The sequence below is a fragment of the Ruegeria sp. CJ3 genome, from assembly GCF_056536725.1.
This window is the reverse complement of the sequence record NZ_JBQFQE010000001.1, coordinates 57672-113586: the sequence shown is the minus strand read 5'-3', so window position 1 is coordinate 113586 and position 55915 is coordinate 57672. Positions and strand designations below refer to the sequence as shown.

Annotated in this window: 52 protein-coding genes, 2 tRNA genes and 2 riboswitches (2 of these 56 only partly in view); of the genes, 35 read left to right on the top strand and 19 right to left on the bottom strand. The window is 61.7% G+C overall.

Features of this window, described 5'->3' with window-relative positions; genetic code table 11:
• The 4 genes from ribD to ACR0J1_RS00515 form a co-directional block, all read right to left on the bottom strand.
• On the bottom strand, positions 1-484 hold the 5' end (the start) of the coding sequence (gene ribD, locus ACR0J1_RS00530; protein WP_480730252.1) for a bifunctional diaminohydroxyphosphoribosylaminopyrimidine deaminase/5-amino-6-(5-phosphoribosylamino)uracil reductase RibD. It extends 617 nt beyond the left edge of the window; 484 of the gene's 1101 nt are visible here — the first part of the coding sequence; the start codon lies at positions 482-484; its stop codon lies beyond the left edge, outside the window.
• Complete coding sequence (nrdR, locus tag ACR0J1_RS00525; RefSeq protein ID WP_480469369.1) at positions 481-951, bottom strand: transcriptional regulator NrdR; 471 nt, start codon at positions 949-951, stop codon at positions 481-483. The genes ribD and nrdR overlap by 4 nt, the downstream gene beginning before the upstream one ends.
• A gap of 120 nt (positions 952-1071) precedes the next feature.
• Positions 1072-1485, bottom strand: a complete 414-nt coding sequence (locus ACR0J1_RS00520; RefSeq protein ID WP_480730253.1) for a secondary thiamine-phosphate synthase enzyme YjbQ — start codon at positions 1483-1485, stop codon at positions 1072-1074.
• A gap of 3 nt (positions 1486-1488) precedes the next feature.
• Complete coding sequence (locus tag ACR0J1_RS00515; protein ID WP_480730255.1) at positions 1489-1884, bottom strand: hypothetical protein; 396 nt, start codon at positions 1882-1884, stop codon at positions 1489-1491.
• A gap of 392 nt (positions 1885-2276) precedes the next feature.
• On the opposite strand from ACR0J1_RS00515, the gene ACR0J1_RS00510 reads away from it, so the two are divergent.
• Complete coding sequence (locus ACR0J1_RS00510; protein ID WP_480730256.1) at positions 2277-3296, top strand: helix-turn-helix domain-containing protein; 1020 nt, start codon at positions 2277-2279, stop codon at positions 3294-3296.
• Between the two features lie 186 nt (positions 3297-3482).
• Here ACR0J1_RS00510 and rpoD read toward each other — a convergent pair whose 3' ends face one another.
• From rpoD to ACR0J1_RS00470, 8 genes are all read right to left on the bottom strand, one after another.
• A complete protein-coding gene (gene rpoD / locus ACR0J1_RS00505) occupies positions 3483-5471 on the bottom strand; it encodes an RNA polymerase sigma factor RpoD (RefSeq protein ID WP_480730258.1) in 1989 nt (662 codons plus the stop codon).
• Positions 5472-5585: 114 nt separating this feature from the next.
• The gene (gene dnaG, locus ACR0J1_RS00500; RefSeq protein ID WP_480730260.1) at positions 5586-7535 is read right to left on the bottom strand and encodes a DNA primase; all 1950 of its coding nucleotides are present in this window, start codon (positions 7533-7535) and stop codon (positions 5586-5588) included.
• Between the two features lie 69 nt (positions 7536-7604).
• Positions 7605-7901, bottom strand: coding sequence for a hypothetical protein (locus ACR0J1_RS00495; RefSeq protein ID WP_480730262.1), 297 nt, complete (start codon positions 7899-7901; stop codon positions 7605-7607).
• A gap of 34 nt (positions 7902-7935) precedes the next feature.
• Entirely contained in the window at positions 7936-8478 is a 543-nt protein-coding gene (locus ACR0J1_RS00490; protein ID WP_480730263.1) for a sarcosine oxidase subunit gamma, read from the bottom strand.
• Complete coding sequence (locus tag ACR0J1_RS00485; RefSeq protein WP_480730264.1) at positions 8471-11404, bottom strand: sarcosine oxidase subunit alpha family protein; 2934 nt, start codon at positions 11402-11404, stop codon at positions 8471-8473. Before ACR0J1_RS00485 ends, ACR0J1_RS00490 begins: the two co-directional genes overlap by 8 nt.
• Positions 11401-11664 carry a sarcosine oxidase subunit delta gene (locus ACR0J1_RS00480; protein WP_480730266.1) on the bottom strand — a complete coding sequence of 88 codons (264 nt, stop codon included), beginning with the start codon at positions 11662-11664 and terminating at the stop codon, positions 11401-11403. The genes ACR0J1_RS00485 and ACR0J1_RS00480 overlap by 4 nt, the downstream gene beginning before the upstream one ends.
• 55 nt (positions 11665-11719) lie before the next feature.
• The gene (locus tag ACR0J1_RS00475) at positions 11720-12973 is read right to left on the bottom strand and encodes a sarcosine oxidase subunit beta family protein (RefSeq protein ID WP_480730267.1); all 1254 of its coding nucleotides are present in this window, start codon (positions 12971-12973) and stop codon (positions 11720-11722) included.
• Positions 12974-13166: 193 nt separating this feature from the next.
• A complete protein-coding gene (locus tag ACR0J1_RS00470) occupies positions 13167-14597 on the bottom strand; it encodes a Glu/Leu/Phe/Val family dehydrogenase (RefSeq protein ID WP_480730269.1) in 1431 nt (476 codons plus the stop codon).
• Between the two features lie 325 nt (positions 14598-14922).
• Here ACR0J1_RS00470 and ACR0J1_RS00465 point away from each other — a divergent pair, with 325 nt between their 5' ends.
• The 3 genes from ACR0J1_RS00465 to ACR0J1_RS00455 are packed head-to-tail and all read left to right on the top strand — an operon-like array spanning position 14923 to position 17907.
• Complete coding sequence (locus ACR0J1_RS00465; RefSeq protein ID WP_480730271.1) at positions 14923-16749, top strand: Tad domain-containing protein; 1827 nt, start codon at positions 14923-14925, stop codon at positions 16747-16749.
• Positions 16746-17312: a TadE/TadG family type IV pilus assembly protein gene (locus ACR0J1_RS00460; RefSeq protein ID WP_480730272.1), complete on the top strand. Its 567-nt coding sequence runs from the start codon at positions 16746-16748 to the stop codon at positions 17310-17312. The genes ACR0J1_RS00465 and ACR0J1_RS00460 overlap by 4 nt, the downstream gene beginning before the upstream one ends.
• A complete protein-coding gene (locus ACR0J1_RS00455) occupies positions 17299-17907 on the top strand; it encodes a TadE/TadG family type IV pilus assembly protein (protein ID WP_480730274.1) in 609 nt (202 codons plus the stop codon). Before ACR0J1_RS00460 ends, ACR0J1_RS00455 begins: the two co-directional genes overlap by 14 nt.
• Here ACR0J1_RS00455 and ACR0J1_RS00450 read toward each other — a convergent pair whose 3' ends face one another.
• Positions 17908-18378, bottom strand: a complete 471-nt coding sequence (locus ACR0J1_RS00450) for a hypothetical protein (protein ID WP_480730275.1) — start codon at positions 18376-18378, stop codon at positions 17908-17910.
• 159 nt (positions 18379-18537) lie between these two features.
• On the opposite strand from ACR0J1_RS00450, the gene ACR0J1_RS00445 reads away from it, so the two are divergent.
• A complete protein-coding gene (locus ACR0J1_RS00445; RefSeq protein WP_480730277.1) occupies positions 18538-19449 on the top strand; it encodes a pirin family protein in 912 nt (303 codons plus the stop codon).
• Positions 19450-19451: 2 nt separating this feature from the next.
• Here the strand turns inward: ACR0J1_RS00445 and ACR0J1_RS00440 are convergent, their stop codons facing one another.
• Positions 19452-20039, bottom strand: a complete 588-nt coding sequence (locus tag ACR0J1_RS00440) for a TetR/AcrR family transcriptional regulator (RefSeq protein WP_480730278.1) — start codon at positions 20037-20039, stop codon at positions 19452-19454.
• A gap of 100 nt (positions 20040-20139) precedes the next feature.
• Between ACR0J1_RS00440 and ACR0J1_RS00435 the strand changes: the two genes are divergently transcribed.
• From ACR0J1_RS00435 to ACR0J1_RS00410, 6 genes are all read left to right on the top strand, one after another.
• The gene (locus ACR0J1_RS00435; protein WP_480730280.1) at positions 20140-20388 is read left to right on the top strand and encodes a hypothetical protein; all 249 of its coding nucleotides are present in this window, start codon (positions 20140-20142) and stop codon (positions 20386-20388) included.
• 105 nt (positions 20389-20493) lie between these two features.
• Positions 20494-21780 (top strand): homoserine dehydrogenase, encoded by a 1287-nt coding sequence (locus ACR0J1_RS00430; protein ID WP_480730282.1) that lies wholly within the window; start codon positions 20494-20496, stop codon positions 21778-21780.
• 69 nt (positions 21781-21849) lie between these two features.
• The gene (glpX, locus tag ACR0J1_RS00425) at positions 21850-22833 is read left to right on the top strand and encodes a class II fructose-bisphosphatase (protein WP_480730284.1); all 984 of its coding nucleotides are present in this window, start codon (positions 21850-21852) and stop codon (positions 22831-22833) included.
• A gap of 91 nt (positions 22834-22924) precedes the next feature.
• Entirely contained in the window at positions 22925-24667 is a 1743-nt protein-coding gene (gene recJ / locus ACR0J1_RS00420; RefSeq protein ID WP_480730285.1) for a single-stranded-DNA-specific exonuclease RecJ, read from the top strand.
• Positions 24668-24776: 109 nt separating this feature from the next.
• A tRNA-Glu gene (locus ACR0J1_RS00415) sits at positions 24777-24851 on the top strand.
• Positions 24852-24873: 22 nt separating this feature from the next.
• Positions 24874-24948 (top strand) — tRNA-Glu (locus ACR0J1_RS00410).
• Between the two features lie 57 nt (positions 24949-25005).
• Here the strand turns inward: ACR0J1_RS00410 and ACR0J1_RS00405 are convergent.
• Positions 25006-26073, bottom strand: a complete 1068-nt coding sequence (locus ACR0J1_RS00405) for an NAD(P)-dependent oxidoreductase (RefSeq protein WP_480752338.1) — start codon at positions 26071-26073, stop codon at positions 25006-25008.
• A gap of 34 nt (positions 26074-26107) precedes the next feature.
• Positions 26108-26311: riboswitch (cobalamin riboswitch) on the top strand.
• An 83-nt stretch (positions 26312-26394) separates the two neighbouring features.
• Between ACR0J1_RS00405 and ACR0J1_RS00400 the strand changes: the two genes are divergently transcribed.
• Genes ACR0J1_RS00400 through cobJ form a run of 7 tightly spaced genes read left to right on the top strand, consistent with a single transcriptional unit; the run spans position 26395 to position 34363 of the window.
• Positions 26395-26775, top strand: a complete 381-nt coding sequence (locus ACR0J1_RS00400) for a DUF1636 domain-containing protein (protein WP_170591467.1) — start codon at positions 26395-26397, stop codon at positions 26773-26775.
• On the top strand, positions 26772-27827 hold the full coding sequence (gene cobW / locus ACR0J1_RS00395; protein ID WP_480730288.1) for a cobalamin biosynthesis protein CobW: 1056 nt from the start codon (positions 26772-26774) through the stop codon (positions 27825-27827). Before ACR0J1_RS00400 ends, cobW begins: the two co-directional genes overlap by 4 nt.
• A gap of 3 nt (positions 27828-27830) precedes the next feature.
• Complete coding sequence (gene cobN / locus ACR0J1_RS00390) at positions 27831-31124, top strand: cobaltochelatase subunit CobN (protein WP_480730290.1); 3294 nt, start codon at positions 27831-27833, stop codon at positions 31122-31124.
• Complete coding sequence (locus tag ACR0J1_RS00385; protein WP_480730292.1) at positions 31121-32260, top strand: cobalamin biosynthesis protein CobG; 1140 nt, start codon at positions 31121-31123, stop codon at positions 32258-32260. The genes cobN and ACR0J1_RS00385 overlap by 4 nt, the downstream gene beginning before the upstream one ends.
• Positions 32260-32889, top strand: coding sequence for a precorrin-8X methylmutase (locus ACR0J1_RS00380; protein WP_480730294.1), 630 nt, complete (start codon positions 32260-32262; stop codon positions 32887-32889). Before ACR0J1_RS00385 ends, ACR0J1_RS00380 begins: the two co-directional genes overlap by 1 nt.
• A complete protein-coding gene (locus ACR0J1_RS00375; protein ID WP_480730295.1) occupies positions 32886-33614 on the top strand; it encodes a precorrin-2 C(20)-methyltransferase in 729 nt (242 codons plus the stop codon). Before ACR0J1_RS00380 ends, ACR0J1_RS00375 begins: the two co-directional genes overlap by 4 nt.
• On the top strand, positions 33611-34363 hold the full coding sequence (gene cobJ, locus ACR0J1_RS00370; RefSeq protein WP_480730297.1) for a precorrin-3B C(17)-methyltransferase: 753 nt from the start codon (positions 33611-33613) through the stop codon (positions 34361-34363). The genes ACR0J1_RS00375 and cobJ overlap by 4 nt, the downstream gene beginning before the upstream one ends.
• Here the strand turns inward: cobJ and ACR0J1_RS00365 are convergent.
• Positions 34336-35085 (bottom strand): cobalt-precorrin-6A reductase, encoded by a 750-nt coding sequence (locus ACR0J1_RS00365; protein ID WP_480730299.1) that lies wholly within the window; start codon positions 35083-35085, stop codon positions 34336-34338. The two genes, cobJ and ACR0J1_RS00365, sit on opposite strands and share 28 nt — an antisense overlap.
• Here ACR0J1_RS00365 and cbiE point away from each other — a divergent pair.
• The 9 genes from cbiE to ACR0J1_RS00320 all read left to right on the top strand — a co-directional run bounded on the left by cbiE (position 35084) and on the right by ACR0J1_RS00320 (position 41930).
• Positions 35084-36283: a precorrin-6y C5,15-methyltransferase (decarboxylating) subunit CbiE gene (gene cbiE, locus ACR0J1_RS00360; RefSeq protein ID WP_480730300.1), complete on the top strand. Its 1200-nt coding sequence runs from the start codon at positions 35084-35086 to the stop codon at positions 36281-36283. The two genes, ACR0J1_RS00365 and cbiE, sit on opposite strands and share 2 nt — an antisense overlap.
• The gene (locus tag ACR0J1_RS00355; protein WP_480730416.1) at positions 36280-36648 is read left to right on the top strand and encodes a cobalamin biosynthesis protein; all 369 of its coding nucleotides are present in this window, start codon (positions 36280-36282) and stop codon (positions 36646-36648) included. Before cbiE ends, ACR0J1_RS00355 begins: the two co-directional genes overlap by 4 nt.
• On the top strand, positions 36645-37439 hold the full coding sequence (gene cobM / locus ACR0J1_RS00350) for a precorrin-4 C(11)-methyltransferase (RefSeq protein WP_480730302.1): 795 nt from the start codon (positions 36645-36647) through the stop codon (positions 37437-37439). The genes ACR0J1_RS00355 and cobM overlap by 4 nt, the downstream gene beginning before the upstream one ends.
• Positions 37426-38748, top strand: coding sequence for a cobyrinic acid a,c-diamide synthase CobB (locus ACR0J1_RS00345; RefSeq protein WP_480730304.1), 1323 nt, complete (start codon positions 37426-37428; stop codon positions 38746-38748). The genes cobM and ACR0J1_RS00345 overlap by 14 nt, the downstream gene beginning before the upstream one ends.
• Complete coding sequence (cobA, locus tag ACR0J1_RS00340; protein WP_480730306.1) at positions 38745-39473, top strand: uroporphyrinogen-III C-methyltransferase; 729 nt, start codon at positions 38745-38747, stop codon at positions 39471-39473. Before ACR0J1_RS00345 ends, cobA begins: the two co-directional genes overlap by 4 nt.
• Positions 39466-40209: a precorrin-6A synthase (deacetylating) gene (gene cobF, locus ACR0J1_RS00335; protein ID WP_480730308.1), complete on the top strand. Its 744-nt coding sequence runs from the start codon at positions 39466-39468 to the stop codon at positions 40207-40209. The genes cobA and cobF overlap by 8 nt, the downstream gene beginning before the upstream one ends.
• A 43-nt stretch (positions 40210-40252) precedes the next feature.
• A riboswitch (cobalamin riboswitch) is annotated at positions 40253-40462 on the top strand.
• 36 nt (positions 40463-40498) lie between these two features.
• Positions 40499-40669 (top strand): CbtB domain-containing protein, encoded by a 171-nt coding sequence (locus tag ACR0J1_RS00330; RefSeq protein ID WP_480730310.1) that lies wholly within the window; start codon positions 40499-40501, stop codon positions 40667-40669.
• A gap of 4 nt (positions 40670-40673) precedes the next feature.
• A complete protein-coding gene (locus tag ACR0J1_RS00325; RefSeq protein ID WP_480730311.1) occupies positions 40674-41372 on the top strand; it encodes a CbtA family protein in 699 nt (232 codons plus the stop codon).
• 63 nt (positions 41373-41435) lie between these two features.
• Positions 41436-41930, top strand: a complete 495-nt coding sequence (locus tag ACR0J1_RS00320) for a hypothetical protein (protein WP_480730313.1) — start codon at positions 41436-41438, stop codon at positions 41928-41930.
• Here ACR0J1_RS00320 and ACR0J1_RS00315 read toward each other — a convergent pair.
• Positions 41918-42271, bottom strand: coding sequence for a DUF1636 family protein (locus ACR0J1_RS00315; protein ID WP_480730314.1), 354 nt, complete (start codon positions 42269-42271; stop codon positions 41918-41920). The two genes, ACR0J1_RS00320 and ACR0J1_RS00315, sit on opposite strands and share 13 nt — an antisense overlap.
• Positions 42272-42423: 152 nt before the next feature.
• On the opposite strand from ACR0J1_RS00315, the gene ACR0J1_RS00310 reads away from it, so the two are divergent.
• The 7 genes from ACR0J1_RS00310 (at position 42424) to mdoH (ending at position 51922) form a co-directional block, all read left to right on the top strand.
• Positions 42424-42888 carry a DUF302 domain-containing protein gene (locus ACR0J1_RS00310; protein WP_480730316.1) on the top strand — a complete coding sequence of 155 codons (465 nt, stop codon included), beginning with the start codon at positions 42424-42426 and terminating at the stop codon, positions 42886-42888.
• A gap of 79 nt (positions 42889-42967) precedes the next feature.
• A complete protein-coding gene (locus ACR0J1_RS00305) occupies positions 42968-44587 on the top strand; it encodes a thiamine pyrophosphate-binding protein (RefSeq protein WP_480730317.1) in 1620 nt (539 codons plus the stop codon).
• The gene (locus ACR0J1_RS00300; RefSeq protein WP_480730318.1) at positions 44574-45758 is read left to right on the top strand and encodes a CaiB/BaiF CoA transferase family protein; all 1185 of its coding nucleotides are present in this window, start codon (positions 44574-44576) and stop codon (positions 45756-45758) included. Before ACR0J1_RS00305 ends, ACR0J1_RS00300 begins: the two co-directional genes overlap by 14 nt.
• A gap of 180 nt (positions 45759-45938) precedes the next feature.
• A complete protein-coding gene (locus ACR0J1_RS00295) occupies positions 45939-47309 on the top strand; it encodes a tetratricopeptide repeat protein (protein ID WP_480730320.1) in 1371 nt (456 codons plus the stop codon).
• A gap of 31 nt (positions 47310-47340) precedes the next feature.
• A complete protein-coding gene (locus tag ACR0J1_RS00290) occupies positions 47341-48558 on the top strand; it encodes an OpgC family protein (RefSeq protein WP_480730321.1) in 1218 nt (405 codons plus the stop codon).
• On the top strand, positions 48555-50054 hold the full coding sequence (locus tag ACR0J1_RS00285) for an OpgD/OpgG family glucan biosynthesis protein (protein WP_480730323.1): 1500 nt from the start codon (positions 48555-48557) through the stop codon (positions 50052-50054). The genes ACR0J1_RS00290 and ACR0J1_RS00285 overlap by 4 nt, the downstream gene beginning before the upstream one ends.
• Entirely contained in the window at positions 50051-51922 is a 1872-nt protein-coding gene (gene mdoH / locus ACR0J1_RS00280; protein ID WP_480730325.1) for a glucans biosynthesis glucosyltransferase MdoH, read from the top strand. Before ACR0J1_RS00285 ends, mdoH begins: the two co-directional genes overlap by 4 nt.
• On the opposite strand, the gene ACR0J1_RS00275 is transcribed toward mdoH, so the two are convergent.
• Both ACR0J1_RS00275 and ACR0J1_RS00270 read right to left on the bottom strand, forming a co-directional pair.
• Positions 51923-52738, bottom strand: coding sequence for a CE1 family esterase (locus tag ACR0J1_RS00275; RefSeq protein WP_480730327.1), 816 nt, complete (start codon positions 52736-52738; stop codon positions 51923-51925).
• Positions 52738-53238 carry a rhodanese-like domain-containing protein gene (locus ACR0J1_RS00270; RefSeq protein WP_480742464.1) on the bottom strand — a complete coding sequence of 167 codons (501 nt, stop codon included), beginning with the start codon at positions 53236-53238 and terminating at the stop codon, positions 52738-52740. The genes ACR0J1_RS00275 and ACR0J1_RS00270 overlap by 1 nt, the downstream gene beginning before the upstream one ends.
• Positions 53239-53420: 182 nt before the next feature.
• On the opposite strand from ACR0J1_RS00270, the gene ACR0J1_RS00265 reads away from it, so the two are divergent.
• Positions 53421-55915: the 5' portion of a monovalent cation/H+ antiporter subunit A gene (locus ACR0J1_RS00265; RefSeq protein ID WP_480730330.1), read on the top strand. 382 nt of this gene lie beyond the right edge of the window; the window shows 2495 of its 2877 coding nt (coding positions 1-2495); its start codon is at positions 53421-53423; the stop codon falls past the right edge of the window.

The following is a 55915-nucleotide window of genomic DNA, read 5'->3' as shown; positions in this document are numbered from 1 at the left end:
GACCGTCGAAGCTGTTGGCGAGTTTGAGCGTTACGAAAGGGCGACCCTGTTCAGTCTTCAGGAAGAACCCCGCATGGTCTTGCTCGGCCTCATAAGCCAAAATGCCGGTCTGCACCTCGATCCCGGCGGATCGCAGCATTTCAAAGCCCTGCCCGGCCACGCGCGGGTCGCTGTCTTCGACAGCGCAGACAACACGCGCGACACCCGCGTCGATCAAAGCCTGCGCACAGGGCGGGGTCTTTCCATGATGCGCGCAGGGTTCCAGCGACACATAAGCCGTCGCCCCCTTCGAAGCCGCCCCGGCCTGTGTCAGCGCCTCGGTCTCAGCATGGGGACGTCCGCCGGGCTGGGTCCAGCCGCGCCCGACAATCCGGCCCTCGCGCACGATGATGCAGCCGACGGCAGGGTTGGGCCAGCATTGCCCCTGACCGCGCCGCCCCAAGGACAGGGCCAGCGCCATATATCGCTTATCTGTTTCGCTCACTCATCCGTCGTGGGCTGCGGCGGGCGCAACTCGTGGACGAACTCCTCGAAATCATCGGCCGCCTGGAAATTCTTGTAGACACTTGCAAAGCGAACATATGCAACCGTGTCAATCCGGGCCAGCGCCTCCATGACGATTTCACCGATTTTGTTGGACGGTATATCCGTCTCACCCATGCTTTCCAGACGCCGCACGATGCCCGAGATCATCTGGTCGATCCGGTCCGGTTCAATGGGCCGTTTCTGCATCGAAATACGGATCGAGCGTTCCAGCTTGTCGCGGTCGAAATCCTCGCGCTTTCCGTTGGTTTTGATGACCACCAGATCGCGCAGTTGCACCCGTTCATATGTGGTGAACCGGCCACCGCAAGCGGGGCAGAACCGACGTCTGCGGATCGCGACGTGATCCTCTGCCGGGCGTGAATCCTTGACCTGAGTATCGATATTTCCGCAAAACGGGCAGCGCATCCGCCGTCTCCTCGTCCCTAGTTCCGCCTCTGTTTGTAAGCACTACGGCTTACTTATCCACAACTATAGGACAGCCGCTAGGATTTGGGTAGTCGGAATTTTAGACCGCAAGATAAAGGGTCAGGCAAAATGCGCTGCAACCTTGCGCCGATGCGGAGCATTGCGGTGTTCGAACAGGTAGATGCCCTGCCAAGTGCCCAGCACCGGCTGGCCGCCCGCCACCGGTATCGACAGCGATACAGGCATCACCGCAGCCTTGATATGCGCAGGCATATCGTCCGGTCCTTCATAGGTGTGGCGCAGATAAGACATCGACGGATGATCCGAAGGCGGCACAAGCCGGTCGAAGAAAGCCTGCAAGTCCGTCTGAACCTCGGGGTCGGCGTTTTCCTGTATCAACAGCGAGCATGAAGTGTGCCGCACAAAAAGCGTCAGCAGCCCGTCCGAAAACGGCTGCACCCAGGATCGCACAGGGGCGGTGAACTCATAAAGCCCCGCCCCCTGCGTCTGAATCTTGAATTCGGTTTGCGCCACCGGTCAATCGAGAATCTGACGGCGGTTGCAGCGTCCATTCGCACCCTGCACCGACATACTCTCGCCGGGTTTGAAACCCACCGAGATACTGCCGCTCTGGGCGGTATTGGCCGGCATCTTCAGCGAGAACTGAACCGCGGTCTTACGCCCCGTCGTTACGCTTGGGCCATAGCCGCGCAGCACATAAATCCGCTGCTGCCAGCCCGCGCCCAACGTCCGACGCGCAAAATCGGCGGCGGCGCACCAATAGCCGTCAACGTCGCGTCGTGCACGTGGTATGACCTCGAACTCGGTATTGCTGATCGCCTCGGTCTGATAACCGCCGCGCCCGGCGGCAGCTATGGCCGGCGAACCAAGCACCATCAAAGCCACGAAAGTACCTGAGATAAACTGTTTCATCGTTACCATCTTCCTGTTTCCACCTGAAGTATAGTTTAGGACGACGCGTTCGTCAGAACAGTGTGCCTCACAATCATTTCAGACGACACCCCGTTTTTCGTTATCGGACAGCAGACGGGTCCACTGATACCCGTCGGTCGCAAACTAACACGAGGTGGAATGTGCCGGGGAACCCGTTGAAACGGCTTGGTGGACCGCCCGCTCAGGCTCTGACCTCATCCCCGAAGGTGCTAACCCGACAACACGCCCACTCTAGGCCCGATGACGGGGCCAGTCTTTGCAATTCCGGTCAAATACTTGCGAGACGCGGACAAACCCGGCAGCATGGGGGTAACGACCGGGGGGCTACGGCTTGGCCGACCGGATGATCAAAATGGGTTTCAGGCACGGCCATGGACGTCAATATTTCAAGAATTCAGCTGCTGTCGCGATCTCTGGACCAGCACGCCGGTTCTGACATCGTCGATCAGGTCCTGAGCGACAGCGGACTGACCCGCCCTGACATTACACCGCCCGCCACCAGCTATAGCGCCCACAAAGAGGCGCTTTTCGTCCGCCATGCCTGCGACGCGCTTGGCGATATCACCTTTGGCGCGCGGGCCGGCCTTGGGTTCACATCGTCCTCGAGCGTCACCGCCTACATCAGTAAGTATTCGCGCGATCTGAAGCAGGTGCTGGAAAATACCGCCCGGTTTCACGGCATCATTGACCCGGCGCTGGCCTTCAATCTGCGTGTGTCGGGCAATTCCGCCTCGCTGGAGGCGAACTGGAAAGACCCTGGATTTTCCCGCTATCACCGGCGGACCGAATTCCTGCTGTTCGCCGCCATCGCCCGGATGCGCGCCCTGACGCAAGTGCAACTGCACCCCATCGAGATGCGGTTTCAGCATGAGGTCGGCAGCCACGCCGATGCATTCGCCAAGATCGGTGGGTTCCCTGTCACATTCGGAACCGAGCGGCTTGAGATCATCCTGTCTCTGCCCGCGCTCGAGATCCCGGTCCCGACCTATGACCCCAGCCTGCGCGCGCATCTTCTGGAATATGGCGAGCGATTGCTGGCCGAGCATCGCTCGCCCCGGCAAAAAACCAGGGCGCAGGTCGAAGGGTTGATCACCCGGTCCATGCCGGGCGCGATCATCCAGGCCGAAACCGCCGCCGCGCAGCTGGGCCTCAGCCCCCGCACATTGGCCCGTCGGCTGGCCGATGAAGGCACAAGCTATCGTGAAATTGTCGAGGATTTACGCTGTGATCTGGCGCAGACCTTCATCAAGAACGGCATGAGCCTGGCCGAGATTTCCTATTCGCTGGGCTATTCCGATCAGGCCGGTTTCTCCACCGCCTTCAAGCGCTGGACGGGGCAGGCCCCCAGCGCGTTTCGCAAGCGCGTGGAGCACCCCCTGTCCCCGGGCTGAAGGTGGCCGGGGGTCATCAGCGTTGCCACCTCGCCCCGGCCTGTCCATGAGTGGACACCGGGGATATAGAGAGGCACCCCGCCCCGTCCTTGCGCGTTCTCGCCAATTTGAAGTGAAGTTCGGACATCGTGAGCGGATGAAAAAAGGCGCCTCGGGGTGAGGCGCCTTTGGTCTTGATGATCCGGCTTATTGATCCAGGAAAGACCGCAATTTCCGCGACCGGCTGGGGTGCTTGAGCTTGCGCAGCGCCTTCGCCTCGATCTGACGGATACGTTCGCGGGTCACGCTGAACTGCTGGCCAACTTCTTCCAGCGTATGGTCGGTGTTCATGCCGATGCCAAAGCGCATCCGCAGAACCCGCTCCTCACGCGGGGTGAGCGATGCCAGAACGCGGGTCGTGGTTTCCTTGAGGTTTTCTTGAATGGCGCTGTCCAGCGGCAGCACAGCATTCTTGTCTTCGATGAAGTCGCCCAGTTGGCTGTCTTCTTCGTCGCCGATGGGCGTTTCCAGTGAGATCGGCTCTTTGGCGATTTTCATCACCTTGCGAACCTTCTCAAGCGGCATCTGCAGCTTTTCGGCCAGTTCTTCCGGCGTTGGCTCGCGGCCGATTTCGTGCAGCATCTGGCGACCGGTCCGGACCAGCTTGTTGATCGTTTCGATCATGTGGACCGGGATACGGATCGTGCGCGCCTGATCCGCGATCGAGCGCGTGATCGCCTGACGGATCCACCAGGTCGCATAGGTCGAGAACTTATAGCCGCGGCGATATTCAAACTTGTCCACCGCCTTCATCAGGCCGATGTTACCTTCCTGAATAAGATCAAGGAATTGCAGGCCGCGGTTCGTGTACTTCTTGGCGATCGAGATCACCAGACGCAAGTTGGCCTCGACCATTTCCTTCTTGGCTTGCCGTGCCTCTTTCTCGCCCTTCTGAACCTGCTGCACAATGCGGCGGAATTCAGGGATGTCCAGGCCGACATATTGCCCGACCTGAGCCATATCGTTGCGCAGCTCTTCAACCTTCTCGGTGGAGCGTTCGATGAACATCTGCCAGCCCCGGCCAGGCTTTTCAGCCATTTCAGACAGCCAGTTCGGGTCCAACTCGCGACCACGATAGGCGTCGATAAACTCGCGCCGGTTGATGCGGGCCTGGTCAGCCAGCTTCACCATCGCACTGTCCAGCGACATGATCCGCCGGTTGATGCCATAGAGCTGGTCAATCAGAGCTTCGATCCGGTTGTTGTGCAGGTGAAGCCCGTTCACCAGTTCCACAATCTCGGCGCGCAGTTTCTGATAGGTCTCTTCGTCTTTTTCGCTGAACGTGCCGTCTTCGTTCAGGGTGGCCGAAATCCGGCTATCCTGCATTTCCGACAGCATTGCAAAATCGGTCGAGATTCGTTCCAGAGTGGTTAGAACCTGATCTTTCAGGGCAGCTTCCATCGCGGCCAGCGACATATTGGCCTGATCGTCTTCGTCATCGTCATCGTCGTTGGCGATGGGGTTGCCATCTGCATCCAACTCCGGACCCGTATCCTTTTCGGGCTTGGCCGACTGAACCGCAGACGTGTCGACGACGGGTTCTTCTACGTCGCCTTCTTCATCCATCTGGTTTCCAAAGGTGGTTTCCAGATCGATAACATCGCGCAGCAGAATGTCTTCGGACAGTAATTCGTCATGCCAGATCGTAATCGCCTGAAACGTCAGCGGGCTTTCGCACAGACCCAGAATCATCGTGTTCCGGCCGGCCTCGATCCGCTTGGCGATGGCGATCTCACCCTCACGGCTCAGCAACTCGACGCTGCCCATTTCACGTAGATACATGCGCACTGGGTCGTCTGTGCGATCCAGCTTTTCAGTCGCAGCGCCCGACAGCGCAACCTCGCGCGGGCCTTCGGTGGTGACCAGATCGGTCGAGCCTTTCTGCTCTTCCTCTTCGGCCTCTTCATCTTCGATGATGTTGATGCCCATCTCGGACAGCATCGACATTACGTCTTCAATCTGTTCCGAGCTGACCTGATCAGGCGGCAGCACCTGATTGAGCTGGTCGTAGGTGATGTAGCCTTTCTCGCGGGCCTCGGCGATCATCTTCTTGACCTGGGCCTGGCTCATGTCCAGCGAGATTTCCTGTTCCTGCTCGTCGGATTTGCGGTCTTCGTTCGTATCCTTGGCGGCCATTCAATGCTCCTGCAGGGATGGGTGATTCGTTAGGTCCGAATCATTAGCGCGTAGAAGTGATTCGGCCACCCGTTTACCTGTTTTTCTTTTCCTGTGCCTTACGAAAACACCAGTTTACCGGCGTTTCCGCTCGAAATTGATACCAGACATGATGGCCTCAAACGCGTCTTTCTCGTCGCGGTTGATTCGCGCACCATTGTCGGCGATGTCGAAAACGGCCCTGTCCTCATTCTGGCTGCGGCTTGTGCGGTTGCGCTCTTCGGCGGCTTGCGCCAGCCGGTATGTCAGCGCCTCATCGGCCAGATCAGACAACTCCTCCGCCGCTTCGGCAATCTCAGCATCCAACCCCTGGAGCGCTTTGATTTTCGCGAGTTCCTCGGCCAGCGTCATCTGAGCCTTTTCAACGTCGCCCGGTTTGTGCACACAGGGGATCACAGCGACATGGCGAAGGGCCAGCAGGTTTTCAAGGGGTTCGGGGCCCAAAGTTTGCATGATGTGGTCTTGCAGGTTTTCGGGATCGTCAATCGCATGCCGCAGGACCGCGCCGCGCAGCGCCGCGTGATCAGGATCATGGCAATCCATTTCTTCCAACTGGGTTTCGAATTGCACCACAACCTGCGGGTTTAGAATGGCAATTGCCAGAATGGCCGCCTCACGCAGTTGGATATCAGCGTTCTCGGATGAGGCCAGAAACGACGCCCGCGCGCCCGGCGTCGCTGGCTGCGCCTGCGGTTGCCACTTGCCACGCGGTTGCCATTGGCGATTAGGCGATTGTCGCTGTGGGCGAAACAATTGCCAGCGTAGGTCCTTAATTTCCTGCCCGTAGTGGGACCGGATCGAGGGATCGCGGATAAGCTTGATCTTCTCGCGCAGCGACTTGTCCAGCGCCGCCTTCCGCTCGGGGCTGTCGAAGACCTTGCCGTCGGTTTCGCGCTGCCAGAGCAGCTTGACCATCGGTATCGCGCTTTCCAGTACGGCCTGCACCGCGCCCGGGCCTTCGGCACGCAACAGGTCGTCCGGATCTTTACCTTCGGGCATCAGAGCAAAGCGCAAAGATTTGCCCGCCTCTAACAGCGGCAAAGCCAGATCAACGGCTCGCATCGCTGCGCGCAGGCCAGCCGTGTCCCCATCCAGCGCAATGATCGGCTCATCAGAAATACGCCAGAGCAGTTGCAACTGATGTTCGGTGATCGCCGTCCCCAAAGGCGCGACCGACGCACCAAACCCGGTCTCGGCCAAGGCGATCACGTCCATGTACCCCTCGGCCACGATCAAGGGCTGCCCCTTCCCCGCCGCCTGCCGCGCGGGGCCGTGGTTATAGAGGCTGCGGCCCTTATCGAACAGATCGGTCTCGGGTGAGTTCAGATATTTGGCGTTGTCATTGGGGTCCATCGCCCGACCGCCGAACGCAATACAGCGCCCGCGTGGGTCGCGGATCGGGTACATGATCCGGTTGCGGAAGGTGTCATAGGGCTTCTTGCCCTTGTTCGATGGCTTGGCCAGTCCGGCCCCGAGGATCAGGTCCTCAGCCACGTTCTTGCCGGTCAGATGATCCCACAGCGCCTGCCAGCCATCCGGGGCAAAGCCGATCTCCCATCGGTCCAGCGCCTGTGCGTCCAGACCGCGACGGGTCAGGTAATCGCGCGCCGCCGCCCCTGCCCCGGTCTTGAGTTGCAGGCGGAAGAACTGAACCGCCTGCTCCATCACCTCGGCCAGCTGCGCGCGGCGATCCTGTTTCTGCTGCGCCTTGGGATCGCGCGCGGGCATCGGCATCCCGGCCTCGCGCGCCAGAATCTCGACCGCTTCGATGAACGAGACATTCTCGGTCTCTTTCACAAAACTGATCGCGTCCCCTTTGGCGTGGCAGCCAAAGCAGTAATAGAATCCCTTTTGGTCATCGACATGGAAGGAGGCCGTCTTTTCGTGATGAAACGGGCACGGCGCCCACATATCCCCCTTGCCCTGATTGGATTTACGCTGGTCCCACATGACCTTGCGCCCAACAACCTGAGACAGGCTGAGCCGGGTGCGCAGTTCATCCAGAAATCCAGGGGGCAAAGACATGGCTCAAACCTGCCAGAAATGGAAACGCGCGCCAAGGGGAAGGCGCGCTTCTCCGGTCAGAACGGGGAATTATTGCTGCAGGCAAAGCTCCAGCCAGGCTGCGCCGAGGTCATTTTTACGCACGTCGCGCATCTTCTTCTCATAGACCCAGGGGGTAATCAACGGGACCGCGGCATTGTAGTTTTCGGGCCAGGTGGGGCCACTGTCAGCCACGGCCTGCGCCACGTCGCGTTCCTTGACCCGGTCCAGCCGCGCCTTCTGAATCGCGGCGACGACCTCGGCCTGATACTGGCAACTTTGCTCTTTGGTCTCCTGCGCGGCCAAAGGGGTGGCCAGCAGGGCCGCAAAAAGGGCGATACGCAACATGGGAGCCTCTTGGAATCGTTTCGGTCGGCGCAGCTTACCCGCGCGCGGCGACACCTTCCATCGCCCTTTTCAGATCGTGAACCAGAGTCTGCGCCATCGACCGGAACACCATGATCTGAAACGCCTCTGCCCCGACCCGCGTGACCGAGGCCGTCATATGGAACACCAGCGTCCGCGCAGTATGGCCGCGCCGGAACTGTGCGGCTCGCAGGTCAATCGGCACAAGGCGCGCCAGCACATCCTCGGCCCCTGCCCCCTGCAGACGGACCATTGCCCAGGCGTCTGACTGGTCGACCACGGCGGCATGTTTGGCCAGAGACGGGTCCGGTTCAGGCCCGATCAGAATCGCCTGCGCATGTCCGAACCACACCGCCCGCACGCCTGCCTTGCCCGTTGTGCGATTGGGTGCGGGATAGGCCATGCCATGCGCCGCCTTCATCGCTGCAGACAGCGCCTCAACCTGCCCTTTGAACGGTGCGATCGAATGGACCGAGGCCTGTTCCTCGCTCAGCGTCACGGACCCGACGGTCAACGGCAGCAGCCCGTCGCAGGGCGATTTGGCAATCAGATCAACCACGGACGCGCCCTCCTTCGGGGTCAAGGAACACAGGGTTTGTCACCTCGCACAAGGTCGTCACACCGCGCAGGTGATCGACCATTTTCACGATCTCGCCGTGCCGGTCGGGCCCATCGGCCAGAAAACCCAGCCCCAGCATCGTGCCAAGAGTCGGTGAGTAACAGACGGATGTGATGTACCCCTGATCGTTGCTGCGCACTGGTTCGACCTCTTCATTGTAAAGATGCGCGCCGGCCAGCAACTGCCTGCTTTCGCCGATGGGTTTCAGACCCACCAGACGCTCACGCCCGGGTTCTTCCAGACCGGGTCGTTCGGACATGGTTTTGCCGATACAATCTTTCTTCCGCGACACCATCCGTCCCATGCCGATGTCATACGCCGTCGTCCGCCCGTGAATTTCGGCGTGGGTGATAAAGCCTTTCTCGATCCGCAAGACGTTCAGCGCCTCCATCCCATACAGGCCTCCGCCCAACGCCTCGGCCCGTTCGGTCAGGATGTCGAACAGGCTGGCCCCATAGCGCGCGGGCACCGCGATCTCATAGGCATGCTCGCCCGAGAACGAGATGCGGAACAGACGGCCTTGCACGCCCAGCACCGAAACCGGCCCGCAGGCCATGAAGGGCCATGTACCGTCGTCGATTGGCTGATCCAGAAGGCCGTTCAGCAGTTCGCGTGATTTGGGCCCGGCCACGGCGAATTGCGCCCATTGTTCAGTGACCGAGGTGAACGCCACGTCCAGCCCGGGCTGTAGCCCCTGATGCACAAACTCGAGATGCTTCATCACATCCCCCGCCGCAGCGGTGGTGGTGGTCATCAGATAATGATCCTCGCCCAGTCGGGCCGAGGTGCCGTCATCCATTACAAACCCGTCCTCGCGCAGCATAAGCCCATAGCGGACCCGCCCCACGCCCAGGGTCGAGAACGTGTTGGTATAGACGAAATCCAGAAACACCCCCGCATTCGACCCCTGAATGTCGATCTTGCCCAGAGTCGATACATCACAGACACCCACGCTCTGCCGTACCATGTTGACCTCACGGTCGCAGGATTGCCGCCACGTGGTCTCGCCTTCACGCGGAAAATAGCTGGGGCGGTACCACAGCCCGGCTTCGATCATCGGCGCATTGCGGTCCAGCGACGAGGCGTGCGACGTGGTGAAACGCTGCGGCTTGAACCCCGCGCCTTCGGCCCCTGCGCCCAGCGCGGCAATCGCCATCGGGGAATAGGGCGGGCGGAAGGTCGTCGTACCGGTCTCTGGTATCCCTCGCCCCGTCGCATCGGCCAGAACCGCCAGCGCCGCCACGTTTGAGTTCTTGCCCTGATCGGTCGCCATGCCCTGCGTGGTATAGCGTTTCATATGCTCGACCGAGCGGAAATTCTCGGTTGCCGCCTGTTTGACGTCCTTAACCGTAACATCGTTCTGAAAATCCAGCCACGCGCGGCCCTTGCCGGGCACCGCCCAAAGGGGCGCGATCTCGTAGGGCGCATCCTCGGCCTCAGGCATCGCCGTCGTCGGCGCCTTCATCCCCAGCTCGGCCAGCGCCGCCTCGGCTGCCGCGACCCCTTCGCGCAGACAGGCGGCGGTCGAGAACGTCCCGTTGCACGCCCCTGCCGCTGTCATGCCCGGCACCGCGCCCGGGCTGGGCACAAAGGCCTCGATATCACGCCGCCATGTGGGGCGGCCATTCATGTGGCAGGTCAGATGCACCGAGGGATTCCAGCCGCCGGTCATCGCCAGACAATCGGTCTGAAGCCGCTCTTCGCCACTGGCGCGGCGCACGGTGATCGCCTCAAGCCCCTTGCGGCCCGAACTGCCGCAGACCTGCGCGCCTCGCAGCACCTGATAGTCGCCCGACCCGGGCGCGTCATGACGGCTGTCGATCACGGCGGTCACATGCACGCCCGCCTCAAGCAGATCGCGCGCGGTGCGGTGAATATCATCGGTATTGCCGAAGATCGTCACGCTCCGCCCCGGGCTGACACCCCAGCGGTTCAGATAGGCTCGCACCGCGCCCGCGGTCATGATCCCCGGCCGGTCGTTGTCGCGGAACGCAACCGGACGCTCCAGCGCGCCCGCGGCCAGCACCGCGCGCTTCGCCACGATCCGCCAATACGTCTCGAGCGGAGCCCCCCTCGGACGGCGGTCCGTGTGATGCAGCACCCGCTCCAGCGCCGCATAAGTGCCTTGATCATAAGCCCCGGTGACTGTGGTTCGGGTCATCAGGCGCACATTGTCCATGCTGCTGAGTTCGGCCAGAACCTCATCGCTCCAGACATGACCCGGTTGGCCATCAACCTCATAGGTCTCGGCCAGCAAACGCCCACCCATCCGTGGGTTCTCATCCGCCAGAATGACATCCGCCCCGGCGCGCGCCGCGACTAAGGCTGCCATCAGCCCCGCAGGCCCGGCCCCGATCACCAGCAGATCGCAGAACGCATAGGCGCTTTCATACTTGTCCGTATTGTCCTGCCCCGACAGCGCCCCCAACCCGGCGGCATGGCGGATCACGGGTTCATACAGTTTCTCCCAAAAACTGCGGGGCCACATGAACGTCTTGTAATAGAAACCCGCCCCAAGAAACGGCGACGCCAGATCGTTGATCGCCATGGCATCGAACCCGAGGCTCGGCCACCGGTTCTGGCTGCGCGCCTGCAGCCCCGGATAGATCTCCTGCATGGTGGCGCGCACATTGGGCTCTTGCGTCGCGCCCTCACCCACCGTGACCAGTGCATTGGGTTCTTCGCTTCCTGCGGTCAGCACCCCGCGCGGGCGGTGATACTTGAACGACCGCCCCATCAGCCGCACATCATTGGCAAGCAAAGCCGAGGCCAGCGTGTCCCCCCGAAAGCCCTCATACCGGACGCCATCAAAGATAAACGGCACCACGTCGGACCGGTCGATCAACCCCTTGCCCGCGACCCTCATGCCTTCACCCCGGACGCCGGAACGACCCCAAGCATCTCGTGCGTTACCGTATCCCGCGTGATCACGATCCATGCGCCACAGCCGCCTTCGTGATACCAAAGCTCGCGTGTTGCGCCCGCGGGGTTATCCCGCAAATAGACAAAGTCATCCCAAGCCTCGCTCCCGGCATCAGGCGCAGGCCGGTCCAGATCAACCGCTGCACCACGATAGTAGAACTCGCGCCGATCTCGTTCGCCGCAATGCGGACAGTTGATCCTCATACCCGCGCCCCCAACTTCATCTTTCTACAAATACTCAAATCCAACATCGCCACACTCAATGCAGGTTGTGCTGAGAGCCCTTGCCCTCTTCATCAATGATCCCCCGCCCGGTGCGGAAGCGATCCAGCCGGAACCCGGTGGCGTTCTCGTGATAGCGATCCGTCGCAATCAGATGCGCAAACACGTTGCCCGAGCCCGGCACCGCCTTGAACCCCCCATAGTTCCAGCCGCAATTCAAATAGAGCCCGTCGATATCCGTCCGGTCGATGATCGGAGAGCCATCCGGCGACATATCCATAATCCCGCCCCAGGATCGCAGCACCCGCGCCTTGCCGATCATCGGCATCAGGGCGACCCCGGCCTCCATCACACTTTCAACGGTCGGCAGGTTCCCCCGCGCCGCGTAAGAGGCGTAAAAGTCCAGATCGCCCCCGAACACCAATCCGCCCTTATCCGATTGACTGACATAAAAATGCCCCATCCCGAAGGTGACCACATGGTCAAGGCACGGCTTCAGCCCCTCGGTGACGAAGGCCTGCAGCGCGTGGCTCTCGATCGGCAACCGCATCCCCGCCATCGCGGCCACCTGACCCGAGCGACCTGCTGCGACCATCGCCACCTTCTTCGCCCGGATCACCCCGCGCGAGGTCTGCACGCCGCGCACGGCACCGTTCTCGATATCGATACCCGTGACTTCGCAATTCTGGATCAGGTCCACGCCGCGCTGATCCGCTCCGCGAGCGTACCCCCACGCTACCGCGTCATGCCGCGCCGTCCCTCCACGCGGATGATACAACCCGCCATATAAGGGAAACCGCAGGTCGTCATAGTTCAGATAGGGTAACATCCCCCGCAACTGATCGCGATCCAGCAGGATCGCATCGTCGCCCTGACTGATCATCATGTTGCCCCGCCGCGCCGCCGCATCCCGCTGCCCGTCGGAGTGGAACAGATTGATGATCCCCCGCTGCGAATGCATGACGTTATAGTTCAGGTCCTGTTCCAACCCTTCCCACAGCTTCAGCGAGTGCGAATAAAACTCGGAATTGCCCTGCAGAAAGTAGTTGGCCCGCACAATGGTCGTGTTGCGCCCGACATTGCCGCCACCGATGTAACCCTTTTCCAGAACGGCGACATTGGTCAGGCCATGTTCCTTGGCCAGATAATACGCGGTGCTCAGCCCATGCCCGCCGCCGCCGATGATGACGATGTCATATTCGGGCTTCGGCTGCGGATCGCGCCAATGGGGCGTCCATCCTCTGTTGCCGGTCAGCCCCTCTTTCAGGACGCGCAAGCCGGAAAACCGCATTCAGACCTCCCTGCGGATATGTCGGCATCAAACCAACTTGCACCAGCACTAGCAACGCCCGACCCGCGCGCCGCCTCTGTTTTCGACAAGAACTTGTCTGCGGGCGACCAATCCCGAAACCGCAGCGACACCTCCGGCAAACGAAAACGGCCAGCCCGTAGGCTGGCCGTTTCCCAATTTGGACGGTCCGCGCCTACAGCCCTTTGGCGCGATAGCTTTTCGAAACCCGATCAATGGCGACGATATAGGCCGCCGTGCGCAGATCATCGACATCGGCCCGGTCATGCCAGACCTCGCTCATCGACTGATAGGCGATCCGCATCGTGTCATCGAGGCCCGAACGCACCAACTCAAGCTCATCTGCACCCTTGAGGTACTTGGCCTTGAAGTCCGGCGACATCGACCAGGCATCGCCCAGATAGCGATCCAGCCGCTCAAGCTCGCTGACGATCAGCTCATGCCGCGCCTCTTCCTGACGGCGCTGCATCCGGCCAAAGCGGATATGGCTCAGGTTCTTGACCCATTCGAAATAAGACACCGTCACACCGCCCGCGTTGGCGTACATATCCGGAATGATCACTGTGCCCTTCTTGCGCAGGATCTCATCCGCCCCCGCCGTGACCGGTCCGTTCGCCGCCTCGATGATCAGCGGCGCCTTGATCCGGTCGGCATTGGACAGGTTGATGACCCCTTCCAGCGCCGCCGGGATCAGGATGTCGCAATCTGATTCCAGTACCGCGCCACCTTCGGCCGAATGTGTCGCATCGGGATAGTCTTTCACGCCGCCATGCTTGACGATCCATTGGCGCACCGCCTCGACATCAATGCCATCGGGATTGAACAGCGCCCCGTCCCATTCGATAACGCCGATGATGCGTGACCCGTCCTCCTCGCTGAGGAACTTGGCCGCGTGATACCCCACGTTGCCCAGCCCCTGCACGACGACGCGCTTGCCGTCCAGCGTTCCGGTCATGCCAGCCTTCTTGATGTCAGCTGGATTGCGGAAGAACTCGCGCAGCGCATATTGGATCCCGCGCCCGGTCGCCTCGACCCGGCCTGCGATACCACCGGCGTTCAGCGGTTTGCCTGTCACACAGGCGCGCGCATTGATGTCGGTGGTGTTCATCCGCGCATATTGGTCGGCCATCCAGGCCATCTCGCGCTCGCCGGTTCCCATATCGGGGGCCGGGACGTTCTGAGACGGGTTGATCAGGTCCCGCTTGGCCAGCTCATAGGCGAACCGGCGGGTGATCTGTTCCATCTCGTGTTCTTCGTATTTACGTGGGTCAATGCACAACCCACCCTTCGAGCCCCCGAACGGAGCCTCGACCAGCGCGCACTTATAGGTCATCAGCGCGGCCAGCGCCTCAACCTCATCCTGGTTCACCGCCAGCGCATAGCGGATACCGCCTTTCACTGGTTCCATATGCTCGGAATGGACCGAGCGATATCCGGTAAAGGTATGAATCTGCCCTCGCAGGCGCACACCGAACCGCACGGTATAGGTCGCGTTGCAAACCCTGATCTTCTCTTCAAGGCCAGGCGGCAGGTCCATCAGGGACGCCGCCCTGTTGAACATCAGATCAACGCTTTCGCGAAAGCTGGGTTCTTTAATGGCGGCCATAGAATCCTCCGTGCCGATAGCTGACGAACATCTTGACGATTTGTCGCACCACTGGCCGTCAGCCGCAATCACCAACTGCATATTTTTTGATCATTTCGTGAACCGCACCATTTCGCGGGCCAGGTGAGTCGCCTTCGCCTCACAGGCGCGTGATTGTCCCGTCAGCCGAAACAAACGCAGCCAAAACGCCGGGAATAAAGCCGAAATTCACTGAAAACGAGCAGCATAGTGACCGCCACGCCCAAATCTCGCCACGTTCGGCATCTAAATTATTAAAGTTGCGAAGAACTGGCATCAGTGCGTCTGGCCGACAGAGGAACCCGTTATGCGCAAGTTTGATTTGGAATTCAGGTTATGTATCCCGTTGCAGGGCAAGGCTTTGCGACAGCGTTTGGTTACATTCTCGGCCTCTGAGAGCGGCGTGATGACCATTTTGACACTGTTCCTGATCTTAATCATCTTTACAGTCGGTGGGCTTGCACTGGATGTGATGCGCCACGACCGCGAGAGGTTGAAACTACAAAGCGCGCTCGACAGGGCCGTCTTGGCCGCAGCTGACCTCGATCAAGACCTTTGCCCCCGCGCCGTCATCAACGATTATCTCAGCAAGGAAGGTCTGGAAAAATACGTTTCCGACAAGGATATCATTGTCGAGCCTGACACCTGCGGCTCACAGAACGCCATCTTGGCCGGCAAACGCCGCGTCGCAGCCAGCGCTGAAATGGATATCGAAATGCACTTCATGCAATGGAGTGGCATCGAGACAATCAAGACTGTCGCAACCAGCGTCGCGGAAGAGTCGATCGGCAACGTCGAAATCTCGTTAGTTTTGGACGTTTCGGGTTCAATGGCGGGCACCAAGCTCACCAACCTGAAAAAAGCAGCGAACGATTTTATCGACGAAATCACGAGAAAGTCCGAAGATGGCAAGGTCTCGATCTCGATTGTTCCTTATTCGGAGCAAGTTTCGATCCCCGATTTCTTAATGACCGAATTGAACACGACCGGTGCTAACCAGTTTGCCAACTGTCTGGACTTTTCCGGCAGCGATTTTTCCACAACCAGCTTTACGGCTTTCGATTGGATCGATGCCGAAACAGGAAACCCCGTGTCGGGTGCCGCCGTGCCGCAAACGCTTTATTTTACTAACTCCGGCAACGCAGACTATCGCAGCAGCGATGGCTTCGTGAACAGCTATACCTGCCTCGCCAACAATCAGGCTCTGCCAAGCAGCTATACTTATGATGCGGGCATCCGTGAGATCACGATCATGCAGAAAGATGCAGAGACGTTGAAGCGTCAGATCAACGGTATGAACGCATATGGCTGGACTTCGATCGACGTGGGTTTGAAGTGGGGTCTCGCGCTTTTGGACGAGAGCTTTCAACCGTTGACGTCCAGATTAGTTAGCGGCAGCCATGTCCCTGCCGTGTTTGATGATCGCCCAGCTCAAAACGTAGGCTCGGACACTTTGAAGGTTGTCGTACTAATGACCGACGGTGCCAACACTGAGCAGCACAAAGTAAACCCGCCCTATCATGACGGCCCCTCAGGTATCTGGTGGAATGAATCTGAACAAGTGTATTCGTTCTTTGACGAAGACCAGGGGAACTTTGTCTGGCCTGATGTTCCCCGTGCGGAATGGGATGGTAGCAAAGGCTGGTATTGGGTTAGATCATCCCGGCAGGACCATGCATATGGAACTGGCACATACACGCAAACACGTTGCGAAAGTTATTCGAGCGGAACCTGTTACGACCTACGCCCTGACGACACGCGTGACGCCACAGAAGGTGATGGGGCTGATGAACTCTCTTGGCCCGAGATGTGGGAGCGTACAACGAAATTCAGAATCTATCGGCTGCTCAGGAACTCGTTGGGCTCGAGCTATGCATACAATTGGTATTACGCCGCCTCTGAAATTCTCAACCAGCCGGACAAAGACCCGCGCGTCGAAGCCCTGTGCAAGGAAGCCGACGATCAAGGCGTAATCATGTTCTCAATTGCTTTCGAAGCGCCGGCCGAGGTGAAGCCGCTGCTTCGGAATTGCGCCACAGCAGATGGTGCGTATTACGAAGCGACCGGTGAAAAGATCGTTGACGTCTTTGCATCCATCGGCTCGACCATCCAAAATCTAAGGCTGACACAATGATCAGACGGCTCGTATCAAGGCTCCGGCATTTTCGTCGGAATGAAAGCGGCAACGCGACCGTCGAACTCCTGTTCTGGTTCCCATTCTTCATGGTGCTCACCTACTCCGGTGTCGACATGGCCATTCTAGCGTTCAATCACGCAAACCTCGAGCGCGGGCTGGATGAGACCATCCGAGACGTTCGCCTGAATAATATTGCCAAATACGATCCCACGCCGGGTGCGACCTGGGATCACGACATGCTCAAGAAAATTGTCTGCGACAAAGCGTTGTACCTTCCCAATTGCAACGACAGCATCGCGCTTGAGATGAAGTCTATTGACCCGAGGGGCGGCGAGGGTTTGAATCCCAAGCCATTTTGTGTCGATACCCCGGAAGAAATTCGAAAACCTGAGGATCAAGTCTTCGAACCAGGCGCTTCGAACGAATTGATGATCATTCGAGCGTGCATCGAAGTCAGCCCCATCTGGATATCGACGATGCTCGGGAGTGTTGCATCCCGTCGGCCTGACGGGCAATACGAACTTCACGCAACCACGGTGTTTGTTCATGAACCGGTTTAACAGTCTGACACATAAGTCTCTCGCTCGCTTCTTTCCGGGCTTTTTCCGCAGGGAAGATGGCTTGATTACCGTCGAGGCCGTATTGGTACTTCCGATGCTGTTTTTGTCGATGTGGTTGTCTTTCAATTTTTACGAGAGTTACCGGCAGAGTGGGCGCAACATCAAAGCCGCCTATGCCTTGGCCGACATCGTCTCGCGTGAGCGCAACGCAATAGACGCGACCTATGTCGATACCTTGTACGACCTGATGGGAACAATCGTCTCAGAACGCTCTGATTTAGCGATGCGGATCACATACCTTCAGTACAACAAGAAAGATGGTGACGAGACCGGAAGTCATGAGGTCTATTGGTCGTGTGAACGCGGCAGCATGAAGCTCGGAAAATGGACCAATGGCAATGTTTCTCAGCTCAAAAAAGCTTTGCCGGAGATGCCGAACAAGGGCAGGATGATCATCGTCGAAACACGCAATACCTTTCGCCGCCCCTACAACATCAGCATTGGAAGCGCCGAACTGCCGATGGACAATTTTGTTTTCACCCACCCCAGAGTTTTTGACCAAATTGTAAACACCGACCCCAGCTGTCAGGTCTAACTAACCACGTTCTGCCAGCATCACCGATAGCGCCTCGGACATGAACTTGGCCTCGGTGGCGGCCGTCATGCCGCCGATGCCGATGCGGCGGCCCAGGCGCCACCAGAGGCCTGGTGCCCATGCGATCTCGGCAGGGGTTCGGGTTTTGATCAGAAAGCCGTTTGAGGGCTTGAAGGCAAAGGTGCCTCGGTCGACCGCTTCGATCTCATCCACGTGACATATCACCTGCCCCGATCCGGTGCGCAGCTCGGATTGGGTCAACTCGATCGTATCTGCGGTCGCAGTCCACATGCGGTGGGATAGCCAGAACGAGGCCGCTCCGATCAGCAACAAAAACACGTGCCAGCCCAGCTGTGGCGGACTGGCAAGCGCGACATAGATCACCAGCGCTCCGACCGTGGTCAGCATCCCTACCCCGGTCCAGCGGCGCGGGGCCGAGGCCGCGACCGTGGCCAGCACGTCTTGTTGCATAAGTTTCTCCTGCTTGCCTGCCTGCTTTAGCCGCTTTGATACGCAAAGGACAGGGCCACGTCACGGGTCTGAGCGCCCCTGCACAGAACGCGTGTGTTTGCGCGAATTGATCGCACGCGCGCCCGGCTTAGATTGCAGCCAGTTACGATGGAGGCTTCGATGTCGCTCAGACCCACTTTGGAAACCCGCAAAGCCGTGCCGACGATGGAGGGCGCGGGTGTCAAACTGCACCGGGCCTTTGGGTTTCAGGACCCGTCGGAGCTGGACCCGTTCTTGCTGTTTGACGATTTTCGAAACGAACACCCGCAGGATTACATGGCCGGTTTCCCATGGCATCCACATCGCGGGATCGAGACGATTACCTATGTTCTGTCGGGGACGGTCGATCACAGCGACTCGCTGGGCAACAGCGGGACGCTGGGGGCGGGTGATGTGCAATGGATGACTGCGGGATCTGGCATTCTGCATCAGGAGATGCCGAAAGGCACCGCCAGCGGTCAAATGCATGGGTTCCAACTGTGGGGCAACCTGCCCTCAGACCAGAAGATGACTGCGCCGCGCTATCAGGATGTGCAAAGCCGCGATATCCCCGAGATCACCGATGATGACGGCACCACCGTGCGCGTGATTGTGGGTGAGTTCTGGGGACGCAGAGGTCCCGTCGACGGAATCGCGGCCGATCCCCAATATCTGGACATAAGCGTCCCGGCGGGTGTGAAAAAGACCTTTCGCATCGACACGTATCGCCGCGCCTTTGCCTATGTGTTCGACGGTCAGGCCGCCTTTGCCGATGCCTCGCAACCCACAGGCGTTCTGCTGGAAAAAGAGGTCGCGGGGCATGAGATCAATATCCGCGATATGTCCGGCGACCGGACGCTGATCCGCTTCGGCTCGGGTGATGAAGTGACGGTTCAGGCCGGGCCTGAGGGGGTGCGGTTTCTGCTGATCTCGGGTGCTCCGATCAATGAGCCGGTCGCCTGGCACGGACCAATTGTGATGAACATGCAGGCCGAGTTGCAACAGGCCTTTCGGGAATTGCGCAATGGGACGTTCATCCGCCCGGCCCATTAGGGTCAGGCGGATACGGCCTTGCGCACCATGTCCCAATAGACCTGTTCGACCTCATCCAGAGACAGCCGTCCGCCGCTGCGATACCACGTGATCACGCCGTTCAGCATAGCGATGACGGCAAGGGTGGCGATCTTGGTGTCGGCCACCGCAAACCGCCCGGTCTCGTGGCCACGGCGTAAAATACTCTCAAGCGAGTCCTCGTACTGCCCGCGCAAGGCCTCAATCTCGGCGAAGTTTTCCGGCGTCAGGTTGCGCAGTTCCATATAGGCGATAAAGACCTCATCCGGGCGTTCCAAATGAAAGCGGATGTGAAAGCCCACAAACTGGCGCAGTGCGTCCTGCGGATCTTCGCGGCATGGCAGATCGTCATACGCGGCTGACAGGTCCTGCATGTGCACGCGCATCAGATCGTAAAGCAGGCTTTGCTTGTCGGGCGTGTAGTTATACAGCGCACCGGCCTGCACCCCAACCTCTCCGGCGATCTGGCGCATCGACACGGCGGCATAGCCGTGACGGGCAAACAACCCCAATGCTGCCTTGCGGATGCGGGGGCCGGTGATATCCGAGTGTGAGCCTTGAGTACGCGCCATGGGTTCACCGTATCTGAACATTTGTTCAGATAGAAGCCCGCTTGAACCGATCCGGCAAAAGGTGCATCACAGGACCCATGCCGCAACCCAAAGGATGGCCATGAAACCCCTGCCGCTGATCGCTCTGCTGCTCGCCATCGCTGGCTGCGCCGATATCCCCGAGCTTGAGGGCAGCGAATCCAAGGCGTTGCGCAAGGCCGCTTACCCGAAACTGCTACCGCTGGATGCCACGCTTGGCCCGCCCATCGATCCGGTCAGCGAGGCCGCAGAGGTCGAAGAAGACCTGACCGCCCGCAGCGAAGCGCTGGCAAAACGGGCCGAGGCGCTGCAGAACGCCGAGATAAACTAGCGCTTGATGCTCAGACGGATTGCACCCCTGCCCTGAACCCGCTAAGGCAGCCCGCAAAGGATCGCCCGCCACCGGCGGAATTTCGAGCGGAAAGGACCCATGGGGATGACACAGGCGCTGCGGCTTGGAATTGCCGGTTTGGGAACCGTGGGCATTGGGGTGGTCAAGATCGTCCGCCGCCATGCGGAACTGCTGCAGGCCCGTACCGGGCGGCCCATCGAAATCACCGCAGTCTCGGCCCGTGATGCTGGCAAGGATCGCGGCGTGAACCTGTCGGATTACGCGTGGGAGACCGACCCGGTTGCCTTGGCCAAGCGCGACGATATCGACGTCTATGTCGAGTTGATGGGGGGCGAAAACGGCCCCGCCAAGGCCTCGGTCGAGGCGGCGCTGGCCAGCGGTAGGGATGTGGTCACCGCCAACAAGGCGCTGCTGGCGATCCACGGGCAGGAACTGGCCGAAAAGGCCGAGGCCGCCGGTCGCGTGATCCGGTTCGAGGCCGCTGTTGCCGGCGGCATCCCGGTCATCAAATCTCTGACCGAGGGGCTAGCGGGTAACGAGATCACCCGCGTCATGGGCGTGATGAACGGCACCTGCAATTACATCCTGACCCGGATGCAGTCGCAGGAACTGGGCTATAACGCATTGTTCGAGGAATGTGCCCAACTTGGGTATCTCGAAGCGGATCCCAATCTGGACGTGGGCGGCATTGATGCGGCGCATAAGCTGGCGCTGCTGTCGTCAATTGCCTTTGGCACCAAGCCGAACTTCGACGGGATCGAGATTGAGGGCATTCAGCAGATCAGTCTGGATGACATCCATCAGGCCGATGACATGGGCTATCGGATCAAGCTGCTCGGCGTGGCACAACGCACCGCGCGCGGTCTGGTTCAGCGCATGCAGCCCTGTCTGGTGCCTAGCGACTCGCCTTTGGGGCAGTTGGAAGGCGGCACGAATATGGTGGTGCTGGATGGCGACTCGATCGAGCAGATTGTTCTGCGCGGCCCCGGTGCGGGTGAAGGTCCGACCGCCAGTGCCGTAATGGGCGATGTCTGCGATCTGGCGCGTGGACTGCACATCCCGACCTTCGGACGCCCTGCCACATCATTGCAAGAGGCGACGCCCGCCGTCACCGGCCTGCCTGCACCCTATTATCTGCGTCTGGGCCTGCTGGACAAGCCCGGCGCGCTGGCCAAGGTCGCCGCCATTCTGGGCGATGCCGGTGTTTCGATCGACCGGATGCGCCAGTATGCCCATGCCGAAAGCACCGCGCCGGTTCTGATCGTCACCCACAAGACCACGCGCGCCACGCTGGACGTCGCGCTTGAGGGCCTGCGCGAGACCGATGTCATTGCGGGCGAACCAGTTGCCCTGCGGATTGAAGAGGTTTGAGCTTGCGGCCTGCATGAAACGCAAGCTATGCCGGATGAAACGGCTTTATTGACCTGAGGATAAGAACAAATGAGTGCTGCCAAGATCGATTTTAACGACCGCCTGCTGTCGCTAGGGCTGGCAAGGGTTGCAGAACAGGCCGCACTGGCCTCGGCCTCTCTGGTTGGGCGGGGCGATGAAAAGGCAGCTGATCAGGCTGCCGTGAACGCCATGCGCGAACAGCTGAACCTGCTGGACATCGCGGGCGTTGTGGTCATCGGTGAAGGCGAGCGTGACGAAGCACCGATGCTGTATATCGGAGAAGAAGTCGGCACTGGTAACGGCCCCGGCGTGGACATCGCGCTGGACCCGCTGGAAGGCACCACCCTGACCGCCAAGGACATGCCCAACGCGCTGACCGTGATTGCCATGGGCCCGCGCGGCTCGATGCTGCATGCGCCGGATGTCTACATGGACAAGCTGGCCGTTGGGCCGGGTTACCCCGAGAACGTCGTCGATCTGGGCATGACCCCGCGCGAACGAGTTGAGGCGCTGGCCAAGGCCAAAGGGTGCGAGCCTGCCGATATCACCGTCTGCATTCTGGAACGTCCGCGCCACGAGGCGATGATCGCCGAGGTGCGCGAGACCGGTGCCTCGATCCGTTTGATTACCGATGGCGACGTGGCCGGTGTCATGCACTGCGCCGAAAGCGAAGTGACCGGCATCGATATGTATATGGGTCAGGGCGGTGCGCCTGAGGGCGTGCTGGCGGCTGCGGCACTGAAATGCATGGGTGGCCAGATTTTTGGTCGGCTGTTGTTCCGCAATGACGACGAGCGCGGCCGCGCCGCCAAGGCGGGCATCACCGATCTGGACCGCGTTTACGCGCGAGATGAGATGGTGACCGCGGATGTGATCTTTGCTGCCACTGGCGTGACCGGAGGCTCTCTGCTGCCGCGCATTAAACGCGAGCCGGGCTGGGTCGAGACGACGACGCTGCTGATGCGGTCCAAGACGGGCTCGGTCCGGCGCATGTCCTACCGCACGCCCATGTGGTCGCATACTGACGCATAGCGGCTTGCGCCGCTGCCTTCGGCGAGAGTATTTGTGAAAAGATGAAGAGGCCGGGTCCGGATGGGTCCGGCCTTGATGCATGAGGTGAGATGTGGCGTTTCTGGGTGTTGAGCAATCGTTGAGCGGGCGGCGCTGGGTTGGGCCGGGGGTCGAGGTCGAGCGAGCAGCTGAGATGATGGCGCAGCAGACCAATCTGCCGCGCGCGCTGTGTCAGGTTCTGGCCCGGCGCGGGGTTCCGGCGATGGAGGCCACGGGGTTTCTGGAGCCCAAGTTGAAAGAGCTGCTGCCTGATCCCCGTGCAATGAAGGATATGGAGGTTGCTGCGGCCCGGTTTCTGGAGGCAGTGCACAAACGACAGAAGATCGCGGTGTTTGCGGATTACGATGTGGATGGCGGGTCTTCGGCGGCGCTGTTGCTGGTGTGGCTGCGCCAGATGGGGATTGCTGCAACGCTCTATGTCCCCGATCGGATTGATGAGGGCTATGGGCCCAACGTGCCCGCCATGCAGGAGCTGGCGACAAGCCATGATGTGATCATCTGCGTGGATTGCGGAACGCTCAGCCATGAACCCATCGCGGCGGCCAAAGGCGCGGATGTGATCGTGCTGGATCACCATTTGGGCGGGGAAACCTTGCCGGATTGCGTGGCCGTGGTGAACCCGAACCGGCAGGATGAAAGCGGCGATCTGGCTTATCTGTGTGCCGCTGCGGTGGTATTTCTGATGCTGGTCGAGGCCGGGCGACAGCTGCGCGAGGCTGGTGCCAAGGGACCCGACCTGATGGCGATGCTCGATCTGGTGGCGCTGGCCACGGTAGCTGATGTTGCGCCTCTGATCGAGGCCAACAGGGCGCTGGTTCGTCAGGGTCTGAAGGTGATGGCCCAAAGGCAAAGGCCGGGGCTGGTGGCGCTGTCGGATGTGGCGCGCATGGATACTGCGCCCAACAGCTATCATCTGGGATTCCTGCTGGGGCCGCGTGTGAATGCGGGCGGGCGCATCGGGCAGGCCGATCTGGGCGCGCGGCTGCTGAGCACCGACTCGGCGACTGAAGCCGAAGCCTTGTCCGAGCGGCTGGATGCCTTGAACGCGGAACGGCGCGAGATCGAGAACGCAGTACGCGCCGCCGCGCTAGCGCAGGCCGAGGAGCGAGGGCTGGACGCACCGCTGGTCTGGGCGGCGGGCGATGGCTGGCATCCGGGTGTTGTGGGCATCGTTGCCTCACGCTTGAAAGAGACCGCAAACCGCCCCGCCATCGTGATCGGGTTTGACGGAGATGAGGGCAAGGGTTCGGGCCGTTCGGTCTCAGGCGTTGATCTGGGCGCGTCGATCCAGCGACTGGCGGCTGAGGGGCTGCTGGTCAAGGGCGGCGGCCACAAGATGGCGGCGGGTCTGACCGTAATGCGCGATCAGTTGGAGCCTGCGATGGCGCGGCTGTCGGAACTGCTGGCCAAACAGGGCGCAGGCCAAAGTGGCCCCGCCGATCTGAAACTCGATGGGGCACTGATGCCGGGAGCCGCGACGGTTGATCTGATCGAACAGATCGAAAAGGCAGGCCCGTTCGGTGCCGGAGCCCCTGCCCCCCGCTATGCCCTGCCCGATCTGCAGGTGCGCTTTGCCAAGCGCGTGGGCGAGACCCATCTGAAACTCTCGCTGTCGGATGGCATGTCCGGCGGGCTGGACGCCATCGCCTTTGGGGCCTTCGATGGCCCGCTGGGGGATCGCCTGTCCAACCACGGCGGGGCGCGGTTCCATTTTGCCGGTCGGCTTGAAGTGAATTCCTGGGGCGGTCGGCAGAGCGTGCAACTGCGGTTGGAGGATGCCGCAGAGGCCTCCTGACACCTGTTTAGAAGCCCTTCGGAGGCGGCTAAAAAAGTTTCGCAGCCTTGCGTTTTTCGTCTTGCGGGGGGGGAAGGTAAACCGTAAAAGGCCCTCCACAAGCCAGCGTGGCCCGTTCGTCTATCGGTTAGGACGCCAGGTTTTCAACCTGGAAAGAGGGGTTCGATTCCCCTACGGGCTACCATTTACGTTTGTATGGTCTAAATGGCCCGTTCGTCTATCGGTTAGGACGCCAGGTTTTCAACCTGGAAAGAGGGGTTCGATTCCCCTACGGGCTACCATTTTTACCAAACATTTCAGCACGATATGAGACCATGCCGGTCCAGACGACACCCGGCCTAAGATGTGCTGCGGTTTTGCGGGACGACCTCATAGCCGGGTTCTTCCGGTTCATCGTCCAGCATCTCGTGTGGGAAGCCTGGGGCGTGAATTTCAAGCCCGGTCGCGTCCTCGAGCCGTTTGATAATGTTCGGAGACAACTCACGCTCGCCATAGCGCGCGATCCCGTCTTCGAAAATCTTGATCATCAGCGGGTTGATCTCGAGCGGCACTCCGGCGCGATCGGCGACCTCTTGAAACAGGCCGATATCCTTTTTCACCAGATCCATGGTGAAGGAGATATCGCGCGAGCCGTTCAGGATGACCTGACTTTCGGTCTCATGCACAAAGGATGTACCCGAGGAAATCTTGATCGCTTCATAGGTGGTGCCAAGGTCCATACCAGCGGCCTTGGCGGTCACCAAAGCCTCGGCACAAGTGATCAGGTTGGCGGTGGCCAGATAGTTGGTCAGCACTTTCAGAACCGAGGCCGAGCCCAACTCGCCCGTGTGCAGGATGCGTCGCCCCATGGTGGTCAGGAAGGGCAGTATACGCTCGAACGTCGCGCGATCGCAGCCCGCGAAGATCGATATGTTACCGGTCGCCGCCCGGTGACAGCCACCCGAAACGGGGCAGTCCACTGCGGCGCCTCCGCGTTCGATGACCAAAGCGCCAAGGCGTTTGACCTCGGCTTCGTCGGTGGTCGACATCTCCATCCAGATTTTGCCGGGGGCGACCTCGGGCAGCATCTTTTGCATCACCGCATCCGAGGCGGCGGGGGATGGCAAACAAGTGATCACCGCATCGCAATCGCGCATCAGTTGGGCCGGGCTTTCAGCGGCCTTGGCCCCCTGCGCAACAAACGCGGCCACCAGATCGGGGTTCAGATCATGCACCGTCAGATCGATCCCGTTGCGCAACAGCGATCCCGACAGCTTGCCCCCTACATTGCCCAGCCCGATAAACCCTACTTTCATGCGCCGCATCCTCCTGTTCGCTTCTTGCGAACCATGCCAGCACGTCGGCTCAACCGGATCATGCCGCCCAGCGACCCGGACAGGTCGCTTTTTACCCGCGTGATCACGGATCGGCGCGTTGCGCTTGACAAGCGGGGCAACCCTGCCGCATGTCCCTTTCGTTGGTGTCTGCGACAGCAGATGAAAAGGGAATGCGTCAGCGGATCATCCGTCAAACGCAGCCGCCCCCGCGACCGTGACCGGAGAGGGTGCCCAAGCCACTGGCAAATGCCGGGAAGGCGGGACATCCGACAGAGGACCTCCTCTGACATCCGCAAGCCGGGAGACCTGCCAACACCCGAGAATGAAACCGGACGGGGTGTTCCGGTGTCGGGTCAATGGACCCGCATGAAACCCCGTCCCCCACGATGAGGATTTGGGGGGATGAGAGACATGACCGAGACCGCTCCGGTCGAATTGCTGGTTTGCACCACCTGCCGTCGCGGGCTGCCCGTCGAGGATGATGCGCAACGCCCAGGCACGCTGCTGCACAAAGCGCTGGAACAGGCAGACCTGCCCGAAGGGATCACCCTGAAAGCCGTAGAATGCCTTTCGAACTGTGACGAGGGCTGTTCCATAGTGCTGCGCGGCGGCCCGGATCGCTGGACCTTTGTTTACGAGCATCTGAACGAAACCGACCATGTCGACGTGATCGTTGATGGCGCCACCAAGTACCTCGCGACCGAAGATGGTCTGGTTAAATGGCGCGAGCGCCCTGAACATTTCCGCAAAAACTGTGCGGCCCGCATTCCCCCGATTGGAGCCCTGAAATGAGCAATCTCGAAAAACTCCCCGTCACCGTGATCACCGGCTTTCTGGGCTCGGGCAAGACCACGCTGGTGCGCCATCTGATGCAAAACCCGCAAGGCAAGCGCCTGGCTGTTGTGGTCAACGAATTCGGCGATGTGGGCGTCGATGGCGATATCCTGAAATCCTGCGCCATCCCCGATTGCCCTGCCGAAAACATCATGGAACTGGCGAATGGCTGCATCTGCTGCACCGTGGCCGATGATTTCATCCCCACGATTGAGGCGCTGATGGCGCTGGAGCCGCGCCCCGATCATATTCTGATCGAAACATCCGGCCTCGCCCTGCCGAAACCGCTGCTGAAAGCGTTCGACTGGCCGGATATCCGGTCCAAGATCACCGTCGATGGCGTGATCGCTCTGGCCGATGCCGAAGCCGTGGCCGCCGGTCGCTTCGCCCCAAACGTCGAGGCGGTCGATGCCCAGCGCTTGGCCGATGACTCGATTGACCACGAAACACCCCTGTCCGAGGTATTCGAAGATCAGATTTCCTGCGCCGACATCATCCTGCTGACCAAGCCCGATCTGGCCGGTCCCGAAGGCGTCGCCAAAGCGCGCGAGGTCATCGCCGCCGAAGCCCCGCGCCCGCTGCCCGTGGTTGAGGTCGCCGAAGGTGCCGTAGACGTGCGCGTTGTACTGGGTCTGGAGGCTGCTGCCGAGGATGACATGGACGCGCGTCCCAGCCATCACGACGGCCACCATGATCACGAGCATGACGATTTCGAAAGCATCATCGTCGAGTTGCCGGAACAGTCTGACCCGCTGGATTTGGTTGCCAAGATCGAACGTCTGGCTAAGGAATTGAACATCCTGCGCGTCAAAGGATACGCCGCCGTTCAGGGCAAACCGATGCGCCTGCTGGTGCAGGCCGTTGGTGCGCGTGTTCGCCATCAGTACGACCGCCCGTGGGAGCCCGGCGAAGACCGCCGCTCGCGCCTTGTGGTCATTGCTGAACATGACGACATCAAAGAAACTGAAATCCGCGATATCCTTGTGGGTGTCACCGAGGCCGCCGAGTAACCCATGCACGTCGTCTTCCGCGAAAGCCACGGGCTCGAGGAAACCGAGACCCCAACCGATCTGGGCCAGAGCCCGGCGGATCTGGTGGTGCTGTCGTTCTCTGACAGCGACCTCGGCGCTTTCGCGGCGGGCTGGCATCGCGGAGGCGGCCCCGAGGGGCGGATGCCCACTCTGCGGCTGGCCAACCTGACGGCGCTGAAACATCCCTTGTCCGTCGACACCTATGTCGAGCAGACGTTGGAGGGTGCCAAGGGTATCCTGATCCGCCTGATCGGAGGTGTGCCCTATTGGGCCTACGGGCTGCAGCAGGTTCTGGCGCGGGCACAGGCCAAAGGGATCGCTCTGGCTGTCCTGCCTGCCGACGGGCGCGAAGATACACGGCTGGATGACTATTCCACCCTGCCCGTCTCGACCCTGCGGCGGCTGTCGCATCTCTGCGATACGGGCGGAGAGGTTGCCGCGCAGGCAGCGCTGGCGCAAATGGCGCTGGCGGCAGGCCTTTATGCTGGTCCGGTAATCGGGGCCAAAACGATCCCCGAATGCGGTGCATGGTGCCCGGATCGAGGTGTAATACCGGTGGACACAGCGTTTTCAAGCAATGCCAAACGCATCCTCGTAACGTTCTACCGCGCCTATCTGACCTCAGCCGACACCGCCCCGGTCGCTGCCCTGATCCGCAGCCTGCACGCGCGCGGGTTCGACGCGGTCGGCCTGTTCGCCCCGTCGCTGAAAGCCCCCGCAGCCGCCGACTGGCTGCGCGAGACCATAACGGCGCTGGCCCCGTCTGCGATCATCAATGCCACGTCATTCTCGGGCAAAGGTGCGTCGGGCACCTCACCGCTGGATGCAGCCGCAGTGCCCGTGTTTCAGGTCGCGCTGGCCACCTCGCGCCGCAAGGCCTGGGCCGAGGCGGAACGCGGCCTCTCACCCGCCGACCTTGCCATGCATGTGGTGCTGCCCGAGGTGGACGGGCGGATTTCCGCGGGCATTACGTCCTTCAAGGAACCGGGCAAACGCGATCCACATCTGGAATATTCTCGCTTTGCCCACCGCCCCGAGTCCGAACGGATCGAAGCCATTATCGACCGCGTCACCGGCTGGCTGAACCTGCATGACAAGCCCAAAGCGGATCAAGTGCCCGCGCTTGTCCTGTCCACATATCCCGGCAAAGACTGGCAGATGGCTCATGCGGTCGGATTGGACGCACTGGCATCAGCCGAGGCAATGCTGTCCGACTTGGGGGCCGAAGGTTACGATACCGCACCGGCGGAACCAATTGCCGAAACGCTACTGGACGCCCAAACTTCGTGGTCCCTTGCTGATTACCAAACCGCGCTGGCCGAACTTCCCGAACAACTTCGCGCAGACCTGAACGCGGTCTGGGGCAAACCCGAGGATGACCCGGCGGTTGCAAATGGTGCCTTCCACTTTACCGCGCTGCGCCGGGGCAAGGCTCTGGTCGCGCTGCAACCAGAACGCGGCACACCTGAGTTGCGTGATGACGACTATCACGACCTGTCGCGCACTCCGCGTCATAGTTACGTCGCCTTCTATTTGTGGCTGCGCAAGGCCCTCGGGGCGGATGCGCTGATCCATATCGGCGCGCATGGCACGCTGGAGTGGCTGCCGGGCAAATCCGTCGCTCTGTCCAACACATGCTGGCCCGAGGCGCTGATCCGCGATCTGCCCGTGATCTACCCGTTCATCGTCAACGACCCCGGCGAGGCCGCGCAGGCCAAGCGTCGGATCGGGGCTGTGACGCTGGGCCATATCCCTCCGGCACTGAAGGAAAGCGGCACACCGGATCGCATGGTCCGGCTGGAATCGCTTTTGGATGAATTCTCGAACGCCGACGGTCTCGACCCAAAGCGCCGCGACCGGTTGCAGGAGGATATCCGGGACGAGGCGCAGGCCATCGGATTGGAAAACGACCTCGGATTGGATCAGGCCACCTGCACCGCCGAAGCAATCACGCGCATCGACCGCTTTGTCTGTGACATCAAGGAAAGCCAGTTCGGCGACGGGCTGCACATCTTTGGGCGCGTGCCCGAGGTCACTGGCAATTTCGACCCCGCGCCCTCGGCCCGTGCCGAACGGCAGGGTCTGATCGACGCGCTGGCCGGAAAACGGATCGAGGCTGGTCCTTCTGGTTCCCCCTATCGTGGCCGCTCGGACGTACTGCCCACGGGGCGGAACCTCTATACCACCGACCCGCGCTCGGTCCCGACCCGCGCTGCCTATACCCAAGGGGTGAAACTGGCCGAGGAACTGGTGCGGCGGCACCTGCAAGAGGAAGGCGACTATCCAAAGGGCCTGATCGTTGACCTCTGGGGCTCGGCCACAATGCGCACCGCGGGTGAGGAATTCGCCATGGCGCTACACCTGTTGGGCGTCAAACCGGTCTGGGACAAGGGCTCCGAGCGGGTCTCGGGCATCGAGGTTCTGCCGATCACCGACCTCAGCCGCCCGCGTCTGGATGTAACGCTGCGGGTGTCGGGCCTATTCCGCGATGTGTTCCCCACGCTCTCGGCGCTTTATGGTCAGGCCATTCGAGCTCTGTCCGCTCGGGATGAGGCCCCGGACTGGAACCCTTATGCCGGTCAGGAACCCTCGGCCCGCGTCTACGGCCCCGCCCCCGGCAGCTATGGTCTAAACATGACCCACCTGTCCGAAACCTACACCGACGAGGCCCGTGCGCAGGCGGGCGAGGCGTGGCTGGACGCCAGCTCCTTTGCGCTGGAAGGTGAGCATATCGCGCAGGACAAGGACGGGATCACCCAACGCGTCGCCAATGCCGACAGCTTTGTCCACCCGCAAGACCTAACCGAGACCGACCTGTTGCTGGCCAACGACTATGCCACGCATGAAGCCGGGTTCGCCGCCGCCAAGAAGATCACCGGCGGGACCGCACAGCTCTACCATCTGGACAATACCAACCCGAAAAACCCGCGCGCCCGTACCTTGCCCGAGGAAATCAGCCGCGTCGTCCACGCCCGCGCCGCAAACCCCGGCTGGATCGCCGGGATGCAACGCCACGGGTTCCGCGGGGCCGCCGAGATCGCGGCGACGCTGGATCACATGGCGTCGTTTGCGCATCTGTCCGGCACCGTCGCGCCGCATCTGTTCGACCTCTATCATGATGCCACGCTGGGCGATGCCGAGGTTGACGCGTTCCTGCAAGAGGCCAATCCTCAAGCGCATCAGGCCATGCAGGATCGGTTCCGCGCCTTGCTGGAGGCCGGTCTTTGGGAAACCCGCCGGAATTCGATCCGCGCAAATCTGGAGGGGCTGGGATGAGCGCGCCCGCCTCGAAGCCAGTCGTCCAGGGCTGGTGCCCCGGCGCACACCGACCGATGATGTCGGGCGACGGGTTGGTGGTGCGTGTTCGCCCCCGGCTGGCGCGTCTGGACGCCACTCAGGCCTTGGGTTTGTGCCGACTGGCCGATCGGTTCGGCAATGGCACCATAGACCTGACCAACCGCGCCAACCTGCAACTGCGCGGCGTGGCCGAGGCCGATCATCAGCCACTATTGGCCGAACTGTCCGCGCTGGACTTGCTGGACGCCGAACTCGGCATTGAGGTGCGGCGCAACATTCTGGTCTCACCGCTTTATCAGGAGGGAGACCTGACTGCTCGGCTGACCCAGCGGTTGATCGACCGGTTGGGCGACCTGCCCGCCCTGCCCGCCAAGTTCGGCTTTGCCATCGACACCGGCCCCGCGCGCCTGCTGGTCGGAGACTCGGCGGATATTCGGCTGGAAATCGGCCCCGACGGACTGATCCTGCGCGCCGAAGGGGCCGTGTCTGGGCGTACCGTAACCGCGGGCGAGGCCATCGACCAACTGATCGCGCTGGCCGGATGGTTCGCCAGAACCTACACCCCCGAGACCCGCCGCATGTCGCGTGCCGTCGTCAGCCATGGTTTGCCGGAGGAATGGCAAGGCACCACGCCCGTTCCCGCCGGAGCGCCGCTAATACCCGGCTCCTGCGTACAAGGGACACTCTATGGCGCAGCCTTTGGGCAATTGCCTGCGCGGGACCTCGCGGAACTAATCGCTAATAGCGGCGCTACTGCCCTGCGTGTCACACCCTGGCGGCTGATCCTGCTGGAAGGCGGGGCGGCGATACCTGCCCCGGCCTTTGTCACGGGCTGCGCCGATCCGCTTATGACCACCGATGCCTGCCCCGGCGCGCCGTTCTGCCCGCAGGCACAGGTGGAAACCCGGGACATCGCGCGGGCGCTTGCACCGCGCGTCCCCGGCACGTTGCACGTCTCGGGCTGCGCCAAGGGGTGTGCCCGGATGGGGACTGCCGATATCACTCTGGTCGGCCATGATGGTCGATTTGATCTTGTCAAACAGGGCCACGCAGGGGATGAGCCCTGCCTGACTGGCCTGACCGAAGAAACACTCATGACCATGGACTTCACCTGATGCCCTACACTTACGACACCGATGGCGCGGCGATCTATAAGGAGAGCTTTGCCACCATCCGGTCCGAGGCCCACTTGACCCGGTTTGATACCGACGAGGAACAGGTCGCCGTCCGCATGATCCACGCCGCCGGGATGGTCGGGCTGGAAGAGTTCGTGCATTTCTCGCCCGGTTTTGTGCAGGCCGCGCGCACCGCGCTGGAAGGTGGTGCGCCGATCCTGTGCGATGCGCGCATGGTCAGCGAGGGCATCACCCGTTTTCGACTGCCCGCGGACAACGAGGTGATCTGCACCCTGCATGACGAGCGCGTGCGCCCCTTGGCCGCCGAGATGAGCAACACGCGCTCGGCTGCCGCGCTTGAGCTGTGGCGTCCGCATCTACAAGGTGCCGTGATCGCCATCGGGAACGCGCCCACCGCGCTGTTCCACCTGCTGAACATGCTGGAAGACCCCGACTGCCCACGCCCTGCCGCCATCATCGGCTGCCCCGTGGGCTTCGTCGGTGCGGTCGAATCCAAGGACGCCTTGTGGGAGGCGCAGCCGGTACCATCCTGCATCGTCAAAGGCCGCCTGGGCGGCAGCGCCATCACCGTCGCCGCCGTCAACGCCATCGCGAGCCGCGCGGAATGAGTGCGGGCAAGATATACGGCGTAGGCCTCGGCCCTGGCGATCCGGACCTGATGAGTGTGCGGGCAGATCGTTTGCTGCGCAACGCGCGCCATGTGGCATTTTTCCGCAAACCGGGCCGCAGCGGTCAGGCGCGCAAGATTGTCAATGGCATGATCCCGGATTGTGCGGTCGAATTCCCGATGGAGTATCCCGTCACGACTGAAATCCCCGTGACCGACCCGCGTTACAATGAACTGCTGTCGGCCTTTTACAAGGACTGCGTCGCACATCTGAAGGCGCTGTCCGAGCAAGGCGAGGATGTGGTTGTACTGTGCGAGGGCGATCCGTTTTTCTATGGATCTTTTATGCACCTTTACAGTCGCTTACGATCCATAGCTAATGTTGAAGTCGTGCCAGCTATCACTGGCATGTCAGGTGCCTGGACCGCAACCGGAGATCCGATCACATGGGGCGATGATGTGCTGACGGTTCTAATGGGCACGCTGCCTGAGGACACGCTGGCCGAGCGGATGACGCAGACGGACGCTCTGGTCGTGATGAAGATCGGGCGCAATATCGACAAGGTGAAGCGGGCGCTGAAAACCGCCGGTCTCTATGACCGCGCTTGGATTGTGGAATATGCCCAGATGCCCAACCAGACTGTAACGAAGCTGTCGGAAGCCTGCGACAAGATCACCCCGTATTTCTCGATCATCCTGGTGCACGGACAGGGCCGACGGCCATGAGCGGTTGGGTCAAAATCGCAGGCCTTGGCCCGGGTGATGAGGCTTTGGTCACACCTGAAGTGACCGCCGCTTTGGCCGAGGCCACCGATGTGGTGGGCTATATCCCCTATGTCGCCCGTGTGGCCGAGCGCGAAGGTCTGACCCTGCACGCCAGCGACAACCGGGTGGAAATTGACCGCTCGCAGCACGCTTTGCAGATGGCAGCTGACGGCAAACGAGTGGTCGTGGTCTCATCGGGTGATCCCGGCGTGTTCGCGATGGCGGCCGCGGTGTTCGAGGCGCTGGAAAACGGGCCGTCCGAATGGCGCAACATTCCCGTCGACGTGCTGCCGGGGATTACGGCGATGCTGGCGGCCTCGGCCCGGGCAGGCGCGCCTTTGGGGCATGATTTCTGCGCCATCAACCTTAGTGACAACCTCAAGCCATGGGCATTGATCGAAAAACGTCTGCGGCTCGCGGCGCAGGGCGATTTCGCCATGGCTTTCTATAACCCGCGCTCGAAGTCCCGCCCGGAAGGCTTTGTAAAAACGCTGGAAATCCTGCGTGAAGAATGTGAACCCGAACGACTGATCCTGTTCGCCCGTGCGGTCTCGCGCGAGGATCAAGCAATCCGAATTTCCACGCTGGCCGAGGCGACGCCCGAGATGGCCGACATGCAGACGGTGGTCATCGTCGGGTCATCCCTGACCCGCGTGATCCAGCGCGACGTGGCCCCGATCGTCTACACCCCGAGGTTCACACCGGAATGAGCGAGCCAGTCCAGAACCTGCGCCACGCTTTCCAGTTCGGTCCGCTGCGGCAAGGCCGGTCGGTCGATCATCAGCACCGGCACTCCCAGCGTCCGCGCGGCGTCCAGCTTGGCCCGCGCACCAGTACCGCCCGCATTCTTGGACACGACCAGTTGCGTGCCGTGCCGTTGCATCAACGCGTGGTCTCCGGCCTCGGTGAATGGCCCCCTGGACACGACGACTTCACAATCCGGCAGCGGCAGCGCAGTGGGTTCATCGACCAGCCGCAACAGATAGTGGTGCTGGGGTTGAGCCGAGAAGTCCTCAAGATGCATCCTTCCCACGGCCAGAAACACGCGCCGCGGCGCACCCGCGATTGCCTGCACCGCGGCCGGGATGTCAGGCACGTGCTGCCAGGTGTCACCCTCCTGCTTCACCCAAGCAGGGCGGGTCAGGGCGACCAGCGGAACCCCGGTCTGACGGCAAGCCTCAATCGCATTTCGGCTCATCTGCGCAGCGAAGGGGTGCGTTGCGTCGATCACATGGGTAATCTGATGATCGCGGATATGGCGGGCGAGCCCACCGGCCCCGCCAAACCCGCCCACACGCACAGGGATGGGTTGCGGACGCGGACTATCGACCCGGCCCGCATAGGAATAGGTTGCGGGCAGGCCCCGCTCGGCCAGCGTTCTGGCCAGCGCGTTGGCCTCGGTCGTGCCGCCCAGAAGCAGGAGGTTGGACATGCATAAGGCTCCGTGGCTGACCGTTTTGGGTTTGGGCGAAGATGGACTGGATGGCCTGTCGCCCGCAAGCCGTCAAGTGCTGGATCGCGCCGAGGTCGTCATGGGCCCGCCCCGGCATCTGTCGCTGATCCCCGATCACAGCGCCGAGCGCATTGAGTGGCCCGTACCCTTTGCCGACGGCCTGCCGGTTCTTGAGGGCCTGCGCGGGCGGCGCACGGTCGTCCTGGCCTCGGGCGATCCGTTCTGGTTCGGTGCGGGCTCGGTCATTGCGCGCCATTTCGAGGCGGGCGAATGGACGGCCCTGCCCGGCCAGTCAACCTTTTCGCTGGCGGCCGCACGGCTGGGCTGGCCTCTCGAAAGCGTTTTGACCTTCGGTCTGCACGCCGCCCCTCTGACGCGCCTGCGCCCGCATTTGTCCGCCGGGTTGCGCGCGATCCTGCTGCTGCGCAACGGCGCGGCGGTGGCCGAACTGGCGACCTATCTGACCGAAACCGGCTTTGCCGACACCCAACTGCACGTGATGGAGGCGCTCGGCGGCCCCCGCGAGCGCGCCCGCAGCATGTCGCTGACCGAGGCGCTGCTGGGTGCTTTCGAACATCCGGTTTGCGTGGGGCTTGAAGTGGCGGGACCGGGCAGAGCCATGCCCAAGGCCTCGGGCAAGCCAGACGAGATTTTCGAGACCGACGGCCAAATCACCAAACGTCCGATCCGCGCACTGACTCTGTCGGCGCTGGCTCCGCAACGCGGAGAGCATCTGTGGGATATCGGCGGCGGCACCGGCTCGATCAGCATCGAATGGCTGATGTGCGATCCGACGCTGACGGCCACGACTATCGAACCGCGCGAGGACCGCGCCGAGCGCATTCGCCGCAACGCGGATACGCTGGGGCAGGATCGGCTTGCGGTCGTGCATGGCACCGCGCCCGAGGCCTTGGACGGGTTGACCAAACCCGATGCTGTATTCATCGGCGGTGGGCTGAGCCAGGCCCTGCTGGACTGGCTGAACGCTCATCTGCCCCAAGGTACACGGCTGGTCGCCAACGCAGTGACGCTGGAAAGCGAGGCGTTGCTGGCGCATCGGCACGACAAGCTGGGCGGAGACCTGTTGCGTATCGAACTGGCGCAAGCCGCGCCCTTGGGACCGCGACGCGGCTGGAAATCCACATACCCAGTGGTGCAATGGAGCGTTACCCTATGATCGTCGCGGGTCTTGGGTTTTCATCGTCTGCAACGGCGGACAGCCTGCGCACCGCGTTCGAGGCCGCCTCGGACGGGCAGCGCGTGGACGCGCTGGCGACGGTTGCGGACAAACGGGGCCACGCGGCGCTGGCGGCCTTGGCGCAGGCGACCGCCCTGCCCCTGCATTTCATCGCGCCCGCCGATCTGGCGGGGCAGCGCACACTCACCTGCTCGGCCCGCAGCCGCGCGACCTATGGCACCGGCAGCGTGGCCGAGGCCTCGGCCCTCGCCGCCGCAGCACCCAACGCGCGGTTGCTGGCCCCCAGACAGATTTCAAACGACCGGCTGGCCACCTGCGCCATCGCCATCGGAGGACAGACATGACCGTTCATTTCATCGGCGCCGGACCGGGTGCCGCCGACCTGCTTACCTTACGCGGGCGCGATATCATCGCATCCTGCCCTGTGTGCCTGTACGCAGGTTCGCTGGTTCCCGAGGAAATCCTGAGCCACTGTCCCGAGGGCGCAAAGATCATCAACACCGCACCGATGGATCTGGGTCAGATCATGACCGAGATCGAGGCCGCCCATCAGACCGGTCAGGACGTGGCACGGCTGCATTCCGGCGACCTGTCGGTCTGGTCCGCGATGGGTGAACAAATCCGGAGGCTGAAAGAGATGGGCATCCCCGTCAGCGTAACCCCCGGCGTGCCATCGTTTGCCGCCGCCGCTGCGGCTCTGGGCACTGAACTGACCCTGCCCGGGCTGGCGCAATCGGTGGTACTGACTCGGACGCCGGGGCGCGCATCCTCGATGCCCGAGGGTGAGACGCTTGAGAACTTCGCCCGCACCGGCGCGACGCTGGCCATTCACCTGTCGATCGGCAATCTGGACAAGGTTATCGCTGACCTGACCCCCGCATACGGCACCGGCTGCCCGGTGGCCGTGGTGTACCGCGCCAGTTGGCCGGACGAGCGGATCATCCGCGCGACGCTGGCGACCCTGAAGGAGGCGCTGGACGAGGGCATCTCGCGTACCGCGCTGATCCTGGTCGGCCCGGCACTGGCAGGTGAAGGGTTCGACGAAAGCTGCCTGTATTCAAAGACCTATGACCGCCGCTATCGCCCGCAAAGCGCCGACAGCCCATGGTCAAGCTGGAGCCATGGCGATGACTAACCCTCCGGGCCTTTTGATTTCCGCGCCCTCATCAGGGACCGGTAAGACCACCGTGATGCTGGGCCTGCTGCGGGCGCTGGCCGAAGATGGGTTGACGGTACAGCCCTTCAAAAGCGGACCGGACTATATCGACCCGGCCTTTCATCTGGCCGCGGCCCGCCGCCCTTCGTTCAACCTGGACAGTTGGGCGATGGGGGACCCTCTGTTGAGCGCGATTTCCACGCAGGGCGAAGGCGCGGATATTGTTATCGCCGAAGGGTCTATGGGTCTGTTCGACGGTGTCGCAAAGCCCGGCGAGACGGGCCACGGGTCCAGCGCCGAGACCGCGCTGCGCATGGGCTGGCCGGTGGTACTGGTGCTGGATGTGGGCGGTCAGGCGCAATCGGCGGCGGCGACGGCACTGGGGTTTCGGATGTATAACCCCGACTTGCCCTTTGCCGGCGTGATCCTGAACCGCTGCGCCAGCCCCCGGCATGAGCGCCTGACCCGGCTGGGGATGGAGCGCGCGGGCCTGCCGGTTCTGGGCGTGTTGCCCCGTCGTGGAGATCTGACCCTGCCCGAGCGGCATCTGGGGCTGATACAGGCGGTCGAGCATCCCGATCTGGAAAGCGCGATTGCCGGATACGCCGCGTTTCTGCGCGAGCATGTGGATCTTGAGGCGATCAAACGGGCGGCCTCCTCGGGCCCCGCGGGGCCGTCGTCGGCCGCGCTGCCGCGCCCTCCGGCGCAACGGATCGCACTGGCCCGGGATGCGGCGTTTTCCTTTACGTATCCGCATTTGCTGGAAGGCTGGCGCGCGGCAGGGGCTGAAATCCAGCCGTTTTCCCCGCTGGCCGATGAGGCACCTGCCCCGGACGCCGATCTGGTCTGGTTGCCGGGCGGGTACCCCGAACTGCATGCGGGCACACTGGCTGCGGCAGACCAGTTCCTGAGCGGGTTGCGCAAACATGCCGAGACCCGGCCCGTGCATGGCGAATGCGGTGGTTATATGGCCTTGGGCGAGGTGCTGATCGACAAGGATGGCACACCCCACCGAATGGCCGGGCTGCTGGGGCTGCAGACCTCGTACCAAAAGCGCAAGTTCAATCTGGGCTACCGCAAGGCGGAACTGCTGGCCCCGATGCCCGGATTTGCCACAGGGGCTGCCCTGAGGGGGCATGAGTTCCACTATTCCTCGATCATCGAACAACCCGACACGCCTCTGGCCCGTGTGTTCGACGCCGAAGGAGCCGAAGGGCCGCAGACCGGGTCGGTTCGGGGCAATGTGACGGGCACCTTCTTTCATCTGATCGCGGAGGCCTCGGTATGAGCGGGTTTGTCTCTTTCGTCGGCTCGGGCCCCGGTGATCCGGAACTGCTGACGTTGAAGGCCGTGGACCGGCTGCAAAGGGCGGATGCGGTGCTGTTTGACGACCTCAGCAGCGGCCCAATCCTGAGCCATGCGCGCGACGATGCCGATCTGGTCGGCGTGGGCAAGCGGGCCGGACGTCCCTCGCCCAAGCAGGATCATGTCAGCCGGTTGTTGGTCGAATATGCCCAAACCGGGCAGCGTGTGGTGCGGCTGAAATCCGGTGACGGAGGGCTGTTTGGACGGCTGGAAGAAGAACTGATCGCCCTGCGCGAGGCGGGGATTGACTACGAAATTATCCCGGGCATCCCTTCGGCCATCGCCGCGGCAGCGGCGGCGGGCATCCCGCTGACCCGGCGCCTGACCGCGCGGCGGGTGCAGTTCGTCACCGGCCACGATGTCAGCGGCAAGCTACCGCAAGACCTGAACCTGCCCGCGCTGGCCGATCCGGGGGCGACCTCGGTGGTGTTCATGGGCAAGCGCACTTTTCCCTTGCTGGTCGAAGCGTTGCATACCCATGGCCTGCCGCTGGACACGCCCGCGCTGATGGCCGAGGCGGTCTCGACCCCAGATCAGACGCTGCACCGGTCGACCATCGGCGCGCTATCGAACCGGCTGGCCGCTGATATCGGCACGGCCCCTGCGCTGATCCTTTATGGCCCGCTGGCGGAGCTTGGTGATGATTGACCTGACGCTGATAGGGATCGGCACCGGCAACCCGGATCACGTTACCCTTCAGGGGGCCGAGGCGATCCGGGGCGCTGACCTGATCCTGATCCCGCACAAAGGCCAGAACAAAACCGATCTGGCCGGGTTACGGGAAGGGATCATTGCGCGCGTGACAGATACCCCCCCTCGTATTGCCTATTTCGACATCCCCGAGCGTCGATCCGACGACGGTTATCTGCGCGGCGTCGACGACTGGCATGATGCCATCGCTCTGCGCTGGCAACAGGCGATGGCGGACCACCCGCAAGCGCGCCATGTGGCTCTGCTGATCTGGGGCGATCCGTCACTCTATGACAGTTCGCTGCGCATCGCGGCGCGACTGGAGCCACAGCCTCCGACACGGGTTATCCCCGGCGTTACCGCCCTGCAGGCGCTTACAGCGGCCCACGCGATTCCGATCAACGACTTGGGCGCACCCTATGTCGTCACCACCGGGCGGCGCATCCGGGACGAGGGCTGGCCGGATGGCGCCTCGACTGTCGCGGTGATGCTGGATGGCGAATGTTCGTTTCAGCGCCTCGAGATGCAAGATTATAAAATCTGGTGGGGCGCGTATGTGGGCATGAGGGAAGAGGTGCTGATCAGCGGGCCTCTGGCCGATGTGGCGCAGGACATTCTGGATACACGCGCCCGCGCCCGGGCTGATCATGGCTGGATCATGGATATCTATTTGCTGAAAAAGCGCGTGATCTGACGCGAAAGGTCGCAATTGGAGATTGCGCCGGGGTGGGCTTGGCGGCTAAATGGAACCGTCTGGTCCTGTCGGAGATACCGGCAAGCTAAGAGGGAATTTGGTGCGGCCTGCGCGCAGGTCAAATCCAAAGCCGCCCCCGCGACTGTAAGCGGTGAGCCCTGTTCAACCAGCCACTCCCGATTTTTGAAGGGGGGAAGGCGAACAGAGGCATCGACCCACGAGCCAGGAGACCTGCCAGGCGACAATTGAAACACCGGCCGTCGGGTGCGGCGGCACTGGAGGACTAAATATGACGACACAAACTCAAACGGCATCGGGCGCACGTACAGGCGTTCTGACCGCCCTGTTCGCGATTGCGCTGGGTCTGGGCATCATCACCCTGACCGGCCACGTCCAGGCTGCTGCCCTGCATGACGCGGCGCATGACGTCCGTCACGCAACCGGCTTCCCCTGCCACTAAGGCCATGTTCAGTCGCATTCTGACCAGCGCGTTGTTCGCTGGTGCCGCAGCGGGGTTGATTGCCGCCTTGCTGCAGCTTGCATTTGTGCAGCCTGTCCTGTTGCACGCCGAACTTTATGAATCTGGTGAACTGGTCCATTTCGGGGCCGAGGCCGTTACGGCTCATCCCGAACTGCCCGGTATGTTCTCGGAACTGACCCGCGACGCGCTGAGCGTCATTTTCACCATGCTCACCTATACCGGCTATGCGCTGATTATGGTTGCACTGATGTCCGTGGCCGAGGGTCAGGGGCACAAGGTGGATGGCCGCACCGGCGTGCTGTGGGGTCTGGCAGGGTTCATCGCCTTCCATCTGGCCCCGGGCTTTACTCTGGCACCCGAGGTCCCGGGCGTTGCAGCGGCCGATGTCTATGCACGTCAGGTCTGGTGGTTTGCGACCGTGGCGACCGCAGGTATTGCCATGTGGCTGATTGCCTTCAGCGGCAATATCGTCAGCTATGTGGTCGCAGCGCTTCTGCTGATGGCTCCGCACCTGATTGGCGCGCCCGAGCCGGACGTGTTCACCGGTCCTGTACCTACTGAGATTGGTGCCCTGTTCGCGGCCCGCGCCTTTGGCATCGGCCTGGTGGCCTGGGTTCTGGTCGGCTCGTTCGCCGGGTATTTCTGGCAGAAAGAGGCCAGCCACGCCGAAGCAGCGGCCTAAGTACTCAATACACACGCGCCGGGCCCTGCCCGGCGCGTTTCTTTTTGCCTCAAGGAACAAGAAATGTCCCGTTCACTTGCTTTGTTTGCAATCGGTCTGGTCTTTGGCGGCGGCGCAGGTTTCGTACTGGCCGCGGGAAATGGGATCACGTTCGATGGCCACGACCATGGCGATCCCGCCCACCACGGCAGCGGTCAGGCCGAGGCAATGGCGCATGACCATTCCAAATCGGTGAACCTGCCCGCCGGACCGGATGCGCCGGGTCTTGAGATCGCGCTGACCCCAGATCCAATGTCCGGCTGGAACCTGCAGGTTTTGCCGCAGAACTTCCGCTTTGCGCCCGAAAATGCCTCGGGCGCGGACCAGCCGGGCGAAGGCCATGCCCATGTCTACGTCAACGGCACGAAGCTGGCCCGGCTCTATGGCAATTGGATGCACATCGCCGAGTTGCCCAAAGGTGCGGTCGAGGTCGAGGTGTCGCTGAACGCCAACAGCCACAGCGCGCTGGCGGTGGACGGCACACCTGTTGCGGCCTCTGTCACCGTTCAGGTGGACTGAAACGCAGGTATCCGCGCCCGCAAGCAAATCCGAAGCCGCCCGCAGGGTCGGGCGTCTTCGATCCAGCCCGCTGGGCTATCCAGATAAGTGCGGCAGGTCGCGGCGATGTCATCCGCATCAGCGCTGAGGTCGAGCCCCGAGAACACATAAGACGCCATCCCCTGCCCCTGCAGGGACAGGGCCACCGGCGTCTCGCAACTGCTGAAACAGGCATGGGCAGCCAGATCGACGCGCTCAGCCAACCCCGCACGCTGCAATGCCGCCTGCACCGCGCGCTGCTCGACGTCCGGGTCGCGTTCGCCCGCACAACTACTGCATATCGACAGTCGAATCCGATCCATACACGTGCCCGTTCTCTGGTGCCTCCCAGAGTTTCTGGGCGCTCTGCCCAGCCAACACAAGCCCCACCCGCACACTTCCCCACGAGATTGTGAGTGTGGTTTCACCGCTTTTCTGCCATCACTTTCAAGAGCTGCCGAAAAAGAGGTCGGACATGAAAGCGTTTTGGATTGCACTTTTCCTGCTGGCCCTGCCCGCCTTGGCGGACGAGGCCGAGCCTCTGTCGGGATGGGCCGTTTATCCAAGCGACAAAAGCTATGACCAATTGGTCGATGACACCAAAGCGGCCATCAAGGAAAGCGGGCTGATCGTGGTTACACAGGCGGGTCCGACCAAAGCTGCCGCAGCGCGCGGCATCACCATACCGGGCAACCGGGTGATCGGTGCGTTCAACAACGACTACGCGGTGCGGGTGCTTGAGACCTCGACCAATGCGATGATCGAAGCGCCAATCCGGTTCTACGTGACCGAGAATGACGACGGCACTGCAACCCTGTCCTACAAGACCCCGGGCTTTGTCTTTGCCCCGTACGTCTACGAGGGCGGAGACCCCCTTCGCGAGATCGCCGAGGAGCTGGACACCAAGTTTCAGGCGGTTGCGGAAAGCGCAGTCAAATAGTCACACTGACGTGAACCTGCTTGCGTCCGGGCCTGTCCTCCGCAATCTGCAGCATGACATGATGATCGGAGCTTGAGTGATGCAGGACCTGTCCCCCCGCGCTGCGGACCTGTTGGCACAACGCCTATACGAGGCCGGATGCCGCCACGCCTTTGGCATGCCGGGCGGAGAGGTTCTGACGCTGGTCGATGCGCTGGAGCAGGCAGGTATCACCTTCCACTTAGCCAAGCATGAGAATTCCGCCGGTTTCATGGCCGAGGCCGTCCACCACCGCGACGGCGCGCCTGCGATTCTGGTGGCAACGCTTGGCCCTGGCGCAATGAATGGGATCAACGTGGTCGCCAACGCGCTGCAGGACCGGGTGCCGATGATCGTGCTGACCGGCTGCGTCGACGCTGATGAAGCACTGACTTACACCCATCAGGTGATGGATCACGCGCAGGTCTACCGCTCGATCACCAAGGGCACGTTCATGCTGACGGCCGAGGGCGCGGATATCATTGCCGATAAGGCTGTATCGCTGGCCAACCAACCGCGTCCGGGTCCGGTCCATATCGACGTGCCGATTTCTGTCGCCGATACCCGCGTGGCGCATGTGAAACGCCGCCGTCTGGCCAAAGTGGCCGCAGTCACACCCGAGGGTGAATGTCTGGAAAAGGCCCGCCGCTGGGTAGCGCGAGCCGAGCGGCCATTGGCGATTATTGGTCTGGATGTTCTGTATGACGACTCGCGTAGCGTCGTGCAGGCGTTTCTTGAGCATTTCAACATCCCCTTCGTCACCACCTACAAAGCCAAAGGTGTGGTGCCCGAGGATCATCCTTTATGTCTGGGCGGCGCAGGCCTGTCTCCGCTGGCAGACAAGCATCTGGTGCCGCTGGTGGAACAGGCCGATCTGGTGCTGTGCCTTGGCTATGACCCCATCGAAATGCGCCCCGGTTGGCGCGAGATTTGGGACCCCGAAGACAAACGCGTCATCGATATCTCGGCAGTGGTCAACGATCACTACATGCATCAATCGGGGCTAAATCTGGTCGCCGACACAGGCGCAACGCTTGAGGCCATCGCAAAGGGCAACCCTGCCCGCGCGACGTGGCCGGGCGGAGAACCTGCGCAGGTCAAGGCCGCGTTAGCGCAGGCCTTCCCGACGGATGAAGACTGGGGACCAGCGGCGATCATCGCCGAGACCCGCTCTGCCCTGCCCGCCGAAACGCTGGCCACCGCCGACAGTGGCGCGCATCGCATTCTTCTCAGCCAGATGTGGGAGTGCGCAGAAGAGCGCGGGCTGATCCAGTCCTCGGCGCTCTGCACCATGGGGTGCGCTGTGCCGATGGCAATCGGCCTGAAACTGGCTGAACCCGACCGCCCCGTGATCAGCTTTTCGGGAGATGCCGGATTTCTGATGGTCGCCGGAGAGCTGTCGACCGCCGCGGAGATGGGCGGCAACCCGATCTTTCTGGTCTTTGTCGACGCCAGCCTCGCCCTCATCGAGTTGAAGCAACGCCAGCGCCAGATGGGCAATCGCGGCGTTGACTTTGACCGACACGACTTTGCCGCCATGGGCCGCGCCTTTGGCGGTTATGGCCATACCGTGCGCACCCGATCTGAGTTGCGCTCTGCGCTGGAAGATGCTGTAAAAGCGGACAAATTTACCGTGATTGCCGCAGAGATCGAGCGTGGGGGATATGATGGCCGCATCTGAGGGACCGCTTAAAGGCGTCAAGGTATTGGACCTGTCGCGCATTCTGGCGGGGCCAACCTGCACGCAGTTGCTGGGCGATCTTGGCGCAACGGTCATCAAGATCGAAAACCCCGCCACCGGAGGCGACGATACGCGGCAATGGGGCCCGCCCTATGTCGAGGACGCGGACGGCAACCGATCTGATCTAAGCGCCTATTTCATGTCATCGAACCGCAACAAGAAATCGGTCGCTCTGGACATCGCCAGCGAAGAAGGTCAGGCCGAAATCCGGCGTTTGGCGGCCCATGCGGATATCCTGATCGAGAACTTCAAACCCGGTGGGCTGGCGAAATACGGGCTGGACTACGCGTCGCTGTCGCAAGAGTTTCCCGGCCTCGTCTATTGCTCGATCTCGGGCTATGGGCAGACCGGACCGAATGCCAGCAAGCCCGGCTATGACCTGATGGCGCAAGGCTATGGAGGGGTCATGTCCCTGACCGGTGATCCCGAAGGATCACCAATGAAGGTCGGCGTTGGCATCGCCGATGTCATGTGTGGAATGTATGCCTGCGTCGGCATCCTCGCCGCGTTACGCCACCGGGATCAAACGGGGGAAGGCCAACAGATCGATCTGGCGCTGGTCGACGCGCAAATCGCGTGGCTGATCAATGAAGGCGTAAACTATCTGACCTCGGGCAATATGCCCCAGCGGCGCGGCAATGGGCACCCCAATATCGTGCCTTATGACGTCTATCAGACCGCCGACGGGCATGTGATTCTGGCCGTCGGAAATGACAGTCAGTTCAAAAGATTTTGCAGCTTCATCGGAAAAGCCGAGCTTTCTGATGATCCGAAATTTGCAACAAACCCGCAACGCCTGACTCATCGAGAGGCCCTGAATGCTATCCTACGCCCCGCCTTGCAGGCGCTGGAGACGCAGGCGGTTATCGCAGGGTTGGAAGAGCTGAAAGTCCCGGTCGGGCCCGTGCAGACGCTGGATCAGGTCTTTGCCACCGATCAGGTTGCCGCGCGGGACATGCAGATTTCGATGCAGGCCGAACCGGGTAAGGTCAATCTGATTGGGAATCCCCTGAACTTGTCGCGCACGCCTGTAACATATCGCAGCGCACCGCCGGTCTGCGGGGCTGATACCGACGCGGTTCTAAGCGCCGAAAACCCCTTTGACGATTGAAACACTCCGCCTAATTCGGCAGCAAGTTGCTGAAACATGCCGTTGAATCGGCGGTTTTTTTCGCTTTTTGCACACACGGGCTTTCACCAATTCGAGAGCAGGGTCGATACTGATACGACGCACCTGCACACTCTGCTAAGTCGTAGAGTGTAATAATCGTAACCAGATTGGACCCCGAGCATGAAACAAGACGTTTTTGGACAGATGAACACCCTGAGCCAGCCCGCGAGTGTCGAGGCGTGGAATGGTGTTCTGCTCGGGTTCATGGCGCACGCGGCAGTCACGCCTCAGCATCTGGGCAAGGTGCTCGAGCTTGAGCCCGATTTTGCGCTGGGTCATGCGGTCAAAGGTCTGTTCATGGTTCTGCTGGGCCGACGCGAGATGATCGCCGTTGCCGCCGAAGCGCTGACGGCCGCCAATGCCGCGATGGAACGTCAGCCGGTTTCGGCGCGCGAAAGGCTGTATGTCGACGCATTGGCGCTCTACATGGCGGACCTGCCCTCGCAGGCGGTGCAGAAATTCGAAGAGATCTTGCGGGCGCACCCCACAGACACACTGGCGATGAAGCTCAGCCATGCCACCCGGTTTGTTCTGGGCGACGCGCAGGGGATGCGCCGGTCGATTGAACGTGTGATGCCCGCCTATGAGCCAGATCACGCCGGTCGCGGCTACCTGCTGGGCTGCCACTCTTTCGCGCTGGAGGAAACGGGAGCGTACGAGAAAGCCGAGATCGCCGGACGTCAGGCGCTGTGGATGGTGTCAGATGATGCCTGGGGCTTGCACGCGGTTGCGCATGTGCATGAAATGACGGGCAACGCGCAGCTGGGCCTCGACTGGCTCGCCGGGCGCGAGGATGCCTGGGCGCATTGTAACAACTTCCGCTATCACGTCTGGTGGCACAAGGCGCTGATGCATCTGGATCTGGGTCAGGTCGATCAGGTGATGGAGCTTTACGACCACCATATTCGTCAGGATAAAACTGACGATTACCGCGATATTTCGAACGCCACCTCACTTCTGTCCCGGATGGAGCTTGAAGGTATCGACGTCGGTGGCCGCTGGGAAGAACTGGCTGACCTCAGTGCTTCGCGCACCGAAGACGGCTGCCTGATCTTTGCTGACCTACATTACCTGCTGGCCCTGACCGGCGACAACCGCTCGGATGCGACTGGCAAAATGTTGCAGCGTATCCAGAAGGACGCCCAGCGCAATCAAGGCGACACGCCCATTCGCATGTCCGACCCCGGCATCGCCGCAGCCAAGGGGCTTGAGGCGTTCGGAGACGGGCTCTACGGTCAAGCCTTTGATTTCCTGTCGAATGCGCGCGGCGGGATGCAACTGGCGGGTGGCAGCCACGCCCAACGTGATGTATTCGAGCGCATCACAATTGATTCCGGCCTGCGCGCCGGCCGTCTGGATGAGGTCGAGCACATCCTGGACGACCGCCGCGCCAAACGTGCAGGTGGCGAAGACAACTATGCCCTCGCCCGCCGCGCTCTGATCGAGGCCGCACGCGACAGCGGAGACGCACAAAGCGTCCCAGCCGAATAACAACAAAAAAGACCAAGAAGGACAGAACTGTATGGCGACTGCATCGCCCGCTTCTGATTTTGCTCCGGTGGCTTCTGCGGCAGCCACCCCTGCCCGCACGCGTGATCCGCGCCTGGATTTCTATCGCGGCATTGCGATGTTCATCATCCTGATCGCTCATATCCCCAACGACCCATGGGCCAAGTGGATTCCCGCGCGGTTCGGATTTTCGGACGCGACCGAGATTTTTGTGTTCTGTTCGGGCATGGCCTCGGCCATCGCCTTTGGCGGCGCGTTCATGCGCAAGGGATGGTGGATGGGCACCGCCCGCGTGACGTTCCGCATCTGGCAGGTCTACTGGGCCCATATCTGCCTGTTCTTCTTCGTTGCCATGTCCATGGCCGCGTTGAACGAAAGCGGGTTGTTCGAGAAAAACTATATCTCCTCCCTGAACCTGCAGCATTTCTTCAATGATCCGGCCTCGCAGATCGTGGGGCTGTTCACCCTGACCTATGTGCCGAACTACTTTGACATCCTGCCGATGTACTTGGTGGTTCTGGCGATGATGCCCCTGTTCATGGGTCTCTACCGCATCGGCTTCTGGGCCGTCGCCTTGGCCTCGGTCACGATCTGGCTGGTGGCGCAGACCGGGGTATTGGCCCTGCCTGCCGAACCTTGGTCGGATCGACAGTGGTTCTTTAACCCGTTTGGCTGGCAATTGCTGTTCTTTACAGGCTTCGCGTTCATGCGCGGCTGGATTCCTGCGCCTCCGGTGTCGAAAACCCTGATCTGGGCGGCGGCGCTGTTCCTAATCTTCTCGATGCCGTTCGGGTCATGGAAAGTGTTCACCTGGATCAATGCCGCAGCACCCGATCTGGCGGACGAAATCCGCAAGGTCTGGCCGGTGACGAAAGAGTTCCGCGACAAGACCGACTTTGGCCTGTTCCGTTATCTGCACTTTCTGTCGCTGGCCTATCTGGGCTGGGTCGTCGCCGGTGAGCACGGCCACCGCCTGATCGCCACCGGCCATAGCGCGGCTGCGCGGGTCTGGCAGGCGTTGTTGACCGTGATCACCAAAGTGGGTCAGCAATCGCTGGCGGTGTTCGTATTTTCCATGGCAGCAGCACGGCTTATCGGCGTCGGACTGGACCTGAGTGGGCGGGATGTTGCCAGTGTCTTTGTCGCTAACATGATTGGCTTTGCCATGATCATCGGCGTGGCCTATCTGGCCGCGTGGTTTAAGTCCCATCCTTGGAAATCGAAGAAATGAATTTTACCCGTCGCGCATTTCTCGCCTCATCAACGGCTCTGGCCTTCGCCCCGGCCGCTTATGCCACGGGCGGAGAGACCCCGTTCAGCCGTGATGATGTCATCGCCATGGCCCGCGATCTGGCCAGTCGAGACTATGCCGAGCGTGAGATGGTCCCGCAGGAATGGCAGGACCTGACATATCAGCAATACCGGTCAATCCGGTTCAGGCTGGACCGCGCGCTGTGGTATGAAACCGAAACCCCCTTCAACGTCGATTTCTTCACACCCGGCCTGTACTTTCCGCGCACGGTCAAGGTCTCGACCGTCGAGGACGGGATGACTACGCCAGTGGCCTTTGATCTGGCAATGTTCGACAAATCCGAAGACGTGCCGCAACTGCCGATCGACGACACGCTGGGCTTCTCGGGCCTACGCCTACGCACCGAGATGCACCGCCCCGGCAAAACCGATGAATTCTGTGTCTGGCAGGGCGCCAGCTATTTCCGCGCCATTGGCCTGCACGAGGTCTATGGCCTCTCGGCGCGTGGTCTCGCGCTGAAAACCGGCGACCCGGGTGGGGAAGAGTTTCCCGAATTCATCCGGTTCTGGCTGGAACGTCCCAAACCCGGTCAGCGCGACATGGTTGTTCACGCACTGATGGACAGCCCCAGCGTCACCGGGGCCTATCGCTTCAATGTGACCGCAGGCGCAGATTGCGTGATGGAGATCGAGGCTACGCTGTTTCCGCGCACCGAACTGCCCCATGTTGGCATCGCGCCCGGTACGTCGATGTTCCTGTTCGACCAGACCAACCACAGCCGGTTCGACGATTTCCGTCCCGCCGTCCATGACAGCGACGGCCTGCTGATCCGCAACGGTGCCGGAGAAGTCCTGTGGCGACCACTGGCCAACCCGACCCGCCTGCAAATCTCGTCTTTCGTGGATACCAATCCACGCGGCTTTGGCCTGATGCAGCGCAAGCGCCATTTCTCGGACTATGCGGATCTTGAGGCGAATTATCACAAACGCCCCGGCCTGTGGGTCGAGCCCAATGAGGATTGGGGCAAAGGCACTGTCACGTTGGTCGAGATTCCGGCAGATCAGGAGATCTATGACAACATCGTCGCCTACTGGCGCCCGATGGAGCCTTACGCGGCCGGCAGCCAGATTGACCTGTCCTATCGCCTGATCTGGGGTGAGGAACCCCAGCGCACTCCGATGCCGCGCGTGATCAACACCGCAATGGGTGACAACACCTTTGGTGAAGGCCGCCTGGCCGTGATCGATTTTGAAGACAGCGATCTGTTCGAGGACCCTGAGGCCATCAGCATATTCGTCGACTCGCCCCATGCCGAAACCTCTGACGGTGTGCTGCAGCGCAACCCCGATACCGGCGGTCTGCGGCTGGCGTTCTCGTTCGAACCCGGCGACCGCACCTATGTTGAGCTGCGCGCGCAGCTTCTGAAAGACAAACAGCCCGCCTCTGAGGTCTGGCTTTACCGTTGGACCACATGAGCCGCGATCTGCATATCATGCCGCCCGAGGCTCCTCTGGCGATGCCCGCGCAGAACTTTGCGCAAGGTTTCCGCGATGCGCAGGTGCCTGCAGGGGGGCGTAAACCCGCGTCCGGGTTCTGGCGTGCGCTGGCCTTTTCCCCGGCTATGGCCGCTGCGCTGGGTCTGCTGTGGGTGATGTCCGACTGGTTCAGCGCCGAGGGGATCAATCTGGTCGAAGGCATCCTGCTGACGCTGATCTCGTTCAACTTCTTTTGGATTTCCTTCACCGTCTGCACCGTGCTGCTGGGCATGGTGTCGCTGTCCCGGCAGGAGCAACCCAAGCGCGAAACCCGCCCGCAGCCCCTGCGCGTGGCGCTTTTGACACCGGTTTATAACGAGGTGCCGTGGAACGTGCTGGGTAACGCCCGCACGATGCTGGAAGACCTGCAGAAACGCGGCGGTCAGCATCACTATGCCATGTTCATCCTGTCCGACACACGCGACCCCGAGATCGCCGCGCAGGAACAGGCCAGCGTCGAGGCGCTGCGCACCACGCTGGCCCCCGGTCTGGAACTTTATTACCGCCGCCGTCCTGAAAACACGGACCGCAAAGTGGGCAATATCGCCGATTGGGTCAGCCATTGGGGCGCGGATTGGGATGCGATGCTTGTGCTGGATGCCGACAGCCTGATGACCGGCCGCGCAATCAGCCGCCTGACCGACGCGCTGGCGCGCGATCCGCGCGCGGGCCTGATCCAAAGCTATCCGCAACTGATCGGTGCACAGTCGGTCTTTGCCCGGATGCAGCAGTTTGCCAACGGCGTCTACGGTATTGCCTTTGCCGAAGGTCTGGCCCGCTGGTGCGGGCAAGAGGGCAACTATTGGGGCCACAACGCCATCATCCGCACTCGCGCCTTTGCCTCCAGCGCAGGCCTGCCCAAGTTGAGATCGCTGGGCGGGCAGGACAAGCTGATCATGAGCCACGATTTCGTCGAAGCCGGTCTGTTGCGCCGTGCCGGATGGGCCGTGCGTTTCCTGCCGCGCATTCGCGGTTCCTATGAAGAGACACCACCCACCCTCATCGACCATGCTATGCGCGACCGCCGCTGGTGTCAGGGCAACCTGCAGCACCTGAAACTGCTGGGCTCGACCGGCTTCCGCGCTGTTTCGCGGTTCCATATGTTCCACGGCGCAGTCGGCTATCTGATGTCGCCCCTGTGGTTCGCTCTGCTGGTGATGTGGGCGCTGATCGGTCAGGGCGAGGACGCCTCGGTGCTGCACTATTTCAGCCCCGACAACCCGCTGTTCCCGCAATGGCCTGAGATGTCCGAGACGCGTCATGTGCTGATCATTCTGGTGATGTATGCAATGCTGCTGGCGCCCAAGGTTCTGGGCGTGGCGGCGCTGCCCCTCAGCGGTGTGCGCTATTCCGAGTTCGGCGGCACGCGGAAGTTCTTCACCTCGTTCCTGTCCGAGGTCATTTTGTCGATTCTCTATGCTCCGATTCTGATGGTGCAGCAGATGATCGCCGTGTTCCGCACCGCCTTGGGCCTGCAAAAGGGCTGGTCCCCGCAAGCGCGCGATGGCGGCAGCTACGGGCTGCGCACGCTGATCCTGTGTCATACGCTGGAAACCCTCAGCGGTGTGGCGCTGAGCGTCGGCATTCTCGCTGGTCTGGTCTCGGTTTGGCTGGCCCCTATTGCAATCAGCCTTGCACTGGCCATCCCACTCTCGGCGCTCAGCGGCGTGTCTGCAGGCACCGCGCGCCGTATGGTCGGGATGCGCGAAGATGTCAGCGAGCCTGCCATCACCCGCTCAGCCCGGCGCTATCGGAATGAGTTGAAGCGGCTGATCGAAGGTAAAGGCGTCGTCACCCCGGCGGAATGATCACTCGTCTGGCAGATCCTCGTACCAGTCCACCATCATGTCGGCCCAGCCTTTTGGCACCGAATGACCGCCCGGAAACAGCGCAAATTCCAACGCGCTGTCTTCGGCGCAGCGATTCCACTTGCGGCGCATGAACGGGCCCGTGGTGCCAAAGCCTCCGGGCTTGGTATCGGCGCATTCATTGGCGACGCGCCAGATTTCCAGACCGGCAAAGATATCACCCTGGTGGAACCTGCCACCGCCCAGAATGCGCCCCTCGAGCGGGACCACGTTGTCCGTCCAACCGTGGGTGTGGAAAAGACGCACAGGCCCCTGGCATGAGACGGGATGTGGCCTCCAGAATCCACCGGAGACAGGCGCGTAAGCCGAAAACGCATCGGGCGCGGCACAGGCGAGGTAGTAGACCATGAACGCGCCTGCCGAAAACCCGCTCAGCACCACGCGGTCTGGATCAACGCCAAAGCGGCTGGCGGCGTCCTGCACCACTTCGGTCAGGAAGGCGGGTTCATCCCGACCTTCCCAACCGGGAAAGAAGTTCCAGCTTTGACGGCCATTCCGCTCGGACCCCTCCGGGGCCATCACAGCATAGCCGCGTTCCAGCAGTGGCTCGACCATCGAGCGGTTCTTCAGCGTCCCCGTGCCGGTGCCGCCATACCCGTGTAGAAACACCACAAGCGGGGGGTTTTCATCGGCGGGCAGTTCGATCTGATAATATCCGGCCTCCGTCTGGCACATCCCGTCCTGACCGCCGCAAGCGGCCAGACCGGCATGTCCTGCAAGGGTAAATCCCAAAGCCAGCCAAAGCTTTACATGCATCACTTATCCTCTTTGTACTCGCTGACCGGCAGACCTGCACGTACCCAACCGGGACCGGCGGCAGAGCCAAGCATCCCTTCAGGCACGTCAATTATATTGGTGAATCCGGCCTGTGTCAGTTGATTGCTCAGCCGGGCGGACCGCACCCCGCGCGCGCAGATCAGTGCGATCGGGGCGGACCGATCTCCGCCGGTGATCCGATCCAGCGCCTGCTCGAAGTCGTCGCGGCGCATGTCCAGAGGGTACGCCCCCTCGCCCACACCCGTCGCGCGCCATTCCCGCGGCGTACGGATGTCGATCAGGACAACCGAGCCTTCAACCGCTCCATCGCGGGCTTCGGTCACCGAGAGCTGCCCGCCAGCGTAAGCCGGAGGGATCAACCGGTATTCGCGGATTGCAAAACCGGCAGCAATGGCTGCACCGACGCCAAACAATGCCCAACGGCGGGTTCTGTTCACGTGTTCGGCCACGCCAAGCCTCCTGTCATCACCATGGGTCATATCACAACCCGCACCTCTTTTCGCCGCCATGTTCGCGGCACCTGTTCAAGATCGCGTCATCCTTCCATCGCGGTCCTCGTACCGGTCATGGTCTGCGAAAAAATAGCCCGGTCACTGGACAGTTGGTAATTTTTCCCTACAAAATCAGGACTAGTTTGACCGCCCAGATCGGAGTATCGCACTTGTCCCTATTCCTTATCGCGGCCCTACCCTTCCTCGGAGCTGTCTTTCCGGCCCTCCTGATCCGGGCAGGACGAAACGCAGCCGCATCCGCGGCAGGGTTGACCACGTTTCTGGCCCTTATGGGACTGCTGATCCACATCCCCAGCATCATGCGCGGAGACGTGGTGACCGCCCGGTTCGACTGGATACCCGGGCTGGGACTGAATGCGAACTTCATGCTGGACGGTCTGGGCTTTCTGTTCGCGCTGCTGATTCTGGGGATCGGCCTGCTGATCATCCTTTACGCCCGGTTCTACCTGTCGCGCGAAGACCCCATGGGGCAGTTCTATACCTATCTGCTGCTGTTTCAGGGCGCGATGGTCGGCATTGTTCTATCCGACAACATCCTTCTTCTGCTGATTTTCTGGGAACTTACATCGCTTAGCTCATTCCTGCTGATCGGCTATTGGAAACACTTGCCCGAAGGGCGGCAGGGCGCACGTATGGCGCTGGCCGTAACTGGCTCGGGCGGACTGGCGATGATCGCGGGGATGCTGATCCTCGGCAACATCGTTGGGTCTTATGACCTGAGCGTCATTCTACAGAACAAAGAGCTGATCCAGGCCTCGCCCTATTACCTGCCCGCGCTGATCCTGATCCTGCTCGGCTGTTTCACCAAGTCGGCCCAGTTCCCGTTCCACTTCTGGCTGCCGCACGCGATGGCCGCGCCGACGCCGGTGTCGGCATATCTGCACTCGGCCACGATGGTGAAGGCTGGCCTGTTCCTGATGGCGCGGATGTGGCCGGTTCTGGCGGGGACCGACGCGTGGTTCTATATCGTCGCAACCACAGGTCTGGTGACTATGCTCATCGGTGCGGTGATTGCGCTGTTCAAGGATGACCTAAAGGCGCTGCTGGCATTTTCCACCGTCTCGCATCTGGGGCTGGTGACGATGCTGCTGGGCTTTGGCACCAAATTCGCCGCCGTGGCCGCGATCTTTCACATCATCAACCATGCGACGTTCAAGGCGGCGCTGTTCATGACCGCCGGTATCATCGACCACGAAACCGGCACGCGCGATGTCAAGCGCCTGGGCGGGCTGCGGCACCTGATGCCGATCACCTTTACCATCGGCACGATTGCCGCGCTGTCGATGGCGGGCCTGCCGCCGCTGAACGGCTTCCTGTCGAAAGAAATGATGCTGGAGGAGACCGTACACACCACGTGGCTGCATTCGCACTATCTGGTTCCCGGGCTGGCGCTGCTGGCAGCACTATTCTCGGCGGCCTATTCCTTCCGCTTTGTCGGCCATGTCTTTTTGGGCCCCGAGCGGGACGACTATCCCGCGCATCCCCATGACCCGCCGGTGGGTCTGTGGCTGGCACCCGCGTTCCTTGTGGTCCTGGTCGTCCTGATCGGTCTCAACTCCGCTGCCATTGTCGGCCCACTGGTGGCTGTCGTGTCCAGCGCGGTGATCGGCGGAGAGAAGCTGCCCTATTACTCGCTGAAACTGTGGCACGGGTTTACGCCTGCGCTGTATATGTCGGTGGTGGCCACGCTGGGCGGGCTGTTCCTGCTGTCGCTGCACCGCCAGGCCGAGCAGGTCTGGAACGCGCTGCCCCGCCCCGAGGCTAAAGTCATCTTCGAAGCGATCATCGAGGCCCTGACCCGCGTCAGCCGCTGGATCACCGACGAGCTGCACAATGGCGTCATCAGCCGCTATGCCGTCATCTTGATCGCGTTCACAGTCGGGCTGGGCTATTACGCCTATACCACGGGCACCATTGGCGTCGAAACACGGGTGCCGCTGCCCGCGCAGATCATTCCGATCATCGGCTGGATTTGTCTGGTGGGCGCGACGCTGGCGATCATGTGGTTCCACCGCAACCGCCTGCTGTCGCTAGTGCTGATCGGGGTCGTGGGCCTGATCGTGTCGATGGCGTTCAACTATCTGTCCGCGCCCGACCTTGCCCTGACGCAGATCTCGGTCGAGGTGGTGACGATGATCCTCCTGCTCTTGTCGCTGAACTTCCTGCCGACCGAGACCCCGTGGGACAGCACCGCCGCCCGGCGCTGGCGCGATGCGGCGATCTCGGTCGTTGCCGGGATTGGCTCGGGCGCCCTGATCTATGCACTGATGCTGCGGGATTTTGCCTTTCCGACGATTTCCGAGTTCCATCTGGCGAACTCGTATAAAGGCGGCGGCGGGACCAATGTGGTAAACGTGATCCTCGTTGACTTCCGGGGCTTTGATACCTTTGGCGAGATCATCGTTCTGGGCATCGCCGCGCTGATCATCTTTGCTCTGACCGAGGCGGTTCTGGGCACCAATGTCCGCAGTTATCTGCTGAACCGCAAACCGCACTGGCCGCAATCAGGGGATTCGCATCCGTTGATGATGGTCGTGGCGACCCGGATGATGATGCCGCTGGCGCTGATGGTCGGGGCCTATATCTTCTTCCGCGGCCACAACCAGCCCGGTGGCGGCTTTATCGCCGGTCTGGTCGTCGCCAT

What these genes read in the sequence shown, in the direction of transcription:
- nrdR (WP_480469369.1), bottom strand. Translation starts at nt 951, where the DNA reads ATGCGCTGCCCGTTTTGCGGAAATATCGATACTCAGGTCAAGGATTCA.
- ACR0J1_RS00515 (WP_480730255.1), bottom strand. Translation starts at nt 1,884, where the DNA reads ATGAAACAGTTTATCTCAGGTACTTTCGTGGCTTTGATGGTGCTTGGT.
- ACR0J1_RS00510 (WP_480730256.1), top strand. Translation starts at nt 2,277, where the DNA reads ATGGACGTCAATATTTCAAGAATTCAGCTGCTGTCGCGATCTCTGGAC.
- rpoD (WP_480730258.1), bottom strand. Translation starts at nt 5,471, where the DNA reads ATGGCCGCCAAGGATACGAACGAAGACCGCAAATCCGACGAGCAGGAA.
- dnaG (WP_480730260.1), bottom strand. Translation starts at nt 7,535, where the DNA reads ATGTCTTTGCCCCCTGGATTTCTGGATGAACTGCGCACCCGGCTCAGC.
- ACR0J1_RS00495 (WP_480730262.1), bottom strand. Translation starts at nt 7,901, where the DNA reads ATGTTGCGTATCGCCCTTTTTGCGGCCCTGCTGGCCACCCCTTTGGCC.
- ACR0J1_RS00485 (WP_480730264.1), bottom strand. Translation starts at nt 11,404, where the DNA reads ATGAGGGTCGCGGGCAAGGGGTTGATCGACCGGTCCGACGTGGTGCCG.
- ACR0J1_RS00480 (WP_480730266.1), bottom strand. Translation starts at nt 11,664, where the DNA reads ATGAGGATCAACTGTCCGCATTGCGGCGAACGAGATCGGCGCGAGTTC.
- ACR0J1_RS00475 (WP_480730267.1), bottom strand. Translation starts at nt 12,973, where the DNA reads ATGCGGTTTTCCGGCTTGCGCGTCCTGAAAGAGGGGCTGACCGGCAAC.
- ACR0J1_RS00470 (WP_480730269.1), bottom strand. Translation starts at nt 14,597, where the DNA reads ATGGCCGCCATTAAAGAACCCAGCTTTCGCGAAAGCGTTGATCTGATG.
- ACR0J1_RS00465 (WP_480730271.1), top strand. Translation starts at nt 14,923, where the DNA reads ATGCGCAAGTTTGATTTGGAATTCAGGTTATGTATCCCGTTGCAGGGC.
- ACR0J1_RS00460 (WP_480730272.1), top strand. Translation starts at nt 16,746, where the DNA reads ATGATCAGACGGCTCGTATCAAGGCTCCGGCATTTTCGTCGGAATGAA.
- ACR0J1_RS00455 (WP_480730274.1), top strand. Translation starts at nt 17,299, where the DNA reads ATGAACCGGTTTAACAGTCTGACACATAAGTCTCTCGCTCGCTTCTTT.
- ACR0J1_RS00450 (WP_480730275.1), bottom strand. Translation starts at nt 18,378, where the DNA reads ATGCAACAAGACGTGCTGGCCACGGTCGCGGCCTCGGCCCCGCGCCGC.
- ACR0J1_RS00445 (WP_480730277.1), top strand. Translation starts at nt 18,538, where the DNA reads ATGTCGCTCAGACCCACTTTGGAAACCCGCAAAGCCGTGCCGACGATG.
- ACR0J1_RS00440 (WP_480730278.1), bottom strand. Translation starts at nt 20,039, where the DNA reads ATGGCGCGTACTCAAGGCTCACACTCGGATATCACCGGCCCCCGCATC.
- ACR0J1_RS00435 (WP_480730280.1), top strand. Translation starts at nt 20,140, where the DNA reads ATGAAACCCCTGCCGCTGATCGCTCTGCTGCTCGCCATCGCTGGCTGC.
- ACR0J1_RS00430 (WP_480730282.1), top strand. Translation starts at nt 20,494, where the DNA reads ATGACACAGGCGCTGCGGCTTGGAATTGCCGGTTTGGGAACCGTGGGC.
- glpX (WP_480730284.1), top strand. Translation starts at nt 21,850, where the DNA reads ATGAGTGCTGCCAAGATCGATTTTAACGACCGCCTGCTGTCGCTAGGG.
- ACR0J1_RS00400 (WP_170591467.1), top strand. Translation starts at nt 26,395, where the DNA reads ATGACCGAGACCGCTCCGGTCGAATTGCTGGTTTGCACCACCTGCCGT.
- cobW (WP_480730288.1), top strand. Translation starts at nt 26,772, where the DNA reads ATGAGCAATCTCGAAAAACTCCCCGTCACCGTGATCACCGGCTTTCTG.
- cobN (WP_480730290.1), top strand. Translation starts at nt 27,831, where the DNA reads ATGCACGTCGTCTTCCGCGAAAGCCACGGGCTCGAGGAAACCGAGACC.
- ACR0J1_RS00385 (WP_480730292.1), top strand. Translation starts at nt 31,121, where the DNA reads ATGAGCGCGCCCGCCTCGAAGCCAGTCGTCCAGGGCTGGTGCCCCGGC.
- ACR0J1_RS00380 (WP_480730294.1), top strand. Translation starts at nt 32,260, where the DNA reads ATGCCCTACACTTACGACACCGATGGCGCGGCGATCTATAAGGAGAGC.
- ACR0J1_RS00375 (WP_480730295.1), top strand. Translation starts at nt 32,886, where the DNA reads ATGAGTGCGGGCAAGATATACGGCGTAGGCCTCGGCCCTGGCGATCCG.
- cobJ (WP_480730297.1), top strand. Translation starts at nt 33,611, where the DNA reads ATGAGCGGTTGGGTCAAAATCGCAGGCCTTGGCCCGGGTGATGAGGCT.
- cbiE (WP_480730300.1), top strand. Translation starts at nt 35,084, where the DNA reads ATGCATAAGGCTCCGTGGCTGACCGTTTTGGGTTTGGGCGAAGATGGA.
- ACR0J1_RS00365 (WP_480730299.1), bottom strand. Translation starts at nt 35,085, where the DNA reads ATGTCCAACCTCCTGCTTCTGGGCGGCACGACCGAGGCCAACGCGCTG.
- ACR0J1_RS00355 (WP_480730416.1), top strand. Translation starts at nt 36,280, where the DNA reads ATGATCGTCGCGGGTCTTGGGTTTTCATCGTCTGCAACGGCGGACAGC.
- cobM (WP_480730302.1), top strand. Translation starts at nt 36,645, where the DNA reads ATGACCGTTCATTTCATCGGCGCCGGACCGGGTGCCGCCGACCTGCTT.
- ACR0J1_RS00345 (WP_480730304.1), top strand. Translation starts at nt 37,426, where the DNA reads ATGGCGATGACTAACCCTCCGGGCCTTTTGATTTCCGCGCCCTCATCA.
- cobA (WP_480730306.1), top strand. Translation starts at nt 38,745, where the DNA reads ATGAGCGGGTTTGTCTCTTTCGTCGGCTCGGGCCCCGGTGATCCGGAA.
- cobF (WP_480730308.1), top strand. Translation starts at nt 39,466, where the DNA reads ATGATTGACCTGACGCTGATAGGGATCGGCACCGGCAACCCGGATCAC.
- ACR0J1_RS00330 (WP_480730310.1), top strand. Translation starts at nt 40,499, where the DNA reads ATGACGACACAAACTCAAACGGCATCGGGCGCACGTACAGGCGTTCTG.
- ACR0J1_RS00325 (WP_480730311.1), top strand. Translation starts at nt 40,674, where the DNA reads ATGTTCAGTCGCATTCTGACCAGCGCGTTGTTCGCTGGTGCCGCAGCG.
- ACR0J1_RS00320 (WP_480730313.1), top strand. Translation starts at nt 41,436, where the DNA reads ATGTCCCGTTCACTTGCTTTGTTTGCAATCGGTCTGGTCTTTGGCGGC.
- ACR0J1_RS00315 (WP_480730314.1), bottom strand. Translation starts at nt 42,271, where the DNA reads ATGGATCGGATTCGACTGTCGATATGCAGTAGTTGTGCGGGCGAACGC.
- ACR0J1_RS00310 (WP_480730316.1), top strand. Translation starts at nt 42,424, where the DNA reads ATGAAAGCGTTTTGGATTGCACTTTTCCTGCTGGCCCTGCCCGCCTTG.
- ACR0J1_RS00305 (WP_480730317.1), top strand. Translation starts at nt 42,968, where the DNA reads ATGCAGGACCTGTCCCCCCGCGCTGCGGACCTGTTGGCACAACGCCTA.
- ACR0J1_RS00300 (WP_480730318.1), top strand. Translation starts at nt 44,574, where the DNA reads ATGGCCGCATCTGAGGGACCGCTTAAAGGCGTCAAGGTATTGGACCTG.
- ACR0J1_RS00295 (WP_480730320.1), top strand. Translation starts at nt 45,939, where the DNA reads ATGAAACAAGACGTTTTTGGACAGATGAACACCCTGAGCCAGCCCGCG.
- ACR0J1_RS00290 (WP_480730321.1), top strand. Translation starts at nt 47,341, where the DNA reads ATGGCGACTGCATCGCCCGCTTCTGATTTTGCTCCGGTGGCTTCTGCG.
- ACR0J1_RS00285 (WP_480730323.1), top strand. Translation starts at nt 48,555, where the DNA reads ATGAATTTTACCCGTCGCGCATTTCTCGCCTCATCAACGGCTCTGGCC.
- mdoH (WP_480730325.1), top strand. Translation starts at nt 50,051, where the DNA reads ATGAGCCGCGATCTGCATATCATGCCGCCCGAGGCTCCTCTGGCGATG.
- ACR0J1_RS00275 (WP_480730327.1), bottom strand. Translation starts at nt 52,738, where the DNA reads ATGCATGTAAAGCTTTGGCTGGCTTTGGGATTTACCCTTGCAGGACAT.
- ACR0J1_RS00270 (WP_480742464.1), bottom strand. Translation starts at nt 53,238, where the DNA reads ATGACCCATGGTGATGACAGGAGGCTTGGCGTGGCCGAACACGTGAAC.